This window comes from Bradyrhizobium sp. WSM4873, from assembly GCF_055811355.1.
In genome coordinates this window covers 1-55014 of record NZ_JBVVPS010000004.1, presented here as the reverse complement: position 1 = coordinate 55014, position 55014 = coordinate 1, and the positions used below count along the sequence as shown (strand labels likewise).

At 63.7% G+C, this 55014-nt stretch carries 52 protein-coding genes; 20 read left to right on the top strand and 32 right to left on the bottom strand.

The genetic code is table 11. The features are described from left to right. Positions 1-305: 305 nt before the first annotated feature. A complete protein-coding gene (locus AC0L21_RS08685) occupies positions 306-521 on the bottom strand; it encodes a hypothetical protein (protein ID WP_473260227.1) in 216 nt (71 codons plus the stop codon). Between the two features lie 87 nt (positions 522-608). After that, the gene (locus AC0L21_RS08680; RefSeq protein WP_473260224.1) at positions 609-1088 is read right to left on the bottom strand and encodes a DUF4142 domain-containing protein; all 480 of its coding nucleotides are present in this window, start codon (positions 1086-1088) and stop codon (positions 609-611) included. A 227-nt stretch (positions 1089-1315) separates the two neighbouring features. On the opposite strand from AC0L21_RS08680, the gene AC0L21_RS08675 reads away from it, so the two are divergent. From AC0L21_RS08675 to AC0L21_RS08660, 4 genes are all read left to right on the top strand, one after another. Continuing rightward, a complete protein-coding gene (locus AC0L21_RS08675) occupies positions 1316-1825 on the top strand; it encodes a DUF2243 domain-containing protein (protein ID WP_473260222.1) in 510 nt (169 codons plus the stop codon). Positions 1826-1998: 173 nt separating this feature from the next. Next, on the top strand, positions 1999-2784 hold the full coding sequence (locus AC0L21_RS08670) for a succinate dehydrogenase iron-sulfur subunit (RefSeq protein ID WP_473260220.1): 786 nt from the start codon (positions 1999-2001) through the stop codon (positions 2782-2784). 72 nt (positions 2785-2856) lie between these two features. Further along, a complete protein-coding gene (locus AC0L21_RS08665; RefSeq protein WP_473260218.1) occupies positions 2857-3336 on the top strand; it encodes an NUDIX hydrolase in 480 nt (159 codons plus the stop codon). Next, a complete protein-coding gene (locus AC0L21_RS08660) occupies positions 3337-4197 on the top strand; it encodes an SIR2 family NAD-dependent protein deacylase (RefSeq protein ID WP_473260216.1) in 861 nt (286 codons plus the stop codon). Positions 4198-4205: 8 nt separating this feature from the next. Here the strand turns inward: AC0L21_RS08660 and AC0L21_RS08655 are convergent, their stop codons facing one another. After that, on the bottom strand, positions 4206-5180 hold the full coding sequence (locus tag AC0L21_RS08655) for a patatin-like phospholipase family protein (RefSeq protein WP_473260213.1): 975 nt from the start codon (positions 5178-5180) through the stop codon (positions 4206-4208). A 69-nt stretch (positions 5181-5249) separates the two neighbouring features. Further along, positions 5250-5507 carry a DUF3551 domain-containing protein gene (locus tag AC0L21_RS08650; RefSeq protein ID WP_473260210.1) on the bottom strand — a complete coding sequence of 86 codons (258 nt, stop codon included), beginning with the start codon at positions 5505-5507 and terminating at the stop codon, positions 5250-5252. Between the two features lie 141 nt (positions 5508-5648). Between AC0L21_RS08650 and AC0L21_RS08645 the strand changes: the two genes are divergently transcribed. Continuing rightward, complete coding sequence (locus tag AC0L21_RS08645; protein ID WP_473260206.1) at positions 5649-6845, top strand: NADH-quinone oxidoreductase subunit D; 1197 nt, start codon at positions 5649-5651, stop codon at positions 6843-6845. Positions 6846-6871: 26 nt separating this feature from the next. Continuing rightward, positions 6872-7108 carry a hypothetical protein gene (locus AC0L21_RS08640; RefSeq protein ID WP_473260204.1) on the top strand — a complete coding sequence of 79 codons (237 nt, stop codon included), beginning with the start codon at positions 6872-6874 and terminating at the stop codon, positions 7106-7108. A gap of 53 nt (positions 7109-7161) precedes the next feature. On the opposite strand, the gene AC0L21_RS08635 is transcribed toward AC0L21_RS08640, so the two are convergent. The 4 genes from AC0L21_RS08635 to AC0L21_RS08620 all read right to left on the bottom strand — a co-directional run bounded on the left by AC0L21_RS08635 (position 7162) and on the right by AC0L21_RS08620 (position 10111). After that, positions 7162-8049, bottom strand: a complete 888-nt coding sequence (locus AC0L21_RS08635; protein WP_027519448.1) for a manganese catalase family protein — start codon at positions 8047-8049, stop codon at positions 7162-7164. Between the two features lie 202 nt (positions 8050-8251). Next, positions 8252-8566 (bottom strand): hypothetical protein, encoded by a 315-nt coding sequence (locus AC0L21_RS08630; protein WP_473260201.1) that lies wholly within the window; start codon positions 8564-8566, stop codon positions 8252-8254. Positions 8567-8639: 73 nt separating this feature from the next. Continuing rightward, positions 8640-9509, bottom strand: coding sequence for an MBL fold metallo-hydrolase (locus AC0L21_RS08625; RefSeq protein ID WP_473260199.1), 870 nt, complete (start codon positions 9507-9509; stop codon positions 8640-8642). 29 nt (positions 9510-9538) lie between these two features. After that, entirely contained in the window at positions 9539-10111 is a 573-nt protein-coding gene (locus AC0L21_RS08620) for a NuoB/complex I 20 kDa subunit family protein (RefSeq protein ID WP_473260197.1), read from the bottom strand. 245 nt (positions 10112-10356) lie between these two features. On the opposite strand from AC0L21_RS08620, the gene AC0L21_RS08615 reads away from it, so the two are divergent. Together AC0L21_RS08615 and AC0L21_RS08610 are read left to right on the top strand one after the other, a co-directional pair. Continuing rightward, the gene (locus AC0L21_RS08615; RefSeq protein ID WP_473260195.1) at positions 10357-10854 is read left to right on the top strand and encodes a ferritin-like domain-containing protein; all 498 of its coding nucleotides are present in this window, start codon (positions 10357-10359) and stop codon (positions 10852-10854) included. Positions 10855-10987: 133 nt separating this feature from the next. Further along, on the top strand, positions 10988-11245 hold the full coding sequence (locus AC0L21_RS08610; RefSeq protein WP_473260193.1) for a hypothetical protein: 258 nt from the start codon (positions 10988-10990) through the stop codon (positions 11243-11245). Positions 11246-11279: 34 nt separating this feature from the next. On the opposite strand, the gene AC0L21_RS08605 is transcribed toward AC0L21_RS08610, so the two are convergent. From AC0L21_RS08605 to AC0L21_RS08535, 15 genes are all read right to left on the bottom strand, one after another. Continuing rightward, the gene (locus tag AC0L21_RS08605) at positions 11280-12347 is read right to left on the bottom strand and encodes a UDP-glucuronic acid decarboxylase family protein (RefSeq protein ID WP_473260191.1); all 1068 of its coding nucleotides are present in this window, start codon (positions 12345-12347) and stop codon (positions 11280-11282) included. 11 nt (positions 12348-12358) lie between these two features. Then, a complete protein-coding gene (locus AC0L21_RS08600) occupies positions 12359-13483 on the bottom strand; it encodes a CgeB family protein (RefSeq protein ID WP_473260189.1) in 1125 nt (374 codons plus the stop codon). Beyond that, positions 13480-14568 carry a CgeB family protein gene (locus tag AC0L21_RS08595; protein ID WP_473260187.1) on the bottom strand — a complete coding sequence of 363 codons (1089 nt, stop codon included), beginning with the start codon at positions 14566-14568 and terminating at the stop codon, positions 13480-13482. Before AC0L21_RS08595 ends, AC0L21_RS08600 begins: the two co-directional genes overlap by 4 nt. Then, complete coding sequence (locus AC0L21_RS08590) at positions 14565-15695, bottom strand: CgeB family protein (RefSeq protein WP_473260185.1); 1131 nt, start codon at positions 15693-15695, stop codon at positions 14565-14567. The genes AC0L21_RS08595 and AC0L21_RS08590 overlap by 4 nt, the downstream gene beginning before the upstream one ends. Further along, positions 15692-16795, bottom strand: coding sequence for a glycosyltransferase family 4 protein (locus AC0L21_RS08585; RefSeq protein WP_473260182.1), 1104 nt, complete (start codon positions 16793-16795; stop codon positions 15692-15694). The genes AC0L21_RS08590 and AC0L21_RS08585 overlap by 4 nt, the downstream gene beginning before the upstream one ends. After that, a complete protein-coding gene (locus AC0L21_RS08580; RefSeq protein WP_473260180.1) occupies positions 16792-18078 on the bottom strand; it encodes a TIGR04295 family B12-binding domain-containing radical SAM protein in 1287 nt (428 codons plus the stop codon). The genes AC0L21_RS08585 and AC0L21_RS08580 overlap by 4 nt, the downstream gene beginning before the upstream one ends. Next, complete coding sequence (locus tag AC0L21_RS08575; protein ID WP_473260178.1) at positions 18075-19139, bottom strand: GDP-mannose 4,6-dehydratase; 1065 nt, start codon at positions 19137-19139, stop codon at positions 18075-18077. Before AC0L21_RS08575 ends, AC0L21_RS08580 begins: the two co-directional genes overlap by 4 nt. After that, the gene (locus AC0L21_RS08570) at positions 19139-20251 is read right to left on the bottom strand and encodes an NAD-dependent epimerase/dehydratase family protein (RefSeq protein WP_473260176.1); all 1113 of its coding nucleotides are present in this window, start codon (positions 20249-20251) and stop codon (positions 19139-19141) included. The genes AC0L21_RS08575 and AC0L21_RS08570 overlap by 1 nt, the downstream gene beginning before the upstream one ends. A 208-nt stretch (positions 20252-20459) precedes the next feature. Next, a complete protein-coding gene (locus tag AC0L21_RS08565; protein ID WP_473260174.1) occupies positions 20460-21665 on the bottom strand; it encodes a phosphopentomutase in 1206 nt (401 codons plus the stop codon). Further along, entirely contained in the window at positions 21653-22606 is a 954-nt protein-coding gene (locus AC0L21_RS08560; protein WP_473260171.1) for a glycoside hydrolase 5 family protein, read from the bottom strand. The genes AC0L21_RS08565 and AC0L21_RS08560 overlap by 13 nt, the downstream gene beginning before the upstream one ends. Further along, on the bottom strand, positions 22603-23370 hold the full coding sequence (locus AC0L21_RS08555) for a TIGR04290 family methyltransferase (RefSeq protein ID WP_085348979.1): 768 nt from the start codon (positions 23368-23370) through the stop codon (positions 22603-22605). The genes AC0L21_RS08560 and AC0L21_RS08555 overlap by 4 nt, the downstream gene beginning before the upstream one ends. Then, positions 23367-24176 carry a nucleotidyltransferase family protein gene (locus AC0L21_RS08550; protein ID WP_473260168.1) on the bottom strand — a complete coding sequence of 270 codons (810 nt, stop codon included), beginning with the start codon at positions 24174-24176 and terminating at the stop codon, positions 23367-23369. The genes AC0L21_RS08555 and AC0L21_RS08550 overlap by 4 nt, the downstream gene beginning before the upstream one ends. 2 nt (positions 24177-24178) lie before the next feature. Beyond that, positions 24179-25282 carry a CgeB family protein gene (locus AC0L21_RS08545; protein WP_473260166.1) on the bottom strand — a complete coding sequence of 368 codons (1104 nt, stop codon included), beginning with the start codon at positions 25280-25282 and terminating at the stop codon, positions 24179-24181. Then, positions 25279-25878 (bottom strand): histidine phosphatase family protein, encoded by a 600-nt coding sequence (locus AC0L21_RS08540; RefSeq protein ID WP_473260163.1) that lies wholly within the window; start codon positions 25876-25878, stop codon positions 25279-25281. The genes AC0L21_RS08545 and AC0L21_RS08540 overlap by 4 nt, the downstream gene beginning before the upstream one ends. Next, the gene (locus AC0L21_RS08535) at positions 25878-26978 is read right to left on the bottom strand and encodes an inositol-3-phosphate synthase (protein WP_473260160.1); all 1101 of its coding nucleotides are present in this window, start codon (positions 26976-26978) and stop codon (positions 25878-25880) included. Before AC0L21_RS08535 ends, AC0L21_RS08540 begins: the two co-directional genes overlap by 1 nt. A gap of 370 nt (positions 26979-27348) precedes the next feature. Here AC0L21_RS08535 and AC0L21_RS08530 point away from each other — a divergent pair, with 370 nt between their 5' ends. Then, positions 27349-27636, top strand: coding sequence for a hypothetical protein (locus tag AC0L21_RS08530; RefSeq protein WP_473260158.1), 288 nt, complete (start codon positions 27349-27351; stop codon positions 27634-27636). A 38-nt stretch (positions 27637-27674) separates the two neighbouring features. Further along, positions 27675-28592 carry a glycosyltransferase family protein gene (locus AC0L21_RS08525; protein WP_473260155.1) on the top strand — a complete coding sequence of 306 codons (918 nt, stop codon included), beginning with the start codon at positions 27675-27677 and terminating at the stop codon, positions 28590-28592. Here AC0L21_RS08525 and AC0L21_RS08520 read toward each other — a convergent pair. From AC0L21_RS08520 to AC0L21_RS08510, 3 genes are all read right to left on the bottom strand, one after another. Continuing rightward, the gene (locus AC0L21_RS08520; protein WP_473260153.1) at positions 28567-29349 is read right to left on the bottom strand and encodes a Crp/Fnr family transcriptional regulator; all 783 of its coding nucleotides are present in this window, start codon (positions 29347-29349) and stop codon (positions 28567-28569) included. The genes AC0L21_RS08525 and AC0L21_RS08520 overlap by 26 nt on opposite strands. Positions 29350-29640: 291 nt before the next feature. Continuing rightward, a complete protein-coding gene (locus AC0L21_RS08515) occupies positions 29641-30642 on the bottom strand; it encodes an alpha/beta hydrolase (RefSeq protein ID WP_473260151.1) in 1002 nt (333 codons plus the stop codon). 15 nt (positions 30643-30657) lie between these two features. Next, complete coding sequence (locus AC0L21_RS08510) at positions 30658-31593, bottom strand: MBL fold metallo-hydrolase (RefSeq protein WP_473260149.1); 936 nt, start codon at positions 31591-31593, stop codon at positions 30658-30660. A 230-nt stretch (positions 31594-31823) separates the two neighbouring features. Here AC0L21_RS08510 and AC0L21_RS08505 point away from each other — a divergent pair, with 230 nt between their 5' ends. Further along, positions 31824-32768, top strand: coding sequence for a LysR family transcriptional regulator (locus tag AC0L21_RS08505; RefSeq protein ID WP_473260147.1), 945 nt, complete (start codon positions 31824-31826; stop codon positions 32766-32768). 80 nt (positions 32769-32848) lie between these two features. Here AC0L21_RS08505 and AC0L21_RS08500 read toward each other — a convergent pair whose 3' ends face one another. Then, positions 32849-33241, bottom strand: coding sequence for a RidA family protein (locus tag AC0L21_RS08500; RefSeq protein WP_473260655.1), 393 nt, complete (start codon positions 33239-33241; stop codon positions 32849-32851). A gap of 270 nt (positions 33242-33511) precedes the next feature. Between AC0L21_RS08500 and AC0L21_RS08495 the strand changes: the two genes are divergently transcribed. After that, positions 33512-35833: a molybdopterin guanine dinucleotide-containing S/N-oxide reductase gene (locus AC0L21_RS08495; RefSeq protein WP_473260145.1), complete on the top strand. Its 2322-nt coding sequence runs from the start codon at positions 33512-33514 to the stop codon at positions 35831-35833. Positions 35834-35917: 84 nt separating this feature from the next. Here AC0L21_RS08495 and AC0L21_RS08490 read toward each other — a convergent pair whose 3' ends face one another. Then, on the bottom strand, positions 35918-36901 hold the full coding sequence (locus AC0L21_RS08490; protein ID WP_473260653.1) for a helix-turn-helix domain-containing protein: 984 nt from the start codon (positions 36899-36901) through the stop codon (positions 35918-35920). Between the two features lie 353 nt (positions 36902-37254). Between AC0L21_RS08490 and AC0L21_RS08485 the strand changes: the two genes are divergently transcribed. Beyond that, entirely contained in the window at positions 37255-40137 is a 2883-nt protein-coding gene (locus AC0L21_RS08485; RefSeq protein ID WP_473260143.1) for an ATP-binding protein, read from the top strand. Positions 40138-40163: 26 nt separating this feature from the next. Here the strand turns inward: AC0L21_RS08485 and AC0L21_RS08480 are convergent, their stop codons facing one another. Next, positions 40164-40871, bottom strand: a complete 708-nt coding sequence (locus AC0L21_RS08480; protein ID WP_473260141.1) for a hypothetical protein — start codon at positions 40869-40871, stop codon at positions 40164-40166. 118 nt (positions 40872-40989) lie between these two features. Continuing rightward, complete coding sequence (locus AC0L21_RS08475) at positions 40990-43833, bottom strand: ATP-binding protein (protein ID WP_473260139.1); 2844 nt, start codon at positions 43831-43833, stop codon at positions 40990-40992. A 333-nt stretch (positions 43834-44166) separates the two neighbouring features. On the opposite strand from AC0L21_RS08475, the gene AC0L21_RS08470 reads away from it, so the two are divergent. The 6 genes from AC0L21_RS08470 (at position 44167) to msrA (ending at position 49377) form a co-directional block, all read left to right on the top strand. Next, complete coding sequence (locus tag AC0L21_RS08470) at positions 44167-44838, top strand: sensor histidine kinase (RefSeq protein WP_473260137.1); 672 nt, start codon at positions 44167-44169, stop codon at positions 44836-44838. A gap of 33 nt (positions 44839-44871) precedes the next feature. Next, entirely contained in the window at positions 44872-45597 is a 726-nt protein-coding gene (locus AC0L21_RS08465) for a VOC family protein (RefSeq protein ID WP_473260135.1), read from the top strand. Positions 45598-45857: 260 nt separating this feature from the next. Then, positions 45858-47171, top strand: coding sequence for an epoxide hydrolase family protein (locus AC0L21_RS08460; RefSeq protein ID WP_473260133.1), 1314 nt, complete (start codon positions 45858-45860; stop codon positions 47169-47171). Positions 47172-47232: 61 nt separating this feature from the next. Further along, on the top strand, positions 47233-48081 hold the full coding sequence (locus AC0L21_RS08455; RefSeq protein ID WP_473260131.1) for an enoyl-CoA hydratase/isomerase family protein: 849 nt from the start codon (positions 47233-47235) through the stop codon (positions 48079-48081). A 205-nt stretch (positions 48082-48286) separates the two neighbouring features. Then, positions 48287-48709, top strand: a complete 423-nt coding sequence (locus tag AC0L21_RS08450; RefSeq protein ID WP_007601290.1) for an OsmC family protein — start codon at positions 48287-48289, stop codon at positions 48707-48709. A 152-nt stretch (positions 48710-48861) separates the two neighbouring features. Beyond that, entirely contained in the window at positions 48862-49377 is a 516-nt protein-coding gene (gene msrA / locus AC0L21_RS08445; protein ID WP_473260129.1) for a peptide-methionine (S)-S-oxide reductase MsrA, read from the top strand. A 5-nt stretch (positions 49378-49382) separates the two neighbouring features. Here msrA and AC0L21_RS08440 read toward each other — a convergent pair whose 3' ends face one another. Continuing rightward, positions 49383-52229: an ATP-binding protein gene (locus AC0L21_RS08440; RefSeq protein WP_473260127.1), complete on the bottom strand. Its 2847-nt coding sequence runs from the start codon at positions 52227-52229 to the stop codon at positions 49383-49385. Positions 52230-52525: 296 nt separating this feature from the next. On the opposite strand from AC0L21_RS08440, the gene AC0L21_RS08435 reads away from it, so the two are divergent. Then, positions 52526-53515, top strand: coding sequence for a Bug family tripartite tricarboxylate transporter substrate binding protein (locus AC0L21_RS08435; RefSeq protein ID WP_473260125.1), 990 nt, complete (start codon positions 52526-52528; stop codon positions 53513-53515). Positions 53516-53521: 6 nt separating this feature from the next. Here the strand turns inward: AC0L21_RS08435 and AC0L21_RS08430 are convergent, their stop codons facing one another. Next, on the bottom strand, positions 53522-54661 hold the full coding sequence (locus AC0L21_RS08430) for an MFS transporter (RefSeq protein ID WP_473260122.1): 1140 nt from the start codon (positions 54659-54661) through the stop codon (positions 53522-53524). Positions 54662-55014: the final 353 nt, after the last annotated feature.

Sequence of the window (55014 nt, the reverse complement as noted above, 5' to 3'; positions counted from 1 at the left end):
CCAGACAGGCGGTGCATCGCCCAATCTGGGTAATCCAGCCGACGCGGCCGCGGCTTCGCGCGGCACGACGGCTACCGGCACGAACACCGCTGGAACGGCCCAATCAACCGGTGGTGGCCCGCGAGGATCGACCACCGTCGGGCGGGCCGGCAATCCCGCAGGAGGGACCAGCAGCGGACGGATTGACGGAACTGAGACACCCGGTCCGTCGATGCCGGGCGACGCCGAAATACGCTCGGAGAACTCTCAGGATTCCCACGTCGATCGGAAGATCAAGAGCATCTGCAAAGGTTGCTAGATCGCGATCACGACGCCGGGTTCTGCGGCGTCCAATCGAGGTCGTCCTCGCTTCGAGGTTCGGGGTCGGGCGAGCAGGGCTTGATCTTCAAATCGTCCTCAAGCCTGGGCTTGCCCTCGCTGCTTTCGACCAGACCGGCGTCTTCGGCCTTTTTCAGCGTTTCCTCTTTGGTTGGAAACGTCCGGCTCAGTTTTTCGTCGTCCTTGAACAGGGCATACGCCATATCAGCTCCTCGCGATTTGGATCATCGAAGACTTTGACGGGGGTCGACACACGCGGCCACCGCCGCTCCTTGTCCCTGGGTGAAGCTCTAGCCGACTTCCCTGAGATTGCTCAGGATCGCCAGGTGGCGCTGAATGATCGGCAGCGACATCTGTGCGACCTGCTGTTCGCCGGGGTTGCCACCGGATCGCAAATACGACGCGTTGAGCGCGAGCAATTCACGGTGCCCGCGGATCTGCCCCTGCACATACATCCGGTCGAAGGGACCCGATGGTGTGGCCTGAAGGCGCTGAAAGAGGGCGGCATGATCCGACCGCAGCGGTGCCGATCCCGGCGCTGCTCCGAGCGCACTCGCGACCTGGACCTGTTCGGCGATCTCTGCATTCGCGAAGTTGACGATGTCGGGATTGCCGGTGCGCGTCAGGGCGAGTTGACTCGTCTGCATCGCAAACGCGCCACCCATCAGATCGGCCGTTCGAAAATCCCGCTGCGGGCCTGGTTTGGATTGCACAGCGTAGGTGGATAGTCCGAGGCCGCCCAATGCAAGTAAAAACGATCTTCTCAGCATGATGAATCTCCAATGTTGGATTCACAAGACGCTGCGACCGTTTCGAACGTTCCTATCGTCACGATAAGCAGCCGAGCGATGCTCCACCGAGCGCCTTCGGCGGCATGAGATGAGCAGGCAGATTAACGCAGGTTATTGGCACGGGGAGTGCGTCATGATCATAGGAACGGCAACCTGGAGGAGGGTTTGTCCATCATCCAGATGCCCACCGCCGCACGAGCAGATTCATGCAAGACAGCAATTCATCCAGCTTTCCGATTTCCGCGGGTGTCCTTCTCGGGCTTGGTCTGGGCGGATTTTTTGATGGCATCGTGTTTCACCAGCTGCTGCAATGGCATCATATGTTAAGCGGCTGGTACCCGCTCAACTCCATCGACAACGTCAAGCTCAACACGACCTGGGACGGCATCTTCCACAGCGCGGCCTATGTTCTTGTGCTGCTCGGGCTGTATGTGCTGTGGCAACGGGCGCGCAGGTCCGACATCCACTGGTCGCGCGGCCAATGCCTCGGTGCGATATTGCTCGGTTGGGGCATCTTCAATCTGGTTGAAGGCGTGGTGGATCATGAGATCTTCAAGCTGCATCGGGTGAATGAGACGGTGCCCGACGAACAGCGAATCTTCTGGGACATCGGCTTCCTGCTATGGGGTGCGGCCATGTTGGTCATCGGCGCCGCCATGACACGCGCCGGCTCGCAAGGGAGGGTACATGCGGAAAGCAGTCTACAGGCTCGCTAGAGAGACCCCGCCAGCTCTGGTCTATGCCATTTTTGTATTGCTGCTGATGCTCGCGACAGCACCGGCCTTTCGCATCGTGCTGCTTGGTGTGTCGCTGGACGATCTCCTTCAACTACGTTGCTTCAATCCCAACTGATGCGGTTATCAACGCCTCACGTCCGTCCGGAGGTAGTATGGTCGAATTCAGGCTTCCGAAACACTCCCGCGTCGAAAAGGGAAGGGTCTGGCCCAAGCCGGACAGCAAATCGCTTCGCGAATTCCAGGTCTATCGCTGGAATCCCGACGACGGACGCAATCCCCGGCTCGACACCTACTTCGTCGATATGAGCGATTGCGGGCCCATGGTGCTGGATGGTCTGATCTGGATCAAGAACAACATCGATTCCACGCTGACATTCAGGCGCTCCTGCCGCGAGGGCGTGTGCGGCTCCTGCTCGATGAATATCGCCGGCCAGAACACGCTCGCCTGCACCAAATCTATGAGCGAGGACGTCCCGCAAGGCGAGCCACTGCGCGTGTTGCCTTTGCCGCACCAGCCGGTGGTCAAGGACCTCGTTCCGGACTTGACGAATTTCTACGCACAGCTCGCATTGATCGAGCCTTGGCTGCAAACCGTGTCACCCACGCCGCAGAAGGAATGGCGGCAGAGCCATGAGGATCGGGCGAAGCTCGACGGACTGTACGAGTGCATTCTCTGCGCCTGCTGCTCGACGTCTTGTCCAAGCTACTGGTGGAATTCCGAGCGCTTCCTCGGCCCGGCGGCGCTGATCCAGGCGGCCCGCTGGGTCAACGACAGCCGCGACGAGGCGACGGGCGAGCGCCTCGACAAGCTCGAAGACCCCTTCAGGATCTATCGCTGTCACACCATCCTCAACTGCGCGAAGGCGTGCCCGAAGGGCTTGAATCCGGGCGAAGCAATTTCCGGATTGCGCCTCAAGATGGTCGAACGGAAGTTCTGATCGGATGGACACTCCCCGCATAAAGGAACGATGGCTGCGGCGCTGGCTTATCGACCAAACTGGAGACGCCTGATGGGCAAGAAACAATTCGCCGCGTTGCCGTTCACGCTGAAGAATTCCGAATTGCGCGTGATGCTGATCACGACCAGGCGCAAGGGCCGGTGGAGTGTCCCGAAGGGATCGCCGATGCGCAAGACGGAGCCGCATCGTACGGCTGCGCTCGAGGCTTATGAGGAGGCCGGTCTTGTCGGCGTCACCGCAAAGCGCGCGCTGGGCAGTTTCAAGCATCGCAAACGGAAGGGTGATCGCAAGCGGACCATGGATGTCGCCGTCTTTCCCATGAGGGTCCACGGGCAGGAGCGCTGGTGGCCGGAAAAAGGCGAGCGCGAAGCAATCTGGGTCTCGCCGAAGACGGCGGGCCGTCTGGTGCACAAGGCGCAGCTTCGGCGTCTGATCGCCCGCTTCGCGGCCCAAACGGAGAAGACCGCCTCCTCACCGCTGAGCGATGGCATGGCTCCAGGAACCCGCGTCTCGTCCAGCTATTCAAGGTAGATGAACCAGCAACCGCCCGGACTCGCATTCAAGGAGCGACCGCCTCATGAGGTCCTGGCCGCTGCGGTCAAGCAGCGTTGCGCGATCCTGTTCGTCGGCGCCGGCGTCTCGATGGCTGTCGGCCTGCCGTCCTGGCAATCTCTGATCGACCATCTGCTGGATGACCTTGGACTTGAGCGCGACGTGATCGATGGAATGCACGGCGGCTACCAGATGCTGGCGGAGTACTACCGGCTGAAATGCGGCGGAATTGGCCCGCTCCGCAGCTGGCTCGACCGCAACTGGCGCGTCGACCCGGACAGGATCGCGGCCTCACGGCTCCACCGGCTCATCGTTGAGCTCGATTTTCCGACCATTTACACCACGAACTATGACCGCAACCTCGAGACAGCCTTCGAGGTCCTGGAAAAGCCCTACGCCAAGATCAGCAACGCAAAGGACATTGCAAGCGCCCGTTCGGGCGTCACGCACATTATCAAATTCCATGGCGACTTCGACGACGATGCCTCGCTCGTCTTGACCGAGACCGACTTCCTCAACCGGCTCGCGTTCGACTCGCCACTCGATATCCGGTTTCGCGCCGATGCCTTGGGCAGCACGCTGCTTTTCATCGGATACAGCATGTCCGATCCCAACATTCGGCTCCTGTTGCACCGGATTTGGCAGAGTTGGGATGAGTCCGGGCACCGCCAGGACCGACCGAGGTCCTTCGCTTTCGTCACGCAGCGCAATCCGGTGCAGGAAGCGGTATTGGCGAACTGGGGCATCACCACCATAGCGCCGCCTGACGGCGTCAGCCCAGATGATGGTGTTAGCCGGTTTTTGCTGGACATCCGCCAGCGTATCGACCGAGAGACCTAAAGCGGACCCTAGCCTCGCCTTACGCTGCATATCCCGTTCCGGGGGGCCAGGGATCCGGCATGCTGCATGTCCAAAAAACCCGCGCGCCAACGTTGCGCCATGGCCGCTTCCGACAGATCGAACGATTTCTCAGGGCCGGCTTCCTCGCGGCCGGGTCGGTAGCTCAAGAGATGGATCCTGTCGTTGCGATGAAGGCCCTGTAGCTCGGCGCGAAGCTGGCGAGCTACGAGGGCGTGACGAAGGCGCTGGAAGGTCTGATTGCCGAAGGTGAGATCGCTCTTGCGCTCAGCTGCGGCCTCGAGGCCGTCAGGAACGCTGCCGTCCCGCGCAAAGAGGTCGACGACGTAAAGGCGAAGCGAGGCTGCAGCTTCGAGGACCGGATCGAACGGCGCGTTGAGCGAGAACCCGCCATCGCCGAGCCACCGCCCGGCAACCTGCACCGGTGCGAATTCGGGGAGAAATCCGCAACTGGCCAGGATGTGATCCATCTCGATCCGCTCCGACGACGAGTCGAACAGAATGGCATCGCCGCTTTCGAGGTCTGTAGCGCAAATCGAGATGCGCAGCTCGCCGTTGTTCAGGCGCCCGAAATCGACCAGCCGCTGAAGGCGCTCGCGCGTCGGGCCGAGATCATACAGACCGGTGAACGGGAACGACGTTAGAGGGAGACGGGGATGAAAAAAGCCGATGTGGCCAAGCATGCGCGTATTGATTGAGCTCAGCCAGGCGGACAGATGGCGGCTGGCGTCCGGTGTGGCGGCAGCCGCTGCGGGAGCATGCCAGTAGCAGCGCAAATTCTCGAGGCGATCGGCGATTGGACATCCCGCGATCAAAGCGGCGGTAATCGCGCCCGCGGACGAGCCGGTGACCCAGTCGATGTGCGGCGAGACAGAAGTGAGGGCCTCGAATGCGCCGCCATGATACGCGCCGAGACCGAGACCGCCGGCGAACACGACGGCCGTGAGCGTTTGCTCTGCTGCCATGCGACCGCTCGGTTCAGCGGCGGGATCGGTCAGAAAGCAGCTTCATTGCCGATCCGCAAGCCGGGTTGGTCACCGATATCCCCTATATCGCCGTGCATAGGCATAGCGAGGATTGACGCCGCAATAGGCGTTCGTTCCCGATGCAGTCGCCATGCACTGAGCGTAACTGGCGAACTGGCAGTTGCCCGGATAGCCCCAGACGCGGCCCTGAAGGCAGTAGCGGTCTTGTGCGACGGCCGCCGTTGGGAACCCGAGGCCCGCCACGAGCGCGAGAGAGGCGGCAGCGAGAAGCAATCGATGTTTCATGGAAATCTCCGATTTCAACATTGAACGTCTCTCATGAAGCGGTGTTCCAAAGTGCAACGTTTGAGGCTCCTTTTCTCCGGTTCGACGCCAATCGTTAACCTGTGTGAAGCCGTCCGATGGCGATCGCGACTAAGGTAACGGATGTCCTCGATCGGAAGCGATATGTCTGACCAGTCTCCCAGCTTGAGAAACTTCACCATCAATTTCGGTCCCCAGCATCCCGCCGCTCATGGCGTGCTGAGGCTCGTGCTCGAACTGGACGGCGAAATCGTCGCACGCATCGATCCGCACATTGGTCTTTTGCATCGGGGCACCGAAAAGCTGATCGAGGCCAAGACCTATCTTCAGGCGATTCCCTATTTCGACCGGCTCGATTATGTCGCTCCCTTGACGCAGGAGCATGCGTTCTGCCTGGCGATCGAGAAACTGATCGGGCTTGAAGTTCCGCGGCGAGGGCAGCTGATCAGGGTGCTCTATCACGAGATCAGCCGCATCCTGTCTCATCTTCTGAACGTCACGACGCAGGCGATGGACGTCGGCGCCTTGACGCCACCTCTTTGGGGGTTCGAAGAGCGCGAGAAGCTCATGGTGTTCTACGAGCGTGCGTCCGGCAGTCGGATGCATGCCAACTATTATCGTCCCGGCGGCGTGCACCAGGACCTTCCACCGAAACTGATCGACGATATCGAGGCCTGGTGCGATCCGTTCCTGCGCGTCGTCGACGACCTGGATCGGCTGCTCTCGCTCAACCGCATCTTCAAGGCCCGAAATGTGGATATCGGCCGGGTGACGCTCGATCAGGCCTGGGCCTGGGGCTTCTCCGGCGTGATGGTGCGGGGGTCGGGCGCGGCCTGGGACCTGCGAAAGGCACAGCCCTACGACTGCTATGCCGAGATGGACTTCGACATCCCCGTCGGACGAAACGGCGACTGCTACGACCGCTATCTCATTCGCATGGAGGAGATGCGGCAATCCGTGCGCATCATGAAGCAATGCATCGAGAAGCTGAAGTCTGCCGACGGCCAGGGGCCGGTGCTCGTGCAGGACAACAAGGTCGCGCCGCCGCGACGTGGCGAGATGAAGCGTTCGATGGAGGCGCTGATTCACCACTTCAAGCTATACACCGAGGGCTTCCACGTTCCCGCCGGCGAGGTCTATGTCGCCGTCGAAGCTCCGAAGGGCGAGTTCGGTGTGTTCCTCATCGCGGACGGGACCAACCGTCCCTACAAGTGCAAGATCAGGTCGCCGGGATTCGCCCACCTGCAAGCGATGGACTTTCTCTGCAGGGGACATTTGCTCGCGGACGTCTCGGCAATCCTCGGGTCGCTGGATATTGTCTTCGGCGAGGTCGATCGCTGACTGGAAAGTTACAATGGAGGATCAGGATGGATATCAGGGAAAGCTCCGCCATGACCGAAGCGTCCGGCCTGGTGGACGATCAGGTCACCGCGCAGAACGGCTCGCACGCGCCGCACGCTGATACAAGAACAGGACTCGATGCGCCTTCCCAGGCGCCCTCGGCGCGATTGGCCGACCAACTGCGGAAGATGACCAGGGCAGCACCGCTGCAAGCGGTCTTTGCGGCGTTTCTGTTGGGCGTTCTGGTGGCTCGGCGTCGCTAGACGTCGGCCAGGGCCGTCCCTTTCGTCGGACGACCCTGGCCGTTGCACGAGAATCAGGCCAACGCGTTCGTCACCGGCGGCTCGTTCATCTGCTCCACCTGTGCGCCACTATCCGGCCGCGCCGGTCCGAGCACAGGCTCCTCGCCCAAAGGCTCGAAGCCGGCGCGGAAGCTGAACGATCCCTGGCCGTCGAGCGAAGGACCTTCGCAGTAGCGCCCCGGCTGCAGCGGCGCCGCGTTGCGTTCGGTGCCCATGAACATGTAACTGAACTCGGTCGCCTCCTTGCTGCGGTCGAAGCTGTTCGGAATCGGCAGGGCGGCGTCCTTGCCCATTTCCTCGATCACTGCGAGCCATTGCTGTTGATGCATGGTGTCGCGCGCAATCAGGTAGCTCAGCATGTCCTGCATACCGGGATCGCTCGTGGAGTTGAAGAGACGCACGGCAAGGGTCCGGCCGGTGGATTCGGCGGCGACGTTGCAATACATGTCGGCGGCCAGATTGCCGCTGGCGTAGACATGCGAACAATCGAAGGGGACGCCGTCGCAATTGGCAGGGAAAGCCGCCATGCCGGTCGAGAGCAGATGCCGGTGCAGCATGCCCTCGATCACATGCCGCGGCCGCTCGCCGCCGTTCATCACCGCGCCGACGACCGGGTTGGCCTGCAGGCTAGTCTCCTGCATCGTTGCCGGTGCATTCTCCAGGTTCAACGCGACAGCGGTCGCGAGCATCTCGATGTGGCTGATCTCTTCGGTCGCGGTATTGAGCAGGACGTCGCGATATTTGGCCGGCCCCCGCGCGCCCCAGGCCTGGAAGAAATACTGAAGGCAGACGCGGATCTCGCCTTCGACGCCGCCGATGGCTTGCTGCAGCTGGCGGGCGAAGATCGGATCGGGCTTCTCGACCCTGACCGGATATTGCAGTCGTTTGTCGAAGTAGTACATGCGCAGCTCCTTTTGTGTTCACGCCATTGCGCAATGAGTGCTGCCGGGTTGCGTTCCTATGGGGTTTCTAGCGATTACTTTGAAAGCCTTTAAATTGCGGCGTGAACGCGATGCGGCCCCGGCGAGGAGAGGATCTCGCCGGGGCCGCTCTCATGCGCGCAACAGCAAGGAGCGCGCTTTGGAAATTGCGAACCGCGAACCGTTAGCGGCGCGGCATGGTGCCGTTGGACGGTGGCGTCGTCTCGTTGCGCATGCCGGGAGGACTGGAAGCACCCTGTCCGCCCCGCTCGACATGCGTGATGCCGCCGCCACCGGATCCGCCGGCTCCGCCCGAGCCGGCTCCTGCACCGCCAGCTCCAGCTCCGCCAGCGCCTGCGCCGCCGGCACCAGCGCCCGCGCCAGCGCCGCCACCCGCGCCACCACCGGCGCCGCCACCAGCACCCTGTGCGAGCGCTGCGCCGACCGAAGCGCCTGCAAGCATCGCGGCCGTGAAGATCGTCAGCATTGTCTTACGCATCTTTCTTCTCCTTGAGGTTTCGATGTCGGATCAATCATGTGAAGCATCCACCGTTCCTAACCGTGCAGCGTGATCAAGCTCTGTCGTCGACGACTCCGCGTCGGTATTGCGAAGGCACGGCAACTTCGTCGAACCGTTTGGCGAGAGCATCGAGAGCCACGCGCATCTGCGGCCCCTGCATGGCCGCGCCGTGCCCGGTGACGACGATCTCTGGAGCGAGCGCGGCAAGTGCGCGCACCGATCTCTTGGCGCTTTCCCAATCGGGGGTGAAATACATCGGGGGCCCGTGCATCTCCGGCGTTTGCGTCACCGCGGCATAAACGGATTCCTGCCGTGTCGTTATGAAGGCGTCGCCGGCGATCAGCACGCGGTCGCGTTCGCGCCAGAGCGAGATATGCCCGGGGGTATGGCCGGGCGTATGGATCCACTGCCATTCCGGCATGAAGGGCACACCGTGATCAAAGGATAAATCATAGAGGCGCGATGCGACGTTCACCGGCTTTGTCGGAAATAGCGGAGAGAGAGAAGCGAGCAGCCCACCACCGACGCTGGGATCGGCCGACGGATAGGATAGGCTTCCGTCAAGATAGGGATGCTCGGCCGCATGGGCATAAACCGGCACCTCCCATTCATTCGCCAGCGTTTCGAGCGCGCCGACGTGATCGAAGTGCCCATGCGTCATGATGATGCAGGCGGGCCGGCCGCTTCCTCCAAATCTGGCTTTCGCGGCGGAGCGGATGGCGCCAGCCGATCCGGGAATGCCGGCGTCCACCAGCACCCAATTGCCGTCACCGGCGTTCTCGAAACCGACGAAGATGACGTTGACGATCGCAAGCTGACGATAGGCAACGTCAGCGACGATCTGCCGCGTGTTGTCGTTGCGATCGATGTCGGATTGCGCGTGCTCCGCGTCGGCGGAAGAGGGAAGCGGGATCTGCGTCATGTCCATTCAAGTCCGATTTGGTCAGCTCTCTAGCGCTCGATCGTGCCGATGCGCCGGATCTTCTTCTGAAGCAGCATCACGCCGTACAGCAGCGCCTCCGCGGTCGGCGGGCAACCGGGCACGTAAATATCGACAGGCACGACACGATCGCAGCCGCGCACGACCGAATACGAATAGTGGTAGTAACCACCGCCGTTGGCGCACGACCCCATCGAGATCACGTAGCGCGGCTCAGGCATCTGGTCGTAAATCTTGCGAAACGCCGGCGCCATTTTGTTGGTGAGTGTGCCCGCGACGATGATCACGTCCGACTGGCGTGGCGACGCGCGCGGGGCGAATCCGAAGCGTTCGGCGTCGTAGCGCGGCATCGACATCTGCATCATCTCGACCGCGCAGCAGGCGAGCCCGAATGTCATCCACATCAGCGACCCGGTTCGGGCCCAGGTGATCAGCTCCTCCGCGGTCGCCGTGAAGAAGCCCTTGTCCGCAAGATCATCGCGGATGCTCATGAAGAACGGATCGGAAGCGTTGTCCGGCTGGCCCTCACCCGGCCGGCCAAGCGAAGGGACTGAGTTGCTGGCGTGCGGAGAGCTGTCTGTCATTCTTGTCCCTGAGCGCTGCGGCCTTTTGGCGATGCGACCACACGTTGATGCGACCACACGTTGCCGAGAACAGTCATTCGCATGCGGCGTTCCTCCGGCGGTTGGGCGATTTGTGTTTTGTTATCGCAGGTTAGCTTCGGGTCCGGCGGCCGGAACCCAGCGTTCGCCTCACTCATCACCCCCTAGGAACGATCCGCCGAAACTGCGGTTGGCGGCAACATGGCCCGTGAAATGGAGAACATGAGATGACGAACGCAGCCCGCGAGACATTCGTGGTCGGACTACGCAATGCGCATGCGATGGAAGTGCAGGCGCGGGAGTTGATGGAGCGTCAGTCGGAGCGACTGGACGAATATCCCGAGGTCAAGGCCAAGGTTGCCGCTCACCTTCAGGAGACCAACGAGCAGCTGAAGCGGTTGGAGAGATGCCTGGAAGCCTGCGGCGAGAGTACCTCCAGCCTCAAGGACACGACGCAATCCATGATGGCGAACATGCAAGCCATGGCACACTCGGTTGCCGGCGACGAGATCCTCAAGAACACTTTCGCCAACAATGCCTTCGAGAATTTCGAGATCGCTGCCTACAAGTCTCTGCTCGCCCTCTGCGGCGCCGCTGGGTTCGCGGAGGCCAAGGATCCGCTCGAGACATCGCTGAAGGAGGAGCAGCGTATGGCCGCCTGGATCGACTCGAACGTCGAGAAGGTAACAATGGAATATCTGGCGCATCAGCGCCAGGCGGCCTGATCGCACTCCATCGCCATCGCGGCGAGACCGCCGGTCCCCACTGGTGCGAGACCGGCGGGTTCGCCCGCTGAGTCTGCCTGCGCTCTCATATGGACGCGCAGGACCGAAACCCTCTCATCCACGTTTTGCTGTCATGGCGCACATCATCTTCGACTATCGCAGTCCTGCTGCCGAACAGGCCTATGAGATCGCGTGGGACTTTCTCGCCCGCAGCGGGGCGATCCACGATGAGTTCGAGGCGTGCGTATTTCTGGCCCAGCGCATCACCATGATGGTCGAGGAAGGCCAGGAAAACCGGATCCGGATGGCCAATCGCGCCATCTCCGAATACCAGTACCATCTCGAGAACCTCTGCAAGCCGCTCCGAGGCGCGGCTGCTTCACGGGCATGAGGGCTCGCACGGGTTTGTGGGTTCTTTCTACCGTTTACTGCCGATCGGCGATCGTCAGCTGGCCGCGTGCCCCGGTACGTCCGCTCCTGCGGGGTGCAATGGCCGGAACGAGTGCCGGCGCTTCCCCGGCCATGCGCATGGCGAAATAGGCGATGGTCGCGTGAAGACCATCCTTGAGCGCCACGCGCGGGCGCCACCCCAACGCCTTCACGGCCGTATCAATGACGGGCTTGCGGCGCTTCGGATCATCTTTCGGCAGCTCCTCGAACCGGAGCGGGGAGGCTGACTCCGTATACGCCAGCACGTCGCGCGCAATATCCTCGATCGTGACCTCGTGCGGATTACCCAGATTGCAGGGTCCGGTGACCGATGATGGACTCTCCATGAGCAGCTGGAGGCCGCGCACGAGATCGTCGACGAAGCAGAAGCTCCTGGTCTGCGTGCCACCTCCATAGATCGTGATCGGCTCTCCGCGAAGCGCCTGCACGATGAAGTTGGAGACCACGCGCCCGTCATTCTCCAGCATCCGGGGTCCGTAGGTGTTGAAGATGCGCGCGACCTTGATTTCAACCCCGTACATGCGATGGTAGTCGAACATCAGCGTTTCCGCGGCCCGCTTGCCCTCGTCGTAGCAGGCCCGGGGCCCGATGGGATTGACGTTGCCGAGATAAGATTCCGGCTGGGGATGGACCTCCGGATCGCCGTAGACCTCGCTGGTCGATGCCTGCAGGACCCGGGCGCCTTTCCGTTGCGCGAGCTCCAGCATGTTGATGGTGCCGAGCACGCACGTCTTCATCGTGCCGACCGGATCTTTCTGATAGTGACGGGGCGACGCCGGGCAGGCGAGACTGTAGATCCGGTCGACGTCACCCTCGATCTCGACGGGATCGCGCACATCATGTTCGATGAAGCGAAAATTCGGATGATTGAGCAGCGGCCGGATGTTGTCGATCCTTCCCGTAAACAGGTTGTCGAGGCAGATCACCGTGTGGCCGCGCTGCAGAAGCGCGTCGCAGAGGTGGGATCCGATGAAGCCGGCGCCGCCGGCCACCAGAACAGTGGGGGAGCGGCGGGACGCGTTGATGCGGGTCTGAAGTGTCATGGTGCTGCCTTTCAGATTTGAGCGACCTGCATGGGACGCGAGGCGGGAAGTTGCGGGGCTTTCCGGCGGCGACGCACCGATGCCTCGGCGTAGTAGGTCTCCACCTGCCGGGCGCGATGTTCGGAGGTGTGGTCGGCCAGAACGCGGCGCCGAGCGTTTTCCGCGATCGTGCGCCTTTGCTCCTCGGGCATGTCGCGCAGGATCTCCACGACGTCGCGGGGGCTCGATGCGAGCAGGATTTCCCGGGAAGGCTCGAAGACGGTCTCGATTCCAGGCCACCGGTCCGAGATCACGGGCGTGCCGCACGCGGCCGCTTCGAACAGCCGAACGCTGGGCGAGAAGCCGAGCGCGCGCATGTCGGCGCGGGTGGCGTTTAGCGTAAAGCGTTGCTCTGCATAAAATCTCGGATGATGTTTGGGCGTGAGGTGCTCGATCCGGGCGACATTGGTGGGCCAGACCACCTCATCGGGATATTGCGCGCCCGCGACGACGAATTGCTCGCGTGACAGAGTGCGAGCAGGGGCGAGCAGCAACTGCTCCAGAACCGGTTGCCGGTCCTCGCTATAGGTCCCGAGATAGCCCAGTGCCCATTTCTTCTCCGCGCGTTGCGGCGCGTAGATGTTGGTGTCGGCACTGCAATACAGCACCCGAGCCAGCGGACTGCCATAGTTCTCCTCGATTATGCCGGGCACTGGGCCGCCGGCAAAAGACAGGTAAAGGTCGAAGCGCGGGATCATCGCCGCGGAAAGATAGTCCAGGCCCTGCTCGAGCTTGGCAAGCGTGACCGGTGTGTCGATGTCGTAGAAGGCGGTAATCCCCCGGGCGTGGGTCGTGATCCATTCGGAGATCGCGATGCCGTCGGGCACATAGGAGCCGATGACCACCAGATCGGCGTCGCGGATCATCTTTCCGAAACGCTGCGGGATGTCCTTCAAGGATTGGTAAAGCTCGACAGTCCAAGCGGAAGGCCTGGCAAGATCACGATGCTCGCGATACCAGGGGACGTCGCGTTCGAGAAATGTGACCTGGTGACCTCGTCGTGCCAGGGCTTCGATCAGGGCGCGATAGGTCGTGGCATGACCGTTGCCCCAGGACGAAGTAACCGAAAGACCGACGACGACGATATTGAGGTTCATTCTGCTGCCTCGATTCGCGAACTGCTTGCGGCAAAGAGATCGTTGAACTGGCGCGCGCGCTGCCGGTAGGTGTGATGGCTCAGAATGCGCGCACGAGCGCGCGCTGCGATGGCCTGAGCCCGGTCGGGGCGCAGGGCGGCAAGATGCGCTGCGACCTCCGCCCCGTTCGCGGCCACTAGCACCTCGCGATCTGGCTCGAGAAAATGATCGATGCCGTCCCACTGGTCGGTGATCAGGCAGGCTCCGGCGCCGATGGCTTCGAACACGCGTGTTGGCGGCGAGAAGCCGTAGCGCGCCATGCTGTCGCGATTGACGTTCAGCGTCGCCAGACCGGAGCCGAAGAACGCGTTGTGGTCGCCGGTCCCGACATGCCCGACCTTATGCAGATTGGCTGGCGTGTCTTTGGAATCCCAACCCGATCCGCCGAGCACGAACGTCTTGTCCGGCAATTGGCGTGCGACATCGAGAAAGAACCGCTCGACGCGCTGCTCGCGGTCGGGCAGGCGGTTTGCCAGCAAGCTCAGATCGCAGGTGAAGTGCGGATTGGGCGGCGCCGGAAAGTGCGTGGCGGGGTCGAGCGCATTGTAGATCGGCACGCAGTCTCGCGCCCCGATTCCGCGATAAGCGGATACGACGGCATCGCCGCCGCCATAGGTCAAAACCATGTCGTAGGACCGGATCGCATGGCGCAGATGATGTTCTGGATTGTCCGCCACCGACTCCAGCGTCGCAGGGGCATCGACGTCCCAATAGATGCGCATTGCATTCGACGGAATCTCGGCGACCGCGTTCTCCAGCTCCTGATCGAAGACGCCGACGCCGCTGGCTTTGACCAGCATGTCGGCCGAGCGGGCGGCGTCCTCGAGCGAGCTTCGCCAGCCCTCAGGCGTCGCGGCGTAGACGACCACTTTCGCCCAGTCGGGATCGTCGATGTCGCGATGGGCCTGACGCTCGAAGGCATCGGGCTCGTAGAATGTGACGTCGTGGCCGAGCGCCGCAATCTCCTTCAGCATGCCGCGGTAATAGGTGGCGGCACCGTTCCAGTAGGACGAGACGAGGCTGGATCCGAAGAAGCAGATCTTCATGCGGAGGCTCCGATGTATCGCAGGGGCTGTGTCGCGTGGCCTGTGGCCCGGAGGTCCTGCACGATGCCGACTAGCTGCTCCGCCCGGTGACGGCAGGTGTGACGCTCCTTGATCGTCCGCAGTCCGGTCTCCACCGTGGCCGACCATAATTCCCGGTCATCGAGTAGCGCACGAAGCGCCCGCTTCATTTCGGTACCGTCGGAGGCGCTGAGATAGGCACCTTCCGGGAACAGACTGTCGGCGTCTGACCAGGGGGCCGAGACCAGTGGAATGCCGCACGCCATCGCCTCGAAGACGCGAATGGTCGGAATGCCCGGAAGCAACCGGACATAGGGGCCGCGGGGAACGTGGACAGTCGCGCGTGCGCTGGCGAAAGCAATGGGAGCCCAGTGTGCGGGCAGCCAGCCGCCATACCGAATGCCTGCCGCCTGAATGGTGTCGAGCGCCGCGTCCGAATAGCGGACGCCATAGACCCCCGCGCGCAGCTTCAGCTCGGCCACGGGTTCGACCAGAAATTCGTTGAGCTCGGTGCTGCGTTCGCCGTCGCCCCAATTGCCGATCCAGACGACATCGTCGGTGCGCTCGACATGCGGCAGCGGATGGTACAGGGCGACGTCGGCCGCCTCGTGCCAAGTGAAGGCCCGGTCGGCCCAGCCGAGCTTCAGATAGATTTGACGAAGGACCTCGCCGAAGGCGAGCACACCGTCGAAGCCGTCGAGGTCGAACTGCGCAAGCTCGTCCGGTGCGCTGACGGCGCGATGATGGGTGTCGTGGAACAGCAGCGTGAAGGGAGCGCCTTGAGCCCGTTTCGATCCGATGTCCGCGATCAGATCGGGCGAATTCCATTCGTGGACGATGACGAGATCGGCGCCGTGCAACGCCTCGTCGAGATCAAGGGAGGCGTCGTAGCGGCGGATGCCGATGCCGGGAAACAGCGTTGGAATATCCTCCATCGTCTGACTGCCACCCTCTTTGATCGCATTTAGTCGGCTCCAGCCGTCGATCGGCTCGAACACGACGACCTCATGGCCGAGCGCGTGAAGCTCGCGGGCGTAGCCGCGCAGGAAATGGGCGTTGCCGTTGTTCCAGCAGGAGGTGAACGCGTGGTAGAACAGAACGCATTTCATGCGCGTACCTCCATGGGGGCGGGCGCGTGATGGACGGCAAGCATCTCCTCGTAGAGGCTGAGATAGGCGCTCGTGGTCCGGGTCAGCGAGTAGGTCAGGGACTGCTCAAAGGCGGCACGTTGCAGCCGCACCCGCTCGTGATCGTCGGTGCACAGGCTTGCGAGTGCTCGATGCAGCGCCTTGCTGTCGGTGGGATCGACGAACAGCGCGGCCCCGCTCCACAATTCCCTGAAGGTGGGAATGTCGGACAGGACGAGGGCGCATCCCGCCGCCGCGGCTTCCAGAACGGAGAGGCCGAACGGCTCATAGAGCGCGGGGCTGGCGAAGATGGCGGCGTGCTGCAAGTGCGCGCGCATGGCTTCGTGAGACAACTGCCCGAGCCAGGTGACGGAAGCCGAAGGGCACTCGTCCGCCGGCCCGGCGACCCGAACGGGCCAGTCCAGCCCAGGCGCCGCAGCCGCCAGGACCTCGATGTTCTTGGCGCGGTCCCACAGCCGGCCCGCCGCAAAGATCATGTCTTGCTTCCGTCCCGCGAGGCCCTGAGGGCCAATTCCATTCCAGATCACGATGCCGCGCGAGCGAGGCCGGTAGATTTCCGCTATGTCATCGTGGAAGGACTGGCTAGGACAGACCCAGGCCTGTGCGGTGTCGAGTGCGGCGGTCACCCGTTCGGTGTAGCCGCGCCATTTCGGTTCGCCGAGCCAGCTCGTATCGCGGCAGGCGAGCCCCCAGGAGTTGACGCAGGAGTGGGCGACGACCACCACCGGAGCGCGCCAGGCGAAGGCCGCCTCGCGAAAACTATTGAGGTGAACGACGTCAGGCCTGATTCCGGCTTCGAGCTTCGCAAGGACGCGCCTGGCCTGGGACAGATCTTGTCCTTCCGGATCCTGCCATTCGAGTGCAAGGTCCGTTTCGATCAGGCGGACCCGCGAGCCACGTAGCATCTCAAGCTGGCCGGCCCGCGCGCGCGGACCCATCGTCACCAGGGTGACGTCGGCGCCCTTCGCTGCAAGAGACGAAGCAAGAGAAGACGAGTAGGTCCAGACGCCTCCGACGGTATCGGTCGTCATCAGGATCCTGAGCTGCGAGCTGCGGCTCATGATGCCACCTGCAGTTCGAGAGTCTCGAGCGGGACCGGGCGGTCGTTCTGCACGTCGCTGAACTGGTCGAACATCGCGAGATAGTGCCGGTGTGCGCGCTCCCAGGCGAAATCGTCGGGCTCGCCCCAAAGCTTTCGATAATCCGGCGAGCCGGGATAAGGATACAGCGGGACCGGATCGTTGGCCCAGATGCCGGCATCCTGCATGGTGCGGCGCCAGCGCTGCACGACGGGGTCCTCGTCCTCGGGGACTTCGATCAAATTGGCCTGCACGAACGGAACGTGACGGCGCGCTTGGACCAGCCGTTCGGCAAGCTGGTCGGTCGTCATCTTGCAGTTCTTGGCGAGCGCGGCGCGGCCCTCGACCGTGAGGCTCTCGATGCCGGCTTCAATCGAGACGCAGCCGGCGCGGCCGAGCAGAGCCAGCATGTCCGGCTTCCAGAGATCGATGCGGGTCTGCACTCCGAATTTCAGCCCGCGTGTGGTCAGCCCTTCCAGCAGTTCCACGTTTGGAAGGAAAATTTCGTCGATGAAATAGACATATTCGATGCCGTGCTCACGCAGGCCATCGATCTCTTCGAGAACGATGGAGGCAGGCCGCTTGCGGTAGGCGTTGCGGAAGTTCTCCTTCGCGCAGAACGTGCAATTGTACGGACATCCCCTGGACGACTCGACCTCGGCGCCAGGCGCCTGTGGCTCGGCTTCGAAACGGTGGTGGTGATGGTGATGCCGCCGGATCATCTCCTCCGGCCAATCGAGCGGCGGCTGATCCTTGAATGCGACCGCCTGCGGGCCGCCATTGACGCGGACCGATGCGCCATCGGCGAAGCACAGGCCCGGAAAGTCCCGTTCGCCATTGGCAAGACGCAGCAAGGAGGCTTCGCACTCGCCCATCACGACGATGTCGGTGCCGAGCTTTCGAAGCGCGGCCCTTGGCACAGTCGAGCCATGGGGGCCCACCGCGATGAGGATCGGAGCCAAGTCGCGCACCGCCATCGCGAGCTCCTGGGGAACGCGGAGTTCGGGAGGGGCGCAGCGCCAGAACAGATAGGTCGGCGCCGTCGTGATGACGATCTGGTCGGGGCCGAACGCGCGCAGCTCGGCTTCGATATCGGCGAGAGAAAGGTCGAACATGTGGGCGTCGAGCAGCAGCGTCTTGTGCCCGGCCGCCTTCAGGTAATGCTCGGGGATCCCGAGTTCGAGTGGAAGGTGAGGGGATCGACAGCCGAAATAGATGCTGCCGCCAAAGTCCCAGTTCGGGTTGATGAGGGCAACACGCGTCATGCCAGCGCCTCGCGGTTGCCTTGTGACGATCCGAACCGGCCGTCGAGCCAGCTGTGAAGGGATCGGAGGCCGTCTGCGAACGAAACCTGAGGCGCCCAGCCGAGCGCGCTGGAGAGGGCGCGCGTGTCGGTCACGTACCAGGGCTGATCGCCGGGCCTCCAATCGGCAAAGCGATAGGCCACCCTGCGGCCGGTCAGATCGGTGATGCGGTCGATCAATTCCAGCAGACTGATTGCGTTGGCCGGACCGCCGCCGAGATTGAATACGCGTCCACGGGCGAGCGCGATGCCATCGAGCACGGCGAGCCAGGCCGAGGCCGCGTCAGAGACGTGAAGCGCATCGCGGACCTGATGGCCGTCGCCATAGATCGTCAGCTCTTTGCTGCGGATGGCGCTCAGCAGGAAATGCGCGATCCAGCCCTGATCCTCGGTGCCGAATTGACGGGGCCCATAGATGCAGCTCATGCGCATCACCACGGTCTGGAGGCCGTAGACCCGCGCATAATCATGGACGTATTGATCCGCCGTTCCCTTGGAGCATCCATAGGGGCTGTAGAAATCGAGCGGCGCATTTTCCGAGATGCCGGGGGCCAGCAGGCCGCTTGTCGGCGTGTAGCGACGGCCGGTGAGCGCGATGTCGCCATCGTCGATCAGGCGTCCGTAGACCTTGTTGGTCGAGGCGAATACGATCGGCGCGGCGTTGTTGTGGAGGCGCACGGCTTCGAGCACGTTCAATGTGCCCCGCGCGTTGATTTCGAAATCGGCGGCCGGATCGCTCACGCTGTCGGTGACGGCGACCTGGGCGGCCAAGTGCAGCACGGCGCGGGCTTCGCGTACGGCGTCGATCACCGGGATCGGCTCGCGAATATCGGCCACGGTGATTGTGACCCGGTCGCCATGCCGGGACTTCAGCCATTGCGCATTCTCCCGCACGCCGGCGCGGGCGAGATTATCCAGGATCAGCACCGGCTCGCCGCGCTCTGCCAGGCGGTCGGCGAGGTTGCAGCCGATAAACCCGCAGCCGCCGGTGATCAGGACCGGTCTGTTGTCTCGTTCACTCATCACGCAACTAATCCTCGTTGCAGCAGCTCCCTGGTGGCTCGCTCCGCCTGATCGTCAGCGATCTGGTCGGCGAGATATTCCGCCAGCTCTTCGAGCCCATCCCTGAATGCGACGCGAGGCTCGAAGCCGAGCACGTCTCGGGATTTTCCCATGTCGGCGAAGCAGTGGCGGATATCTCCAGCGCGATATTTTCGCGTCAGCTCGGGCGCAATGTCACGGCGCCCCATGACTTCGGCGAGATCCTCCGCGACGGACAGGATGGTGCGACTCTGGCCCGAGCCGACGTTGAAGACGTCCTGCGCGTGCTCCGCCTCGAGCGCCATCCGGCAGGCGCGGGCGACGTCATGGACATGGACGAAGTCGCGGCGCTGCCGGCCGTCCTCGAAGACGAGGGGTGGGCGGCCGTTGAGCAGCCGGGCGGCAAAGATGGCCAGCACGCCGGTATACGGATTAGACAGGGCCTGACGTGGCCCGAACGCATTGAAGAAGCGTAGCGCCACCGTCGGGATGCCATAGGCCTTGCCTGTGATCAGGCACATGCGCTCCTGCGCATATTTATTGAGCGCATAGATCGAGCTCAGCGAAGGCTGCTTTGTCTCCGGCGTAGGGATGGGATCGAGCGGGTTGCCGGCGGCGTCGCGCAGCTCCCAATCGCCGCGGCGAAGCTGCTCGACCGCCCGCTCCTCGCAGGCGACCACGCTCTGATCGGCGCTCCGGTAAAGGCCTTCGCCGTAAATGCTCATGGACGAGGCAACCACGAGCCGCGCGACCGGGCGCCTGGATAGTGCCTGCAGCAGCACGGCGGTGCCGAGCTCGTTGGTCCTGACATAGGGTTCGATGTCGTACATGCTCTGGCCGACGCCGACTGCTGATGCGAGATGCAGGACCATGTCGGTGCCGCGCAACGCATGATCGACCGCGAGAGCGTCGGTGACGTCACCGACGACGAGCTCCGCGTCTTTGGCAAGATAGGAGGGATGCTGGCGGTTGCCTCCGTGGACCTGCGGCGAGAGATTGTCGAGCAGGCGGACTTCATAGCCCGCCGCCAGCAGAGCGTCGGCTGCATGCGATCCGATGAATCCCGCGCCTCCAGTGATCAATACTCGCGTCATTCACCGCTCCGTGCCGCCGTGAGATCGATCCTGCGGGATCAATCCGTGATGAGAATGAAAGCGCGCTGCTGTTCTGGTCGGGCGACCGGCGCGCCAGTCACATTTGGGAGTAGAAGCGATGCAAGGAATGTTCGTTCCTGCGAAACCTACAAACGAAAATTTCTCTAACCTGGATCAATAACCCAGGTGAATCCGCCGATGCGGCCAGCTAAAAATGCACGCCGTGAGCCGGCGCCTGCAGTTCGAGACGGCTCGCGACCGTCGCGCCGATGTCCGCAAACCCGGTGCGCTTGCCGATCGGAGAAGTTGACCGCGCGCTCCACGCCAAAATCGGCACTTGTTCCCGGGTGTGATCGGTACCGCTCCAGGTCGGGTCGCAACCATGATCGGCCGTGATGATCAGGAAATCATCCTCGCGCAGGCGATTCAGCAGATCCGGAACGCGCGCATCGAAGGTTTCGAGTGCCGCTGCATAGCCCCCGACATCTCGGCGATGGCCGTACAGCGTGTCGAAATCGATAAAATTTGCGAACAAGATCCCGCCCTCTGCAAGAGAGGCCAGCCCATCGAGCGTGGCATCGAACAGCGCCTGGTTGCCATCGCCGCGCAGGTTCCTCCCGGTCCCGCGATGGGCGAAGATGTCGTCGATCTTGCCGATCGTGACGATGTCACGGCCTGCGCTTTCGGCAAGATCGAGGATTGTCCACTCCGGCGGCGGAACGGAAAAGTCCTTCCTGTGCGCTGTCCGCTTGAAGTCACCTGCGGACGTGCCGATGAAGGGACGTGCGATGACGCGCCCGATGTTGAGGGGATCGATCAGTCGGCGGGCAATGCGGCAGACCTCATAGAGGCGTTCGAGTCCGAACGTCTCTTCGTGCGCTGCGATCTGAAACACGCTGTCGGCCGATGTATAGCAGATCGGTTCGCCCGTCCTGACGTGACGCTCGCCGAATTCGGCGATGATCTCTGTGCCGGAGGCGTGACAGTTCCCGAGGATGCCGGGCAATCGAGCCTGTTCGCACAGGCTCTCCACCAGGTCGCGCGGGAAACACGGCTTGGTTCTTGGAAAATAGCCCCAGTCGAATGGCACCGGCACGCCGGCGATCTCCCAATGACCGGATGGCGTGTCCTTGCCTTTGGAGATCTCGCTCGCGCAGCCAAATCGCGCATGCTCAGGACGGCCATCGAGCCCCGGCGGTACGCGCCCGGTGGCGAGACGGCAAGCCTGGCCCAGGCCGAGCGCAACCAGATTGGGAAGCCGAAGCGGCCCCTCCCGGCTTGGTCCGTCGGCAGTGCCGGCCATGCACATGTCAGCAATGTGGCCGACGGTATCGGCACCCTCGTCGCCGTAGTTGATGGCATCGGGCGCGGCGCCGATCCCGACGGAGTCCATCACCAGGATCAGGGCACGCATGTCGGCTCCGAGATGGCCGGGCGCGAAGACGCTGCGGACGGCGCGAGCCCGGTTTTCGCGCAATAGCGTTCGACCATCTGTGCGCAGAAATCCGCGAACTCGTTCACGTCGAGGGGCGGGCTGGTGTGATGAGGCTCGATACCCCGATGTTCTGGGGTGAAGCAGAAGGTCACCGTAACCTGAAACTCGGCCAGCGCGTCCATCTGCCGATCGAACCAGGCGAGCGCATTGGGACGGAAGCTGTCGGCCCAGGACAAGCCGGTCCTGAGATGCTGCACCCCGAGCCGGCGCATCCAGCGCACGGCGTCATTGAGGCGGTGGTCCTCGAAGTGAAACCACTGGCACAAGCCCATCGCAGGTGCATATTGGCTGAACAGGCCCGCGGCAGCTTTCGGCGTGCCGTCCTCGCGCAGCAGCCCCATGTGGAAATGCCGGTAGTAGGAGGAGCCTTCAGCTTCCTTGTGCCGCGTGGTCGCCTCCCAGCTCGAAGGAAGATCGTACAGGCTGTACCAGTGAATTCGCGGCGCCCGGCCAGTCAACAGCTCGGCGGTCCGCGTCAGTCCCCAGGCCTGCACCTCCTCGGCACCGAAGGACGAGACTCCCACCTCAGTGACCCAGACCGGCAGCGGGGTGACCGCCTTGATCTCGTCGAGCTTCACCGGCCATTCCGCGATCTGCCACAAGTTCCAGTCCAGCGGAAAGCCGTGCACGGCCACGGCATCGACATGATCGAGCACGCCGCGAGCCTGCATGTTGCGCAGGAAGGACGGATCGATTGGCGACATGCCGCCGAGCACGCGCGGGAGTGTGGGATGCGCGCTGCGGATCGCCTTTCCGGCAGCGAGCGCCAGGCTCGCGAACATGGCCCAATCCGGATCGATCAGGATGTCCCAGTGCGACTTGTTGTTGGGCTCGTTCCAGATCTTGGCGGCTTCGATCATCGACCGGTCTCCCGCGACGGATAAACCGGACCTTCCGCCTGCGGCCTTGTCACCCGCTTGCAGAGATAGACTTCCTCTTCCGGATGCGCGGCAATCGCAAAGCCAGCGCTGCGCAGCATGGCTTCGGCGCAGGCGCGGTTCGGCACCCACCAATTCGTGGGGTCGTCAGCATATTTGTTCTCGATGAAGTGCAGCTTTGGATAGCCCGGGGAATCGAACTGATCGGTGGTCCAGAAGTCGTAGTTCTTGTCGAGGGAATCCACGCGGCTGTCACCGCGCTGCATCGATTGGAACAGCAGGAGATCGCCGGCAACGTGCTCGTGGATCAGGTCGAGTGCCAGTAGAGGGTGCCGCAAGTGGTAGAGCACCCCCATAAAGATCACGAGATCGAACTTTTCGCGCAGCTGTCCGACATCATAGGCTGACATCTTGCGGAATTCGATCCTGAGCCCGTTCACCTCAGCCGCGAAGCGGGCTTGCGCGAGATATTCGTCGTCAGTGTCCAGGCCGAGGACGCGCTCGGCGCCGCGCCGCTTCATCTCCATGGCGTAGAAACCGGCATTGCAGCCGATGTCGAGCACAGTCTTGCCTTCGAGGCGGTCCGGAATGATCCCGGAAAAGCGGCGCCATTTCACGTTGGGATAGTCGCCGAGAAAGTGTGAAGGCGCTGTCGGCACGCCGTTGAGGTCCAGATTGTGAAACCATGGCCCGAGCGCATCGACGCGCTGGCGGATTTCCTCGCGGGAGAGGGCGCCTCTGCTCATGCGGTCACTCCATTGTTCATTGTGTGGGCCGGGCGGGCTGCCTCCGGCGAACCGCCGGCCAGCAGTCGAAAGCGTCCGTTCCCGGCGGAGCTTTCCGCGAGCAACGCCATTGCCGTCCGGTAGCCGTCGATGGTGCCGACGTCGACATAGGATTCGCCAGCCTTGACGCCGAGACCCTGGCCGCCGGCCGCGATGTAGGCATTGACGAGTGTCCCGAAATATTCATCCCGGCGCTCGCGCTTCGTCCACAGCGACTGGAGCTCGCGAAATCCGTTGCCGGACATCTTGAAGGCGCCCCATATCCATTTCGACGCCGCATCCGGCCGCTTGACCTGGATCTCCGTGACGCGATCGCCATCGAGCACGACGGCATCGAAGAACTCGGGGTGTTCGACCGGAAACAGCAGAAACGACAGGTCAGCGGGCGGCAATGCCTGCAAGGCCGCCTTGGGGAACCAGACCGTGTCCGGAAGTCCGACCAGGATGTCTTCGTCTTGGCCAACGACCGTGCCCGCCCTGAACACGGCATCGCAGAGCCCCGACGCATCGGGCTGCACGACATAGGCGAGCTGGGCACTGCCATAATGATCGCCGAAATATTCGAGGATGTCCGATTTTCCGGGGGAAATCACGAAGCAGATCTTGTCGGCACCCCCAAGGATCAGCCGCTCCAGCAGATATTCGGAGACCGCGCACGGACGGTCGGTGCCGTCCTCGCGTTGGCTTCCGACCGGAAGCAACTCCTTGGAGAAGGCGAGCGGCTGGATGCGGCTGCCGCGGCCCGCGGCCGGAACGATGCCCCACATGATCAGGCCTCCTCGGGTTGCTGTCGGCGCGCGCCGAGGGATGCCGTCTGCTCGAGCAGCGAAATCAGTTCGGCTGCACGCTTGTCGGATGTGTGCTGATCCATGGTCCGTTCGTATGCGCGCCCGGCGATGTGCTGAAGTTCGGCGTCGGCCATCGTCAACGCAGCAAGCGTGTCCTTCGCATCGCGTGCGATCAGGATTTCCTGGCCGGGTACAAAGAATTCATCGAGTCCCGGCCAGTCGTCGCTGAGGAGCGGGGCCTTGCAGGCAGCAGCTTCGAACAGGCGGCCGGAGGGGCACCAGCCCATCTCCGCCATGGCCCGGCGCGTCACGTTGAGTGTCAGCCGGGACGACGCAAAGAACGACGCGTGCTCCGACGGCGGCAAGTGCTGCACGAAGTAGATGTTTGGCGACCAGGGAAAATCTTCCGGGTATTGTGCACCCCCGATCAGGAAACGGCGATCCTGCCTGTTACGTGCGGGTTCGACGAAGAGAGCCTCGAGCGCGCGCTGGCGATCCTGCGAATATGTGCCGAGATAGGACAGATCCGCACGGTAATGCGGCCGCGACGGCACGGGCCGATGGATGTCCGTATCGACATGGCCGTAGAGCGGGCGGACATTCCAGGCGCCGAGCCTGTCGCGAAATTCGTTGCAGATGCGGGAACCGCCGGTGAAGCTCAGGACCAGCGCGAAATCCCGCAAGCCGCGCGCTCCGATATAGGGAACGGCCTCGCCGGCCATCAGCTTCGCCAGCGTGACCGGCGTGTCGAGATCGTAGAACACGGGCACCGCGCGCCCCTCGGACAGGACGAGCTCCGTCGCGGCGATCGCGTCGGGACAATAGGAGGTCACGATCGCGACATCGGCATCGCGAATGTCGCTGCGCGCCGAAGGAAACACATCGTCCCAGTTCGTAAACAGTCGCAATTGGCCGCCGGGCAGTTCGTGCAAATCCCGCGCGCCGGCGTAGTAGGGCACGTCGCGCTCGAAAAAGACAACGCTGTGGCCGGCTCGCGCGAGATGCTTGCAAAGCCCTCGCCACAAGGTGGCGTGACCGTTGCCCCAGGACGAGGAAATTGTCAGGCCGAAAATGACGATCTTCACGCTGGCACCCGCTGATTGATCCCGGTGATCTTGAGTCCGCGATTGTCCACGCTGAGGGTGCTGACGCTGCCGGGGTCGATCTCGATCGAGAGGAAGTCGTCGAGCTCTTTCCGGGAATAGTGCAGCAGCGCCGCGCGGATCGGTTCGGCATGGCTGACGGCGACGACGACGGTGCCGCTACCATGATCATTGCGCAGCTGCTCCAGATGGGCGACGACGCGCTTCTGGAGCGATCGCATGCTTTCGCCGCCCGGCGGACGGTTCGTTCCGCGTTGTTCGTTCCAGCGCGACCATCGGAGGTCCCGGGCGAGCGCCTCGAACGACAGTCCGGTCCATTCGCCGTAGTCGAGCTCGTCGAGTGCCGGCACGATCTCGACCGGCAAGCCGAAATGCGCCGCCAGGATACAGGCCGACTGCATGCAGCGCCGCTGCGGGCTCGACTGCACCATGCTCGGCGGCGGCGTGAAGGTATCGGCGCATCGCGCGATTTCCTCGCAGCCGAGATCATCGAGTTCTACGCCCTTCATCCGGCCGCAGAGCGTGCGGCCGAGCAGGGCATGATGCCCATGGCGGATCAGATGAATGATCTTCGCCATCAGGTGTACGCCTTGTCGTCGATGAAGGCGCGGGTCCGTCGCCCGGCCTCCTCGTCCGTGAACTGCTGAGGCGGCGACTTCATGAAATAACTCGAGGGGCCCGTCAGCGCGCCGGCCTGCCCGCGGTCCATGGCAAGCTTGGCGCAGCGGACCGCGTCGATTACGACACCCGCCGAGTTCGGGGAGTCCCAGACCTCGAGCTTGACTTCCGCGCTCAAGGGCACACCGCCGAACGTCGTGCCCTCCAGGCGGATAAAGGCCAGCTTGCGGTCGGTCAGCCACGGCACATGGTCACTCGGGCCGACATGGATATTGTCGGCATCCATGGGCACGTCGAACTGGCTGGTCACGGCCTGGGTTTTGGAGATCTTTTTTGATGTCAGCCTTTCGCGCTCGAGCATGTTCTTGAAATCGGTGTTGCCGCCGACATTCAGCTGGTAGGTTCTGTCCAGTCGCACGCCGCGTTCGCGGAAGAGATTGGCGAGCACACGGTGCAGAATGGTGGCGCCGACCTGGCTCTTGATGTCGTCGCCGATGATCGGCAGACCTGCATCCTCGAAACGCCGCCGCCAGTCGGGATTTGAGGCAACGAAGACCGGGATGCAATTGACGTAGCCGCAGCCGGCCTCGATCGCGCGCGCGGCGTAAAATTCGCTCGCGCGCTGCGAGCCGACGGGAAGATAGGACACAAGCACGTCCGTGCGCGACGTCGCGAGCACTTCGGAGACGTCCGCTTCCGGAACATCCGCAATCGGGACGTCGTCCTTGAGATAATGGCCGACGCCGTCCATGACCGGGCCGCGTTGGACCACGACGCCGGTGGGCGCAACGTCGGAGAAGCGGTGCGTGTTGTTCGGCGCTGCGAAGATAGCCTCGGCCACGTCGCGTCCGACCTTACCGGCATGGACGTCAAAGGCCGACGCGACCTGAATGTCGCTGATGTGGTAGCCGCCGAGATCGGCGTTCATCAGCCCAGGCACCGGCTCATTCGATTTGGCGTCCCGGTAGTAGGAGAGCCCCTGAACGAAGGAGCTCGCACAATTGCCGACACCGACGATGCCGACGCGCACGCGCCGCCTGTCCTGAAGACGAGAATGCATGGATCTAGGCCCTCCGGAAGACGTGCAGCGTTAAGGCATGCAGTGTTGAAGACGTACAGTTTTGAAAGCTTACAGTGTTGACGTAAGTACGTCGGCGAACGTGAGGAACGTATGTTCGTTCCTGAACTCACGGCACTATGTCCGCCTCACGTCGGATTCCGGCCAAAAAAATTTCGCCCGCTTAACCTGGGATAGAATCCCGGGCATTTTGGCGGGAACGAAAAGCTTCCATGATGAAGATGAAGAAGATGATGCTTTGAGAGAGTCCGATCTACGAAAGAACAAATCCTCGCGCCCGGCGTTCACGGCGAAACAGTCTGACGCGAGGGCCGATCCGTCGCTCGCTCCTTGTCAGCAATCGAGGTGTCACATGTCGTCAAAATCACAAACCAGCGAAGCCCAGCAGACCACCAGCCATGACGTGATCCGGAAATGGGCGGAGGAGCGCGGCGGAAAGCCCGCGACGGTCAAGGCTACCGAGGAGGACGGACACGCCGGCATCCTGCGCATCGATTTCGATCCGCCCGACGAAGGTCTCGACCGGATCAGTTGGGACGAATTCTTTGCCAAGTTCGACGAGACCGGCATTGCGTTCCTTCACCAGGACCGCACCAAGGACGGCAAGGTGAGTCGCTTTCACAAATTCGTGCGTCGTTGATCGGATCACCGCGGGTGTCAGGCGGTTGGACGGAGGCAATGCGGGCAGGCGACTTCGAACGCGCCTGGACGATCAGCGATCGCGACCTGACGATGCTTGCGTATCCACCCAAGCACACCGGCCCGCGTCATCTCCAGCGGATCTGGCGCGGCGAGGAGCTGAGGGGCAAGGATGTGCTGGTCCGCTGCTACCACGGGCTCGGCGACACCATCCAATTCCTGCGCTTCATGCGACCGCTCCGCGATCTTGCGCGCAGCGTCACTGTGTGGTGCCAGAGCGAGCTTCTGCCGCTGGTTGAGCGAGCGGCCGGCGTCGATCGTGCCTTTGCGCTCCACGACGGTCCACCTGACATCGACTTCGAGGTCGATATCGAGATCATGGAGGTGCCGCATGCCATAAGGGCGAGGCGGGAGCACGTCGAGATGCGTGCACCTTACGTATCGCTGCCGCCGGCGATCGAGCTACCACTGCCACAAGGTCTTGCCGTCGGCCTGGTTTGGGAGGTCGGCAATTGGGACAAGCGAAGGACGGTCCCGCCGTCCCTGTTGGGGCATCTTGCCGTTCCCGGCGTGACGCTCTACTCGCTGCAACGCGGGGCCGGAACGCGCGAACTGGCCGAGATCGGCGCGAAGGACGTCAGTACGCCTGACATTACGGTTCTCGGTCATCTGCTCCAGCGGCTCGATCTGCTCATTTGCGTCGACACCATGGTGGCCCATCTCGCGGGAGCCCTCGGCGGTGACGCGTGGGTCTTGTTGCATGGGGATTGCGACTGGCGCTGGCCGTCATCCGAGTCCCATTCCCCTTGGTATCCAAGCCTGCGGTTGTTTCATCAGAGGACACCAGGCAATTGGGATGACGTCATTGGGGAGGCGCGGGAGGCCCTGATCGCACGCTCCGCAAGCCTCCAAGGTGTCGCCCGAGAGAGGCTCAAGCGAGCGCAAGGTCCGCAGTAAGTGGCCTGAGACGCGTGGCCGACGCATCGTCGCGGCTGGACGGAATGCCCAGGTAAGTCCGATCGAATCTTGCGAGCCGCACGAGTCCCGGCCAGTCCGTGATCGTTACCGTCTTACCCTGCCATTGCAGGAGATTGCATCGTCGCAGTTCCTGAATCGTGCGGTTGGCGTGGACCGGGGAGATGCTGCATGCTGCCGCAAGATCCGATTGGGTAAAGGGTGACGGCAGCCTGAGATCTCGCGCCAAGCCGACACTTTGCAGGCGGGTGGTGATCTCGCACAGCAGATGCGCCACGCGCGTCAATGCATCACGGCTGCCCAGGTTCACCGTCCAGTTGCGCTGAATGGCGTGGCTGGTGAGCAGCATCAGCAGCAATGCGCGAGACATCGCGGGCGAACGCGCGGACAGCTCGTGAAAGAAGCGGTGTGGCACGAGAGCGACGATGGCAGGGCCAAGCGCGATCAGGTTGCCGTCAACGCGAGGACGATAAAGCGTGTGTAGATCAGCGATGTCACCGGGAACATGGATTGACGTGATCTGCCCGTCCGCACTCTCTGCATCCTGCCAGGACAGATATCCCTGGAGGAGCAGACAGCACTGGGTGGCATCATCGCCATGCCGCAAAACGGCCTGGCGCGAACTGAGATGCGCGATTGTGCTTGCCATGTCCGCGAGCAGGTGGAGATCGTCGGCCGTTACGGGAGTGAGGCTCGCCAACCGGTCGGCGAGCTTGGAGAACGCAAATCCTGCCTGCATTGGTCGCCTAACAACTCAGAACCCGTCCCCAATCTGATCGATGAGAACGACAGAGCGCATTAAACTTTGATAGTTTCACTCCATGCGGGTCATTGTTTGTCTGCCCAGCATGCGCCCGGAACTCGGAGGGACCATCGGTCATACGTTCCGGAACAGTGGACGGCGCATGCGATCGTCCCCACGGATCGGACGTTTCGGGAACCGGAAGCGCGAGGAGCGCCTCCGTTCGGTCGGGGGGAGTATCAGGCGAAACCCCAGTGATTTCGCGGCGGGATCTGCGCGAAGATCGCGCTAGTTGTGCTCATACTGTTCCGAGAGAAACTGGTTAATCGCGTCGAACGCCTGCAACCGGTTCTTCTCCAGCAGAACCATGTGCGTGCCTTCGCCGATCTCTACCCATCGCCGATATCGTGCGTGTTTCAGCGAGAGGAAAAAGTCCTGTGCCGAGTCGATGGGCACGTCCCGGTCCCATTCGGCGTGGACCAGGAGCACCGGCACGCGAATGTCGCTGGGCTCGTAAAGGGCCTTGCCGGCGGCCCAGTATTCGCGGATGTCCAGGATCGGGCCGTTCACGGCACGCATGAGCGGACGAGCTCCTGCGCTGGCCTGCGGGTCCGTCGCGAGCGAGATGTTCGCCCAGAGTTCGAAGCCGCCCGCTCGAATTAGACTTGATCGCGCTGCTACCGGTGCTGCCGAAAGCCAGCGCTCCCCGAAGTCCAGAACAGGGACATGGCGATAGGCCCCGAGGCGGCCGCCCGCATCGATCGGAGCCGGGCCCTTCAGCAACCACAGTGGCGCGACCAGCGCGAGCTTTGCGACCTTGTCGTTATTGCCTGCCGTGTAGGCGCCGGCCACAGAGCCGCCCCAGGACATCGCGACCAGATTGAGCTGCATGATGTTGCGCTGCTTCAGGATGTATTGGACTGCGCTGGCGAGGTCACGCACGCCGACTTCGGTGCGCACGAGCGGCTCCGACTCCTCCGGTGGTGCGTCCATTTGGGGCGGACGCGTCGATCCGCCATAGCCGCGCACGTCGAGTGCAAAGACGTCGTAACCATGCCCCGCCAGATGATCCATGAAGGAGATGCCGCCGAGCGGCACGTCGAACAGGCTTTCGGACGAATAGGTCGCGCCGTGCATCATCAGGATGGTTCGCTCGGCGGAAAACGTCGTGCGCGTCGCCTGTCGCTTGTTGCGCAAGTGAAGCGAGATGCCGGCCGTATCGCTCGGGATCATGAGATCCTCGACCACGATGTCGGGCCTCTCTGCCTGCGTGTAAGTGTGCTGGTCCATGATCGGTCTCCTTGATCAGAGGAATTGCCAGGCGAAGCGATCGCCGCAGCGGTCGATGCGTCCGACGGACGATTGTGCGAAATGGGTGGTGAAGACGGTTGCGCCAAGCTCGGCTGCGTCCTCGAGGACGGCGGCGCGCGAGCGCAAGGCGGCCTCAGGGAATTCGCAGAAGCAGGAATTGAGCGAAGGCTCATACACCTGCAACGGATGGTGCATCACGTCGCCGGCAAAAAGCGCCTGCTCGCCGCGCGATACGAGACGGATCGACGCGTGATCGATGCTGTGGCCGGGCGTCGGGATGAAAGCGATGCCGTCCAGGACCTCCTCACCATTCACGGAGATGAGCTGGGCAAGCCCTGCCTCGATCACCGGCCGCACGCTGTCGTCATAGACGCGGTCGGCCGGCTTGCGCGCCGCCGGGCCGAGCGCCGGGTCCGGGGGGGCTGCCCCTGTGGGCTCCGTGCCCGCTGCGAGGCTCTCGCCATAGGCCTGCTCGATCCCGGAGAAGACGTAGGTCGCGTTCGGGAATGTCGGAAACCAGCGACCGTTGACCAAGCGCGTGTTCCAGCCGACGTGGTCAGCATGGACATGCGTGAGCAGAACGTAGTCCACCTGTTCCGGAGTGACGCCCGCCGCCGCCAACCGCGCCAGGAACGGCTCGTTCAGACGATGCAGCGGCGGGATGTCGGGCCGGTTCTTGTCGTTGCCGGTCGCCGTATCGATCAAAATCGTGTGGTGCGGGGTTTTGACCAGCCAGCTGTGGATGCTCTGAATGAAGGTGCCGGTTGCAGGATCGAAAGAGCCTGCCTCCAGCCGGTCGCGATGGCGCTCCAGCGCATCCGGCTCGGCGTCAGGATAGAGGGCCTCGAACTTGAATGCGGCAAGCCGCAACTCATCGATCCGCGTGACGGCTGCATCGCCGATGCGATAGGTTTTCATCGCATGCGTCATCAAGGTCCTCCTCCAGGTCGTGGCTGAGCCGGCCTGATTGCCAGCGCCGCGGTGACCGAGAAGTACGAAGCGAACCACGCCGCCGGGAGGGCCGTGGGTTTGATAGGTCCCATCGACCCCGTCGATATCGAAAAGGCGGTCAGCCCAGCTTTTCAGGCCGCCGTTTTGGCTTTACCTCTCTCGTCGCGGCTCGTCCGGCCGCGATCATGTGCTTGAGCGGGGGAAGACCGATGCCGGATGCGGAACGCGGTCCAGGTCGACCGGCCGACGACACCGATCTCGCCGAGATCGACCTTGGCCTATTGCTCGCCCTGGAGGCTCTGCTGCGCGAGCGGAACGTCACGCGCGCGGCGTCGCGCCTGAACATCGGTCAGCCGGCGCTATCGGCTCGGTTGAACCGGCTGCGACAGGTCTTTGCCGACCCGTTGTTCGTGCCCGCGGCGGCGGGCCGCGGCGTGGTGCCGACGACCAGAGCGGTCGAGCTGCAGGCGGAGCTGGCGGACGTGCTCGGCAAGCTCCGTCGCATGGTCGAAGGGCCGGCCGCATTCGACCCTGTCCACAGCCAGCGCACCTTTGTCGTTGCCATCCACGAGAATCCAGCCGTGACCTTGGCGCCCGGATTCGTCGCGCGGTTGACCTCCACGGCTGCACGGGCGCGGCTGGCCTTCGTCCATCCCACGCGCGACGTGGTCGATCGGCTTGAGCGAGGCGAGATCGACATTCTGGTGACGGGGGCTGACGGCGCACACGGCGATCTGATGCAGCGCCCGCTTTTCGAGGACAGCTTCCTCTCCGCCCAGCGCAAGGGTCATCCCCGCGGCAACAGCGCGCTCGATCTCGATCGCTTTTGTGCGCTCGATCATCTGCTGATCTCTGCCGACGGCGGCGGCTTTTCCGGGCTGGTCGACGACGCGCTGGCTGCGCTTGGCCGTTCCCGACGTGTCGCCGTCTCGATTCAAACCTATGCGCTGGCGCCGGTCATCCTTGCGCAAAGTGACTGTATCTGCACCCTGCCGCGACGCTTTCTAATGCGATTTTCCCACGAGCTCGATCTCACGCCGCCGCCGCTCGATCTGCCGCCAACGCGTATCGTTGCGCTGTGGCATCCGCGCAATCAGGAGGACGGAGCTCATGCTTGGCTACGCGAGTGCCTGTACCAAGCGGCCGCCTCCTGATTCGACTTGCCTCAACCGCAACAGGTCACGCATTTGGGCTTGATGATCGTCGGGACTCTCAATCAGCGGCTCCCGTGCCACTATTGTCGAGCGGCGATGGCTGTGATCTCGAGTTTGACGCCGGGACCGAGATCGGCGACGCCGATTGCGGCGCGCGCCGGCAGATGAGCCTCTGCAAAATGCGCCTTCCAGGCCGCATTGAACTCCGCCTTCTCCTTGAGGCTCGTCATGTAGATGGTCACCTGCAAGACGTTGCTCAAATCGGATCCGAGGGTCTTGAGCAGCTGCGCCAACTGCCCGAGGACGTCATTTGCCTGGCCCGACATGTCGAGGCTCGTGTCCTCTGGGACGATTCCGCCTATGTAGAGCACGCCATGATGCTCGACCACTTCGTGGAGCAGACCTTCGTAGGGCAAGACGCGCTTGATCATGATGGGACCGATGTTGTGTGTGACGGGCGGCATATCGCACATTTCAATGTCAGTGTCGTCGCAAAGAGATCTCGCGCCAAGTCTCACCGAAAGACGGACCGCGCGGCTCTGAATGCAACCGACTAAAGCGTTGAAAATAAAAGCACAACTGGTCGAAAATCGTCTGCGAACGTTCGTCAATCTGTCTTTGCACGAGCGCCCGGCATTTTCGCCGGCCCTGACCCGACGACATCGAAGAGCGGATCGCTATACTGCCACCCGGATGACATCGGTGCGGCCGGGACCGTGCCGACCGGAACAAGGAATGCAACGATGGACGATACGATTGGCTTCCCCGACCCCGGGCTCGACCTGTCCGACGGCTTCAAGCCGCACACCTCGCATTGGGGCGTGTTCTCGGCACGTCAAGGCGAGGCCGGGCTCGAGGTCAGGGCGTATGCGGGCGACCCCGATCCGAACCGCATCATCGACAATTTTCCCGGCGCGCTGCGCCATCAGGCGCGCATCACCCAGCCGGCGATCCGCCGCGGCTGGCTCGAACGCGGTCCCGGTCCCGACGATCGCCGCGGCCGCGACGAATTCGTCTCCGTCAGCTGGGAGAAGGCGCTCGATCTGCTCGGCGACGAGCTGGCACGCATCCGTGACACGCGCGGCCCCGGCGCGGTGTTCGGCGGTTCCTATGGCTGGTCGAGCGCGGGCCGCTTCCACCACGCCCAGAGCCAGGTGCATCGCTTCCTCAACATCGCCTTGGGCGGCTATGTGCGCTCGGTGAACTCCTATTCCTCCGGCGCGTCCTCAGTGCTGCTGCCGCAGATCCTCTGCGGTTACGAGGACATCACCAAGCGCAACGTCACCTGGGAGCAGATCGCGGCTGATACCGACATCGTGCTGGCGTTCGGCGGGATGGCGCTGAAGAACTCGATGGTCGCAGGCGGCTCGATCAGCAAGCATGTCGAGCGCGGCGCGATGGAAGCTGCGCGCCGCCGCGGCTGCGAGTTCATCCTGGTCAGCCCACTGCGCGAAGACCTGCCCGTCGAGGCCGGCGCCGAATGGATGACATGCGTGCCCGGCACCGACACCGCGCTCATGCTCGGCCTTGTTCATACGCTGGTCGCGGAAAACCTGCACGACCAGGCTTTCCTCGATCGCTACACCGAGGGATGGCCCGTCTTCCTGCGCTATCTCACCGGTGAGAGCGATGGCCAACCCAAGCACGCCGAATGGGCCGCCGCGATCTGCGGCGTCGACACCGACACAATCCGCAATCTGGCGCGCCGGCTTGCCGGCAAGCGCGCGCTCATCACCGTCTCTCATTCGCTCCAGCGCGCCGAGCATGGCGAACAGCCGGTGTGGATGGGCATGGTGCTGGCGGCCGCGCTCGGCCAGATCGGCCTCTCCGGTGGCGGCTACGCCTATTCGTTGGGGGCGATCGGCTATTACGGCCGCCGCGTCAACGACGTGCCGGGACCGACATTGGGGCAGGGCCGCAACGCCGTCCGCGATTTCATTCCGGTGGCGCGCATCGCCGACATGCTGCTCAACCCGGGAAGCACCTATCGTTACAACGGCGAGACGCGCACCTATCCGGATATCCGCCTCGTCTACTGGGCCGGTGGCAATCCCTTCCATCACCACCAGGACATCAACCGCCTGCGCAAAGCGTTTGCGAAAGTGGACACGCTTGTGGTGCACGAGCTCGCATGGACTGCCACGGCCCGGCATGCCGACATCGTGCTGCCCTCGACCATGACGCTCGAACGCGAAGACATCGGCTATTCCAGCAACGATCCCCTGATGGTCGCGATGCACCGGATCGCCGAGCCGTTCGGCCTTGCGCGCGACGACTACGAGATCTTCGCCGATCTCGCCGACCGCCTCGGCGCGCGCGAACCCTTCACGGAGGGGCGGACGTCACGTCAGTGGCTGGAACATCTTTATGAGCCGACCCGCGCCTCGCTCGAAGCGCGCGGCCTGGAGGCGCCGAGTTTCGAAGAGTTCTGGCGGCGCGGCAGCCTGGTCGTGCCGCAGCAGCCCGACGACGGCGGCCGGCTGCGCCGCTTCCGCGGCGATCCCGTCAATCAGGCTTTGCCGACGCCGAGCGGTCGCATCGAAATATTCTCTGCCAAGATCGCGGGTCATGGCGATGCGGATTGCCCGGGCCATCCGGTCTGGCTGGAGAAGTCCGACATGCCCGAGCCGGGGGCGCCGTGCTTCCTGGTCGCCAACCAGCCGGTGACGCGTCTGCATAGCCAGCTCGATTTCGGCGGCCATTCGCTTCAAAGCAAACATCGCGGCCGCGAGGTCGCGCGCATGAACCCGCAGGACGCAGACGCGCGCGGGATCAAGCACGCCGACATCATCCGGGTGTTCAACGCGCGCGGCGCTTGCCTCGCCGCGGTCCACGTTACCGACAGCATCGCGCCCGGCGTGGTCCAGCTGCCGACCGGCGCCTGGTACGACCCGATGGACCCCGAAGACGATGCACCGCTCTGCGTGCACGGCAATCCGAACGTGCTCACCCGCGACGTCGGCACCTCGTCCTTTGCGCAAGGCTGCACCGGCCAGCTCACGACAGTCGAGGTCGAGAAGTTCACCGGCAATCTGCCGCCGATCCGGGCTTTCGATCCTGTGTAGAAAAAAGGGGGGCCGCCCTGTGTGGGTGCAGGGGCGGCCCCGAGTGGCTCGCAGGCCCGGGAGGATGAGGGCGCGAGCGAATGCTTACGCGGCTGCGCCGATCCAGTCCCTCTCCGTAGAAGGACGACGCGGAGGGAGTGCTTGCACCTCTCGCCGTCCGCCCTTGTTGGCGAGACGCCAGCGTGCCGGGGATTGATCGCTGATGCGCTTGAAGACGGTCGAAAAATGCGCCTGCGTGCTGAAGCCGACCGCCAGCGCGATCTCCGCCAGCGGCCGTTCGGTGGTGGCCAGCAGCGTCTTGGCCTGCTCGATCCGGTGGTTGAGCAGATATTCGCGGGGCCGGTAACCGGTCGCGACGCGGAACTGCGCCGCAAAGTGCATTCTGGACAGGCCGGCGACCTTGGCGAGTTCGGACAGGCTGATGCAGCGGTGGAAATGATCGGCGACATATTGCTCGACGCGCCGTAGCCGCCATTTCGGCAAGGCATTGACCTTGGCGCGTGGCAATTCCAGGCGCGCGAGATGCATCGCGAGGGTTTGGCCAATGCGGCGCGTAAACTCGTGGTCCGCGGCGTCGCCAAGTTCGATCAGCGCGTTTGCAAGCTCGGCTGCGAGCGGATCGCGCAACAGGACGAGATCATTCAATCCCTCGGTCCCGGAAGATTGCTCCTGAAATTGATCCGCGGAAATGTGAAAGTGCAAGAAGGCGCATGGCGACTGGAACTGCACGGCGAGGGGCTTCGACGGCGCGGTGAGATACAGTGTGCCCGCGGGCATGGTCCCGTCAAAAATGACCTGGCGATCCCGGATGAGCTTCGCGCGCGTGGTCCTGAGGGCGATGCCGACGAAATAGCGATCCTCAGGCGTCGTCGCTTCGTGCGACGAGGTGCTCCGCGGGTCTTCCCACCGCGAGATCGCGATGTCCTCAGCCGCCGCCCCCGCGCGCCGATCGATCTCACGCCATTGACGCTCCCGAATGATCGCTTGTGTTGCCTGGGGAATCTCGCAATCCCCCGAGGCGCCCGGAAATTCAATCCAGGCATCACCTGCCTGCAAATTGGTCAACATCATTCGTCCTCTCCGGGCTTTCTCTGCTGTTTGCAACCAGCAAACGCGCAAAGCCCTGCTTTCCATGCTGAGAGGATAGGCGTGAGCCGACCTGCAAGCTCGTTAGTGGTGATTAGGATGTGTTAGTTTTTGTGGGAGCGCATCGGGTGCGGCATCCCGTCTCAGGAAGCGCCGTTTTTGTACAATTTATCAGATGTTTGCGCATCCCCGACGCGCCTCAGGAGAGCGCCGGTCACCGCGTGGAGGTTGATGCGGCGGTGTGAGTTCCGGGCGTTGCCCTCGCTGGACCTCCCACCGGTGCCGGCTATAGTCGCGGCGCATTTCGATGGAGCGGCCTTCAGGATGAGTCAGAAGTGACCGAGCTCTCGGCAGGACAGGGTCCCCGCGGCCGCGACGCCGCGGCGATCCCAGATTTCGATGCCGTCGCGTTCGGGCCATTCTCGCTTCGGTCGCGGCTGCTGGAGAAGGATGGCTCGCCGGTCAGGCTCGGCAGCCGCGCGATGGATATTTTGCGCCTGCTGGTCAGTCGCGCCGGCGAAGTGGTCCCGAAGGACGAAATTCTCGGCTATGCGTGGTCCGGACTTTCCGTCGAGGAGGTCAGCCTGCGCGTCCATGTTGCGGAGTTGCGCAAGGTGCTCGGCGACGGAAAGGATGGGGCCCGCTACATCACCAACATTCCGGGCCGGGGCTATTGCTTTGTCGCGCCCGTGCGGCGTGGCGGGCGCGCTGAGGTGGCGGCGCTGGCGTCGCCTGCGCCTGGAAGGGCCGCGCCGCCACCGTCGCTGCCGCGCCGATTGGACCGGATGGTCGGGCGCGAGGACGCCGTGGCCGAGTTGGCGGCTCGCTTGCTCCGCGATCGTTTCGTCACGCTGCGAGGGCCGGGTGGCATCGGCAAGACCACCGTTGCGACCGCGCTCGCGCACGAAATGTGCGATGGGTTCGACGGCAACGTCCATTTCCTCGAATTCGGTCCGCTCAAGGACGCGGCCCTGGTCGCGAGCACGGTTGCTGCCGCGTTAGGACTCGTCGTGCACCACGATGATCCCTCGGCCAGCATCGTCAATTTCCTGCGCGGCCGGCGGCTTCTTCTCGTGCTCGACAGCTGCGAGCACGTCATCGAGGAGGTCGCGCGTCTTGCAGAAAACATCTACCGGGAGGCGCCGGGCATCGTCATCCTCGCAACCAGCCGCGAGTCGCTGCTGGTGGAAGGCGAGCAGATTTTCGAGCTCGTTTCGCTCCCGGGGCCGCCCCAGGGCACCCGCCTCAGTGCCGGCGAGGTGCTGGCCTATCCCGCTGTGCGCCTGTTCGTCGATCGGGCCGTCGCGGCGGGGCATCGCGACGACATCACCGACGAGGATGCCGAAGTCCTGGCCCGGATTTGCGGCAAGCTCGATGGCATCGCGCTGGCGATCGAGCTGGCTGCTGCACGTGTCGGTCTCTACGGACTGCGCGAGATGGCGGCGCTGCTCGACAACCGGCTGCAGCTCGAATGGCGCGGGCGGCGAACGGCGCCGCAGCGGCAGCAGACGCTCGGCGCTACGCTCGACTGGAGTTTCGGTCTGATCGGCGAGAACGAGCGGATCGTATTTCAGCGCCTCGCGGTCTTCGCAGGTTACTTCACGTTGAAGGGCGCGATAGCGGTCGCAGCCGGGGCGGCGATGCCGGAGGATCGCGTCGTCGAGGCGCTGGAGCAACTCGTGGTGAAGTCGCTGGTTTCCACCCAGCCGGACGGCGCATCGCGGCGCTATCGCCTGCTCGACGCAACGCGTGCCTATGCCCTGCAGAAACTGGCCGACGGCGGACAGCTGGCGCAGATCGCGCACCGTCACGCTCTCTATGTTCAATGCACGCTCGAAGCGGGCATGAAGGATAAGGAGGGCAGCGATCATGCGTCGCGATTGCAGGAACGCGCGAGCCTGCTCGCCGATGCCCGCGCTGCGCTGCAATGGAGTTACGCCAACGACGAGGGCGCCGGCTTGCGCGTGCCGCTCGCCGGCAGCTGCACAAGGCTGTTCGTCGAACTCAATTTGCTGAACGAGGCACGCATCTGGTCCGATCGCGCACTCGCAATGCTGGACGAGGCCGACCGGGGCGGCGCATGGGAGCTCGAACTTCAGTCGACGCTCGGTCACGCCTTCATGTTCACCGAGCGTAACAGCGAGCAGGCGGAAGCGGCGCTCAAGCGCGGGCTGGAAATAGCGGAAGCGCTTTCCGATCACGCCAACACATTCAGGTTGTTGTCCCGGCTCAATATGTTCTACCGCCGGACCGGTCGCTATCGGCATCTGGTGCCGACTGCGCTTCACGCCGAGCGGATTGCTCGCCTGATCGGCGATACCGCGGGCATCGCCGGGAGCAAAGCGCTGCTCGGCGTGTCGTATCACCTCGCCGGAGACCAGGCCGAGGCGCAAGCCCATCTCGACCAGGGCCTGCGCGACGACGCTGTGCTCCGCGGGACCCAACCCGGGCATTTCGCCTATTCACGCACACCGCAGATTCCGCTTGCGCGCGTGCTATGGCTGCGCGGCTTTCCCGATCGTGCGCTTGAATGCATCCGGCCGCTGGTCGGTGCTTCGGCGCCGCATGACGTGGTCATGCATTCTATCGCATTATGCTGGTCCGCTTCGGTGTTCGGCTGGCTTGGCGACTGGTCGTCGGTCGAGGCAATGACCGGTCGTCTGGCCGCGCATGCGAGCATGCACGGACTCGTCCCTTACGAAGCCGTCGCGGCGGGTTTTCGAGCGCAGAGCATGATCGCTCGGGGCGAGGTCGCCGGCGGCGTCGACCTGATGCGAAGTGCGCTTCCACGCCTGCACGCCGATCGCTACGAGCTCTACGCCTCGGCGTTCGCCGCGGATCTGTCGCGGGGCCTGGTCAGCTTGGGACAATTGACGGAAGGCATTCATGTTCTTTATGAAACCATTCTGCGGGTCGAGCAGGAAGGCGGCGGCTTCGACATGCCCGAGCTGCTCCGTCTGCGGGGAGAGTTGGAGGCCCATGGCGGCAATCCCGACGCAGCCGAGGCGGATCTCGTCGCCTCGATCTCGCTCGCCGAACAGCAGGGCGCGCTATCCTGGCGGCTGCGCGCCCAGATGTCGCTGGCGCGGCTCCGAATCCGGCAGCGTGGGCAAAATCCGCTCGAACAGCTCGCCCAAACCTATGCCCGGTTCTCGGAAGGGTTCGAGACCGCCGATCTCATTGCGGCACGGCGCATGTTGAACGAGCCGGCGGCCTGACCAGTCGAAGCGAATCGCGCGTGCCGCTACTCGAACACGGCGTCAAAGATCTCGACATCCATCAGCACGGGCTTGGCGACCACGGTGCCGTCGGGCCGCAGCGTCTGCGCGCGTCGGAGCGTCGGCACCACGATCCCGCCGAAGCTGTCATGCGCCCAGGAGAAATGCGCGACCTTCATTCCGAACAGATCGTGATCGGTCCGCCGTTGCAACGCGTTGTCGTCGAAATAGAAGATCTGCTCGGGCGCAAGCGTGATCAGGCCCGGCGGGAACTGCGCCCGGAGCCGCCGCCATGTCTCGTTGTTCTCCTGCCATGGTGACAGTTCCTCCACCACCACGTCGGGATGTGCGAGCAGGAATGGATTGGTCAGATAGTTCCAGATCGCGACGCCGCAGAAGAAGACGAGATGCAGTTCGTCCACCAGCGTGGGCGAACCGGCCTCGGTGAACGCAAGGCTCGGATTGCGCCAGGTCCTGAGGACCTCACCCTCGAGGCTTTCGATCGTGATCGCGTCCGGCTGAAAAGAGCCGGAGTGTTCGCCTCCGGTGATGCCGGTGAAGCGGACCGACTGCGTGCGGGTCGAGCCCTCCGCCGTCACGTCCTTGAATTCGCTGGCATGTCCGGTGCTGGAGAACAGCGTTCCGGCGACGGAGAGGTGAAGCGTGAACCGGCTCAAGCTATTCCAGCGGGCCATTCCGCCGCTGGCATCAATTGCATCGTCAAGAAGCGCCATGTCCCGCCATATCCACCATGAAGTGCCGCCACCATGGCGGGGCGGATGCGGCTTGGCGTGTTAGAAGTTGTTAGGAGTTGCGAGCGGATATTCTTGCGGTATCCCGTTGAAGATACTCTCAATTCAGCGCCGTAAGGAGCTCCCTGGCGGCGACCAGATCACGGGTCTGGAGGCCCTCTTGGTATCGTGCGACGAGCGGGGCGAGCAGGGCGCGTGCGTCTCCGGCTTTTCCGGCCTGGCGCCAGACCCGGCCGAGACTGATCGCCCCGCGCAGCTCCCAGCCGAGCGCGCATTGGCGGCGTGACAGATCGAGCGATTCCCGGAAGCAGCTCTCGGCCTCCGCGGCGTTGCCCGACCGGGCGAGGATGTCGCCCTTGACCCTGAGCATCTCCGGCATGTCGAAGGATTCGCCATGATCCGGGATCTCCGCGATGGCATCATTGATGGTCTGCAAGGCTTCGCCGGCCTGGTTCTGGGAGGCGAGACCCTCCGCGAGCGCGGTCGCAAACACCGTCGTCATGATGCGGTGTCGCGTCGCGTACAGCGTGGCCTGGCTGCGGCGGAGGTGCTCGATGCCGGCGGCGGCGTCGCCGCGGCGAAGCAGCAGCTCACCCTTCTGGCCGATGCCGACCGCATGATAGGGCCCGAGGAAGTGCCGCGCGGAATGATCGATCAGTCGCTCGATCAGGATTTCCGCATTGGCCAAGTCGCCGACCCAGAGGAACACGTAGATGGTCCAGATCAAGGAAATACCGAGAGTGAGCGGCTGTTCGAGCAGCTCGGCTTCGCGAATGGTGTATCGGGACGCCTCGATCGCACGATCGGGCCGGCCGGTGAGCCAAAGCCCGCGCGCCAGCGCCACCAGTGCGACGATGCGGTCATCATAGCCGAGATGCCCGATATTCAGCCGCTGCGAGCCGGGATTGTGCAACATCGCGCTCTCGCAGAGCTGCACCGCCTTGTCCTGGTTGCCGATCAAATGATGGGCGACGCCCAGCATCCATTCGACGTTCAGCGTGCTGGCGGGATCGTTCAGCTTCCGCGCGACGCTCTCGCCCTGTTCGCCGGTTCCGAGCGCTCCGTGAAAATCCCCGACCCTGGTGAGGTAGATGTGTAATCCGCGCAGCAGCCAGAGCTGCCAGTGCAGATCCTGGAGCTCTCGGGCAAGCTGGAGACTGCGCGTGAACGCCGAGCGGACCGCTTCGGTATTGCCCTGCGTGAACATCGCGGAGACGCCGAGCGCGGCCTGCAAGATCATTTCATTGCGGCCATCCCCCGCGCTCGCATCGAGGGACGCTAGCGCCTGCTGGGTCCAGCGGTAGCATTCCGTCAGCAATGTCAGCTCAAGGAAGAACTGGGCCGCCGACGCCGCCAGATCCACGCCGATCGTTCGGTCCCCGCCGTGTGAAAAGCTCCAGGTCAGCGCGGCCCGAACATTGGGCAGGTGGTCGGCATAGGGAAGGAAGCCGCCGGCACTCTGCATGCCCGTGGATTGGAGAGCGATGTCGCGCAGGAAGTCGCGGAAATATTCGGCGTGGGCGCGTGCGATGCGGTCCGCTTCGCCGTTCTCGACGAGCTTCTCCGCGACGAAGGCACGCGTCGTATCCAGCAGGCGATAGCGCAGCCGCCGCTCCGCAGGCGAGGTCGCGATCAGCGATTTGGAAAGCAGATTGGAGATCGCCTCGGCGGCTTCTGCCTCGCCAATGCCCTGACAGGATGCGACCGCAAGCGCGGCCTCCAGGGTGAACGGCCCGACGAATGCCGACAATCCGCGCAGTGTTGCGCTTTCGTTTGCCGGCAGCAAATCATAGCTCCAGGCGAGCGCCGCACTCAGGGTGTGGTGCCGCGGGACAGCGGTGCGCCGACCGCGCCATAGCAGCGAGAAACGGCTGTCGAGCAGCGAGGCGGTCCCGGCAATGCCGTAGGCGTTCACACGCCCGGCCGCGAGCTCGATGGCGAGCGCGATGCCGTCCAGCCGACGGCAGATCTCGGCGACGAGCGGCGCATCCTCTTCGCTGAGCTCGAATTCGCTCAGGCTCTCTGCAATGCGTTCCACGAAGAGCTGAGTTGCGGGATAGGCAAGGATATCCGCGATGCCGAGTCCGTCGCGCTGTGGCGGGCAATCCAGTGGAAACAGCCGATGGACACGCTCACCATCGGCGCGGAAAGATTCGCGGCTGGTGGCAAGAATATGCAGCCCGCCCGCTTCCCGGACGATGCGCTCGGCCAGGGGGGCGAGATCGTCGAGGATGTGCTCGCAACTGTCGAAGACCAGCAGCATCCGCCGGCTGCGCAGGAACGTCAGCAACCCCGGCATCGGATCGTCGGAATTGACGGTCAGGCCGAGCGCGGCCGCAATTGTTCCCGCAACGAGCCTGGTTTCTCGCAGTGCGCCGAAATCGACAAAACACACTTGGCCGTCAAAGGCCTGGAGCTCGCCATGCGCCACGGCCAGTGCGACCGAGGTCTTGCCGATCCCGCCGGGGCCGACGATCGTGACGAAGCGATGCAAGGCGAGTTCGGCGGAAATTTTCGCGACCGCATCGTCCCGCCCGATCATCTTCGAAAGCGGCGAGGGCAGCGAGCGCGGCGCAGCGACGGGCAGGCTGGTCCGGTTCTCCGATGGGGCGGCCCGGAGCAGCGTGGCCGTGAAGCAATAACCCCGTCCGGGGACGTTCACGACGTAGCGGGAGCCTTCGCCCGGATCGCCCAAGGCCTTGCGCAACGTCGTGATGTGAAAGCGCAGGCTGCCTTCGTCCACATTCACGTCGGCCCAGACCCGCCGGATCAACTCACGCTTGTCCACGACCTCGCCAGCGCGCTCGGCCAGGAAAACGAGAATGTCGAGTGCGCGGCCGCCGAGGTGAACCGGGGCGCCGTCCTTCTCGAGCAGCCGCGTCTTTGCAAACAGCCGGAATGGCCCGAAAGCAATGGCCAAATCCTGGTCGTTAGTGTCCGGCACGGGCCAATCATTCCAGTGAAAGAGCTGAACTCTGCACTTTGATCTACCAGAAGGGAACCCTGAGTAAACTGGTCGAAAGTGGCGAAATCGCGTGGGGCGCCGGCAATTGGCCGGCTGCTCGCGGCGATCCGTCTCAAATTGGCTTAAACGCCAACATCTTGCGAAGCGATCGGGACAGCCCGGGCAGCGTGCTTGACGACCAAGCCTACGTCTCGGAGTCCGGTCGTCGTACCGCCATCATAACAAAATCTTGCAACGTCTAACGAGCAATGCGCGCGAACTGGATCCAGTATCAGTTCCGAGTTCGACGCTAATTCCAACGGGGAGGCTACGATGTCCGGTATCAATGCTCGGCCGAATGACGACGTCGTTCGATCTCAATTTGTCGCCAGTCTTGACGATCAGTCGCGTGACTGGGAGCTCGTGCTGCGGGAATCCCACCATCGGATGAAGAACACGCTGACGATACTCGGTGCGTCAGTCCGCCGCGATTTCACCCGAACGGGTACCAGGGACGTATCGCTTGCAGCGGACCGGCTCGAGCGGCGCATCGTCGCCTTCGGCAGGCTCTATCAGCTCTTGTCCGACAATGACGACCATACGGCGATCCCGGTGGCGGCCTTCTTCGAAAATTTGTGCGGAGCGATTTCCGAGGCCGTGCTGGAGCCCGCGGGCATCCGCTGCGAGGCGGCGATCGAAAGCGGCACGTTGCCGGCGTCGCAATGCCATCGGCTCGCGCTGATGCTGACGGAGCTGGTGACGAATGCGGCCAAGCACGCCTTCCCGAAGAGGAATGATGCAATGATCCGCATCGAAATGGCCAATCGCGACGGTGCCTGGTTCTGCACGGTGGCCGACAACGGGATCGGTGCGACCGGGCCGCTTCAGGGCACCGGCAGCCGGATTCTCGAAGGACTCGCACGAAGCATTCACGCCCGACTGCAGGGCGAGGCGGGAGAAGACGGCACACGCGTAACCATCGTGATGCCGATCGCCGCTGGTTGAAGTTCGTCTTAGATCCAACCCAGGGAGTTCGACATGGCCACTACTGAAATCGACCGCGACGCCGCGGCCAATCCTTCCAACAAGCCTTCCAACCAGTCTGCGAATAAGCCTTCGACATCGCGTGGCGTCGATCAGAGGCTCGAGGTGATCGTGATCCCCGTGTCCGATGTCGATCGCGCCAAGGCCTTCTACGCGCGTCTCGGCTGGCGACTGGACGCCGATTTTGCCTCCGGCGACGATTGGCGCGTGATCCAGTTCACGCCGCCGGGTTCGGCCTGCTCGGTGATCTTCGGCCGGAACGTGACGGCGGCATCGCCGGGCTCGGCGCGAGGCTTGTACCTGATCGTCTCCGATCTGGAGGTGGCACGAAAAGATCTGCTCGATCGCGGCATCGAGGTCAGCGCTCCGTTCCACGGAGCCGGCGATGTTCACGCCGGGACCGACGAGCCTTATCTCTCCGGCAGCGTTCGGGTGGGCGGTGCTGACCCGAAGCGCGGCAGCTACGGCTCATTTGCCTCGTTCAGCGATCCCGACGGCAATGGCTGGCTGTTCCAGGAGGTCACGACGCGATTGCCGGGACGGATCGCGGGCGACGGCACCACATTCGCTTCGCAGGCTGCGCTGGCCGCAGCACTGCGCCGCGCGGCGGTGGCACATGGCGAGCACGAGAAGCGGACCGGCGGGCACGATGAGAACTGGGCGGATTGGTACGCCGATCATATCGTCCGCGAGCAGGCGGGCCAGCCGCTGCCGTCCTGAGCTGGACAGCACGGAATCTTCGACTGATGCAAGCCGACGCGGCGTGGGATGACCGAGCTCATCGCGCGCCGTGTTGCTGTGGCGGCCAGCATCGCGGATCGCTCTCTTCGCTCTCGCGCGGCGGCTCGCAACGGCTAACGCGGTCTAACAACCCATAACGAGCAAATTGCCGGGGCTTGCGCCAATCTCTCTGCATGACGAACCGAGGCGTTGATGTCGAATTCGGTCAGCGTCACCGACCAAAGCCAGGGAGATCGAACATGGCCACGCAAGCACGTACTGACATTCTCAATCCAGACCGCCGTCAACTGTTGGGCCAGGCCGCGATGACCGCAGTTGCCGCAAGCGTATCGAGCCTGCTGCCGCTGCATTCCGCGAAGGCCGGCGTGAGCGGAGCGGTTCGCCCGTTCCACGTCAGCGTGCCCGAGCAGGATTTGCTCGATCTCCGCCGCCGTCTTGCGGCGACGCGCTGGCCGGATCGTGAGATCGTTGCCGATCAATCGCAGGGCGTGCAACTGACGACGGTGCAGCAGCTCGTGAGCTACTGGCAGAACGACTACGACTGGCGCAAGATGGAGGCGCGGCTGAATGCCTTGCCGCAATTCGTCACCGAGATCGACGGCGTCGACATCCATTTCATTCACGTCCGCTCCAGGCACGCGAATGCATTGCCGATGATCGTCACGCATGGCTGGCCCGGTTCGATCGTCGAGCAGATGAAGATCGTCGGCCCGCTCACCGACCCCACCGCACACGGCGCGACGGCGGCGGACGCCTTCGATCTCGTGATCCCGTCGCTGCCCGGCCACGGCTTCTCCGGCAAGCCGACGGAATTGGGCTGGGATCCGCAGCGCGTCGCGCGCGCCTGGATCGTGCTGATGAAGCGGCTCGGCTACAACCGCTATGTCGCGCAAGGCGGCGATTGGGGCAATGCCGTGACGGAGCAGATGGCGGTGATCGCGCCGCCCGAACTGCTGGGCATCCACACCAACATGCCGGCGACCGTTCCCGACGACATCGCCAAGGCGCTTCAGCCCGGCGGATCGCGGCCCTCGAACCTTTCGGCCGACGAGCGCTACGCTTACGATCAGCTCGATGATTTCTACAAGCACGGTCTCGGCTACGCGATCGAAATGTCCAACCGGCCGCAGACGCTCTATGGTCTGGTGGATTCGCCGGCGGGCCTGGCGTCCTGGATGCTCGACCATGATGCGCGCAGCGCCGCGATGATCGCCCGGGTGTTCGACGGCAAGACTGAAGGGCTGTCGCGCGACGACGTGATCGACAACATCACGCTCTACTGGCTCACCAACACCGCGGTGTCATCGGCGCGGCTGTACTGGGAAAACAAGCTGGTGTTCTTCGAGCCCAAGCACATCAAGATTCCCGTCGCCGTCAGCGTCTTCCCGGACGAAATCTACGCCGCGCCGCGCAGCTGGACCGAGAAGGCCTATCCCAAACTGATGCACTACAACCGTCTCGACAAGGGCGGTCATTTCGCGGCCTGGGAGCAGCCCGCGTTGTTCTGCGCGGAAATGCGCACCGCCTTCCGAGCGCTGCGTCAGTCGATCTGAGACCTTCGGGGACGCGCACTTCCGCGCGTTCCCTTCTTTCCCCATAGACAGGAATACAATCATGAACCGCCCCGAACGCTCCTTCACGACCGACCAAATCCGCCTGGAACGTCGGCTGCCGTCGTATTGGCGTGTCACCTTCGACATGCCCCCGGTCAATATCTTCGGCCCCAAGCAGCTTCCGCTTCTCGACGACGTCGTCACGGCGATCGAGACCGATCCTGAGGTGAAGGTCGTGGTGTTCGACAGTGCCGTCGAAGGCTTCTTCATCACGCATTACGACTTCCTCGCGCCCCTGGAGGATTCGCTTCGTATCCCGCCCGGGCCGACCGGCCTGCAGGCGCTGCCCGACATGCTGGTGCGTCTCAGCCGCGCGCCCGTTGTTTCAATTGCCTCGATCAGGGGCCGTGCGACCGGCGTCGGCAGCGAGCTGGCGCTCGCGAGCGACATGCGTTTTGCCAGCCGCGAAAAGGCGATTCTGTCGCAATGGGAGGTCGGTGCGGGCCTGGTACCTGGCGGCGGGCCGATGGCGCGGTTGCCGCGCCTGATGGGCCGCGGCCGCGCGCTCGAAGTTCTGCTCGGCGCCGACGACATCCACGGCGATCTCGCCGAACGCTACGGTTATGTGAACCGGTCGTTGCCGGATGCCGAGCTCGACGGCTTCGTCGAGGCGTTGGCGATGCGCATCGCGTCCTTCGACAAGGAGGCAATTGCCGAGACCAAGCGCCTCGTTGACGTCGCAAGCCTGCCGCCGGATGTCGAGATCAAGCCGGAATGGGACGCCTTCCTGGCCTCACTCAGCCGCCCCGCGAGCCGGACCCGCATCAAGGCGCTGATGTCGCGCGGCTTCCACCGCGCCGGTGACGTCGAGAACCGGCTCGGCTTCCACGTCGGACAGATTGGTAGCTAAAGCGTTTTCGAGCGAAGTGGATATCGGTTCGCGTGAAGAAAACGCGTCAAAGCAAGAATCAAGTCTCGTTCCGATTTTATCGGAACGGGATTTGAGGGAACCGCTGCGGCGCCCGGCCGGTTGGAACGGCGGCAGGCGGTCGTGCGAATGTCGCTTTCGTACCGTACCGAGCGCCGGTGCAAAAAAATCAACCAGGAGAATTGAGATGATCCGCAAGGCAACAGCAGTCTGGAAGGGCACCGGTCGCGATGGCACTGGTCAGCTATCGAGCGAATCCGGCGTGCTCGCCGCGACGCCTTATTCCTTCAAGACCCGCTTTGAGAACGAGAAGGGCACCAATCCCGAGGAATTGATCGCGGCGGCCCATGCCGGCTGTTTCACCATGGCCCTGGCCTTCGGCTTGCAACTCGCCGGCTTCACCCCTGACGAGCTCTCGACGGAAGCCGCGGTCACGCTCGAACCTGAAGGCAAAGGCTTCAAGATCAGCAAATCGGCGCTGACGTTGCGTGCCAAGGTGCCGAACCTCGACGACGCAGGTTTCGCCAGGATCGCCGGCGAGGCCGAGAAGAACTGCCCTGTGTCGAAAGTGCTCAACGCCGCGATCACGCTCGACGCCAAACTGACGTAGGGCGCGCTCTCATTGTGTCTCCATCCGGTTCTGGAAGCTTGCGCCTCGCGAGAGGAACTGGATGGACAAATGCCTGGCTATCGGCGGAGCCGCCAAAAGCATAGGATGCGACGGATGCAGAACGGACAGACGGATCAATTGGGAGTGGAGAGATGACAACGGAACGCGCAGTTTTAGCCGGAGGCTGCTTCTGGGGCATGCAGGATCTGATCCGCAGGCAGCCGGGCGTGGTCTCCACCCGCGTCGGTTACACCGGCGGCGCGGTGAAGAATGCCACCTACCGCAATCATGAAGGTCATGCCGAAGCGATCGAGATCACCTTCGATCCCGCCAAGACCAGCTTTCGGACCATGCTGGAGTTCTTCTTCCAAATTCACGATCCGACCACGCTCAACCGGCAGGGCAATGATCTGGGCACGAGCTATCGTTCGGCGATCTTTTACACGAGCGACGGACAGAAGCGGATCGCCAAGGACACGATTGCAGACGTCGAGGCGTCCGGTCTGTGGCCTGGCAAGGTCGTGACCGAGGTCGCGCCCGCGGGCGAGTTCTGGGAAGCCGAGCCGGAGCACCAGGATTATCTCGAACGTTATCCGGACGGGTACACCTGCCACTTCATCCGCCCCGACTGGAAACTGCCGCGGCGCGGGGCTGCAGCGGCAGGCTAGGCTAGTTAGCGTGCGTTCAGGTTCGCAATTGCGACCAGGTCGCGGGCAACGCGCATATCGGCGAAGTCTGAGCCCTCGGCAAACGCTCCGCAGACATTATCGAGAACCGCCAGAGCGTCCGCGCTCTGGCCAGCCCCGATCATGTACCGCGCCAGGCTGACCGCGCTTCGCAGCTCCCAGAAGCGCGCGCCTTGCTGGACGGCAATGTCCATGGCCTCGCGAAAGCGCGCCTCGGCATCTTCTGAATGCCGCGCGCTCCTGAGCATCAACTCTCCGTTGATGCGGATCAGCTCCGGCAGATACCAGAGCTCCTGCCGGTCGTTGCAGCGGGTCAGGACGTCCTCGATCACGTCGAGGCCGCGGTCAACCTGGTCGGCCTCTCCGGAACACGCGGCGAGCTCGCCGAGCAGGGGCAGAAAACGCGGCAGGAAGCGCGCATCGCCGGCGCGATTGAGCTCCTCGCGCAGCAGTGGCAGGCCGGTCGAGTCGCCGCGTTTGACCATGACGGCGGCGTTGAAGGCCCTAGCCCACAGGCCCCACAGCCGGATGGCGTGGCGCTCGGTGTGTTCGAGCAGCTCGATGCCGTGACGCTCCGCGGCGTCGAAATCGCCGGACCAGAAGGCGATCGGGCATGCGGCTTGTCCGAGCACGCTGCAGAAGGTCAGCGCGTGGCCATTGGCGCGGCCTTCCTCGATGTTCCTGGACGTGAGGGCCTGAGCCTGATCGGCCAGGCCCTGAAGCCACAGGATGCGAGCCCGAAAATATTGCGTCGAGATTCTCAGATCGAGCGGGAAGATTTTCGGCTTCTCCGCCAACACATGCAGCGATGCATTGACCCGGTCGATGCGCAGCCGAGCCTCGGTCTGATCCCCGAGATAGTGCAGCGCCACCGCCATAAGCCGGTCGCCCAGCATGACATCGGTCCTGTCGGGAGAGTTCGCGGCTGCGTTCGCAAAGCGCTCGGCGAGCGCACGGGCCTTGCCGAACTGTCCGTTGTTGAACTGGTCGATGCACAAGCCCCAGAGCGCGCGCAGCCGGAAATCCTTGTCGTCGAGCCTGTCAGCCAGATCGAGGGTCGTCTCGAGGATCGGTCGAGCCTCGCGCGCGCGGCCCTCGCCATACATCAGCGACCATCCGAGCGCCGACAGGAGCTGCATGCGGATGCGGTCGTCGTCGGCGGTGTCTCCGAGCGCCGCGAGCGCCGTTCTGCTGCGCTCACGGCATTCCGCGAACAGCGAAAGACGCACCCACAGCGTGACCGCAGCCGCCGTCAGCGCGATACCGAGTGTCGCCTCGCCGTCGGGCCCGAAGGCCCAGTCCAACGCCGCGCGCACATTGTCCAGCTCCGCGCCATAGATGCTCAGCCATTCGGGCAGCGGCGTCGAAATATCGGCCTCCGCGCGCTCGAATAAGTCGCGAAAATGCTCGGCATGACGCCGCGCGAACTGCCTGGCTTCGCCGAGCTCGCTGAGTTTTCCGTATGCATAGGTGCGCGTGGTGTCGAGCAGCCGATAGCGCAGCGTCCGCGAGCCCGACGGCGAGATCAGCGACTTGGTCACCAGGCTGTCGATTGCTTCGAGAGTCTCGGACGCGTTGAGGCCGTCACCGGACGCGACCGCCGCAGCCGCCTCCGGCGCGAAAGGCCCGGCAAAGACCGACAGGCGTCGCAGCGTGGCGCTCTCCGCGGCAGGCAGAAGGTCGTAGCTCCAGTCCAGGGCCGCAGCGAGCGTCTGGTGCCGCGGCACGGCGGTGCGCCGGCCGCGCCATTGCAGCGAAAAGCGGCTGTCGAGCAGGGATGCTGTGCCGGCGATGCCGTAAGCATTGACGCGGCCTGCCGCGAGCTCGATCGCCAGCGCGATGCCGTCGAGGCGCCGGCAGATGCTCGCGACGAGGGGCGCCTCTTCCGCGCTGAGCTGGAACGGGCCCGAGCTCTGCGCAATGCGGTCCACAAAGAGTTGAGCCGCGGGATAGGCAAGGACCTCGTCGACAGCTAGCCCTTCGCGCTCGGGCGGACAATCCAGCGGGAACAGCCGGAAAATCCGCTCGCCTTCGCTCCGGAACGACTCGCGGCTGGTTGCGAGAACGCGGAGCTGCGGTGCCTCGCGAACGATGTGCTCGACGAGCGGCGCCAATTGATCCAGCACGTGTTCGCAACTGTCGAAGATCAGCAGGGCCGGGCCGGTCTTCAGAAACGTCAGCAGGGCCGGCGTCGGATCCTCCGCGCTGATGGTCAGTCCAAGCGCCGAAGCGATGGTGGTCGCGATGTGACTGCCATCCCTCAGCGGACCGAAATCGACAAAGAAGACTCGCCCGCCGAAATCCTGGGAACGGCGATGCCCGACGGTGACGGCGACCGAGGTCTTGCCGATGCCGCCCGGCCCGACGACGGTCATGAAGCGATAGAGCGAAAGTCCGTTCGAGATCTTCTCGATGACGTCTTCCCGGCCGACCATCCTCGTGAGCTGAGCGGGCAGGGAGCGGGGCGGGGCGGTTTCGGCCGGGACCGGGGCGGCCGGCAGAGCCGCTTGAGCGAACGAGGCGACAAAGCAATAGCCGCGGCCGGGCACGTTGACGACGTAACGGGCCGACTTGCCGGTGTCACCGAGCGCCTTGCGCAGCGCCGCGACATGGAAGCGCAGGCTGCCCTCGTCGACATTGACGCCGGCCCAGATGCGCTTGACCAGCTCTCTCTTGTCGACGACTTCTCCGGGGCGTCCGGCAAGGAAGATGAGAATGTCGAGCGCGCGGCCGCCGACGTGAAGCGGCGCGCCCTCCTTCTCCAAGAGCCGGGACTTCGGAAACAGTCGAAATGGCCCAAAGGAAATGGCCGAGTCTTCGCTACGATCTGGCACGCGCCATCGCCCCCTCGAAGGGAGTCAAAATGTATTACTTTGTGGTCTAGCAGAACGAGGCGTACAGTAAACTGGCCGAAAGCAGTGGGCAGGGCTGCCAGTCCTGCGTGGACGGCTTGGGTCGGCTCGCTCGCGAAATTATGCTTGGAAAGTAAAGAGTTAGACCGACGTGACAATGCGATGACACCGCGGCTCGTCCGGATGGAGCATTGACTGTCGTGCCGGATTGCTGCGATGGCATCGTCCGGGAGCCGGTCCCGCCACCACATTGACTGCCGACTTCCGGAATTTGCAGCATGACCTCTTTCACGCGGCGAAAATTCGTGCACGCGTTGACAAGCGCAGCGGCGCTCACCGCGCTTCCCCGCAACGGACAAGCTGCCGACTATCCGTCTCGTCCCATTCGCTTGGTGATTCCTTACGGAGCCGGCGGATCGGGTGACCAGATCGCGCGCCCCTGGGTGGACAGGATGCCGTCGCTGCTTGGGCCGACCTTCGTCGAATATATTGGCGGCGCGGGCGGCGCCATCGGGACCGCGGCGGTGGCGCGCGAGGAGCCCGACGGCTATTCGCTGCTGCTCGGCAACGGCAGCACGCAGGTCATCATTCCCATGACGTCGGCGAATCCCGGATATTCCGTTGCCGATTTCCGCGCGATCTACCGCCTGATCAACAGCGCGCTGGTTTTCGCCATCAATCCTTCGGTGCCCGCCGCAAACCTGCGCGAGCTGATCGCCTATGCGAAAGCCAATCCGGGAAAGCTGTCCTATGGCACGCCGGGGATCGCCACCGGAAATCATCTGGTCGGCGAATCCTTCAAGCAGCAGGCGGGGGCCCTGGATATTGTCCACGTGCCCTATCGGGGCATCTCGCAGGCGACCAACGACCTCGTCAGCGGCCAGATATCGCTCGTCATTGCCGTCATGTCCGTTCAATTGCAGCAGCTGGCTCAAGCGGGGAAAGTCAGGCTGCTTGCGGTCACCACCGAAACGCGGCTGAGCGGCGCGCCGGAGATCCCGACCGCCGTCGAATCCGGCATGCCCGGCATCCGGTATGAGGGATGGTTCGGTCTGTTCGCACCCAAGGACACCGACGATACGATCATCGACCGGATCGCGCAGGCGACGCGGCTCGCCATGGCCGATACGGCGCTCCTGGCGAGCTATCGCGCCCAGGGCATGGAGCCGGACAATGACTCAAGCCCGGACAAATTCCAGCGCATCGTCGAGGCCACATCCGCAAGCCTCGCGCCCTTGATCAAATCGATCGGGCTGAGCAATTTGTGAGGCCGCTCAGCTGGCGGCGCGCGTAACAATACGCGCCGTCAGCGTGACGAGGCCCATCAGCGCGGTCAGGAGCCAGAACGCCACCGGCAATCCGCCAAGACGTGCGACGAAGCCGATACCGGCGGGGCCGACGAGAACGCCGGCGTAGCCGGCGGTGGTGATCGCCGCGACGGCGAGGCCCATCGGCATCACCGTCTGCCTCGCCGCCCGGCGGAACAGCACCGGCACGAGGTTCGATGCGCCGAGGCCGATGAGCAGGAAGCCGGCTACGGCGACCGCCACGACGGAAGCCGTGAGCAGGACCACGAAACCCGCGATCGCAATCAGGCTGCCCCAGAACAATGTCGTGCGGTCTCCGATGCGTGCGACGACGGCGTCGCCGCCGAGCCGCCCGATCGTCATGGCGACCGAGAACACGATGTAGCCGATCCCGCCTTGCGCTTCGGAAACGAGGCCCGCGCCGATGACGAGCAACGCGCCCCAATCGAGCATCGCGCCTTCGACCAGGAACGTGATGGCGCAAAGCAGCGCGAGCAGGAGCACGGCGCCATGCGGCAACACGAACAGCGGTCCTTCCTGCACCTGAACGGAGCGAAGCAGCCGCGGCCAGGCCGCCAGCATCGCGATCAGCATCAGGACGGAGCAGATCAGCGTGCAAGCGAGCGCGCCGAGTTGCAGCGAGAGCAGTGCGGTCATGAGCGCGGCCCCGGCGAAGCCGCCGATGCTGAACAGCGCGTGGAAGCCGGACATCAGCGGATGTCCCGCGGCCCGCTCCACCTCAACCGCGTGGATGTTCATGGCGACATCGATGGAGCCGAGCGCGGCGCCAAACGCGAAGAGCGCCAGCGCCAGCGTCGCGGGCGAGCTCGCGATCGTCAGCAGAGGCAGGACCAGGGCAAGACCGAGCCCGCCCGCAATGATGATCGGCTTGCTGCCATAGCGCGCGCTCAGCAAGCCGGTCAGAACCATCGCGACGACCGAGCCGATGCCGAGGCTGAGCAGGAGCAGTCCGAGGATGCCGTCGTCGACGGCGAGCCGCGCCTTCGCGAACGGCACCAGCGGTGCCCAGCACGCGATACCGAAGCCCGCGACGAGGAAGGCAAGCCTGGTCGCAAGGCGTGTCGCCGGCTTGTCGGCAGAAGACATGGGAACTCCGAGGAGGGGTAATTCAAGGCAGGGGCAATCGAGAAGCCTCGAAATTGTTGCGTCTTTATGTCGGCGGCGGACTCGGATTGTCGCAGGCAGCTCCTGGGCGACCGCAAGCGGACACTAGGCCTTTTGGCTCGTCACCAGCATCTCGGCGGCGCCGGTGGGCTGCGCCGTCGGACGAAATACCCTGACAGCCCGACCTGCGTCGGTGTCAAGCCGTGCGCGCAAAAATATTCCACTTTACCGAAATTCGGAAACGGCGTATGTGTCGGCCATCCCGGCTCATCCTTGAGGGGCGATCTCGTTGTCGTCTTGATTGCGAGCCGGGCTTGCGATGGACGCGGCAGCGT

What these genes read in the sequence shown, in the direction of transcription:
- AC0L21_RS08590 (WP_473260185.1), bottom strand. Translation starts at nt 15,695, where the DNA reads ATGAAATGCGTTCTGTTCTACCACGCGTTCACCTCCTGCTGGAACAAC.
- AC0L21_RS08685 (WP_473260227.1), bottom strand. Translation starts at nt 521, where the DNA reads ATGGCGTATGCCCTGTTCAAGGACGACGAAAAACTGAGCCGGACGTTT.
- AC0L21_RS08585 (WP_473260182.1), bottom strand. Translation starts at nt 16,795, where the DNA reads ATGAGCCGCAGCTCGCAGCTCAGGATCCTGATGACGACCGATACCGTC.
- AC0L21_RS08670 (WP_473260220.1), top strand. Translation starts at nt 1,999, where the DNA reads ATGGTCGAATTCAGGCTTCCGAAACACTCCCGCGTCGAAAAGGGAAGG.
- AC0L21_RS08640 (WP_473260204.1), top strand. Translation starts at nt 6,872, where the DNA reads ATGGATATCAGGGAAAGCTCCGCCATGACCGAAGCGTCCGGCCTGGTG.
- AC0L21_RS08550 (WP_473260168.1), bottom strand. Translation starts at nt 24,176, where the DNA reads ATGTGGGGCATCGTTCCGGCCGCGGGCCGCGGCAGCCGCATCCAGCCG.
- AC0L21_RS08660 (WP_473260216.1), top strand. Translation starts at nt 3,337, where the DNA reads ATGAACCAGCAACCGCCCGGACTCGCATTCAAGGAGCGACCGCCTCAT.
- AC0L21_RS08490 (WP_473260653.1), bottom strand. Translation starts at nt 36,901, where the DNA reads ATGTTGACCAATTTGCAGGCAGGTGATGCCTGGATTGAATTTCCGGGC.
- AC0L21_RS08575 (WP_473260178.1), bottom strand. Translation starts at nt 19,139, where the DNA reads ATGAGTGAACGAGACAACAGACCGGTCCTGATCACCGGCGGCTGCGGG.
- AC0L21_RS08570 (WP_473260176.1), bottom strand. Translation starts at nt 20,251, where the DNA reads ATGACGCGAGTATTGATCACTGGAGGCGCGGGATTCATCGGATCGCAT.
- AC0L21_RS08580 (WP_473260180.1), bottom strand. Translation starts at nt 18,078, where the DNA reads ATGACGCGTGTTGCCCTCATCAACCCGAACTGGGACTTTGGCGGCAGC.
- AC0L21_RS08665 (WP_473260218.1), top strand. Translation starts at nt 2,857, where the DNA reads ATGGGCAAGAAACAATTCGCCGCGTTGCCGTTCACGCTGAAGAATTCC.
- AC0L21_RS08495 (WP_473260145.1), top strand. Translation starts at nt 33,512, where the DNA reads ATGGACGATACGATTGGCTTCCCCGACCCCGGGCTCGACCTGTCCGAC.
- AC0L21_RS08505 (WP_473260147.1), top strand. Translation starts at nt 31,824, where the DNA reads ATGCCGGATGCGGAACGCGGTCCAGGTCGACCGGCCGACGACACCGAT.
- AC0L21_RS08645 (WP_473260206.1), top strand. Translation starts at nt 5,649, where the DNA reads ATGTCTGACCAGTCTCCCAGCTTGAGAAACTTCACCATCAATTTCGGT.
- AC0L21_RS08680 (WP_473260224.1), bottom strand. Translation starts at nt 1,088, where the DNA reads ATGCTGAGAAGATCGTTTTTACTTGCATTGGGCGGCCTCGGACTATCC.
- AC0L21_RS08605 (WP_473260191.1), bottom strand. Translation starts at nt 12,347, where the DNA reads ATGACACTTCAGACCCGCATCAACGCGTCCCGCCGCTCCCCCACTGTT.
- AC0L21_RS08460 (WP_473260133.1), top strand. Translation starts at nt 45,858, where the DNA reads ATGGCCACGCAAGCACGTACTGACATTCTCAATCCAGACCGCCGTCAA.
- AC0L21_RS08480 (WP_473260141.1), bottom strand. Translation starts at nt 40,871, where the DNA reads ATGGCGCTTCTTGACGATGCAATTGATGCCAGCGGCGGAATGGCCCGC.
- AC0L21_RS08535 (WP_473260160.1), bottom strand. Translation starts at nt 26,978, where the DNA reads ATGCATTCTCGTCTTCAGGACAGGCGGCGCGTGCGCGTCGGCATCGTC.
- AC0L21_RS08500 (WP_473260655.1), bottom strand. Translation starts at nt 33,241, where the DNA reads ATGTGCGATATGCCGCCCGTCACACACAACATCGGTCCCATCATGATC.
- AC0L21_RS08520 (WP_473260153.1), bottom strand. Translation starts at nt 29,349, where the DNA reads ATGCAGGCAGGATTTGCGTTCTCCAAGCTCGCCGACCGGTTGGCGAGC.
- AC0L21_RS08600 (WP_473260189.1), bottom strand. Translation starts at nt 13,483, where the DNA reads ATGAACCTCAATATCGTCGTCGTCGGTCTTTCGGTTACTTCGTCCTGG.
- AC0L21_RS08470 (WP_473260137.1), top strand. Translation starts at nt 44,167, where the DNA reads ATGTCCGGTATCAATGCTCGGCCGAATGACGACGTCGTTCGATCTCAA.
- AC0L21_RS08675 (WP_473260222.1), top strand. Translation starts at nt 1,316, where the DNA reads ATGCAAGACAGCAATTCATCCAGCTTTCCGATTTCCGCGGGTGTCCTT.
- AC0L21_RS08515 (WP_473260151.1), bottom strand. Translation starts at nt 30,642, where the DNA reads ATGGACCAGCACACTTACACGCAGGCAGAGAGGCCCGACATCGTGGTC.
- AC0L21_RS08620 (WP_473260197.1), bottom strand. Translation starts at nt 10,111, where the DNA reads ATGACAGACAGCTCTCCGCACGCCAGCAACTCAGTCCCTTCGCTTGGC.
- AC0L21_RS08650 (WP_473260210.1), bottom strand. Translation starts at nt 5,507, where the DNA reads ATGTTGAAATCGGAGATTTCCATGAAACATCGATTGCTTCTCGCTGCC.
- AC0L21_RS08540 (WP_473260163.1), bottom strand. Translation starts at nt 25,878, where the DNA reads ATGGCGAAGATCATTCATCTGATCCGCCATGGGCATCATGCCCTGCTC.
- AC0L21_RS08615 (WP_473260195.1), top strand. Translation starts at nt 10,357, where the DNA reads ATGACGAACGCAGCCCGCGAGACATTCGTGGTCGGACTACGCAATGCG.
- AC0L21_RS08525 (WP_473260155.1), top strand. Translation starts at nt 27,675, where the DNA reads ATGCGGGCAGGCGACTTCGAACGCGCCTGGACGATCAGCGATCGCGAC.
- AC0L21_RS08635 (WP_027519448.1), bottom strand. Translation starts at nt 8,049, where the DNA reads ATGTACTACTTCGACAAACGACTGCAATATCCGGTCAGGGTCGAGAAG.
- AC0L21_RS08450 (WP_007601290.1), top strand. Translation starts at nt 48,287, where the DNA reads ATGATCCGCAAGGCAACAGCAGTCTGGAAGGGCACCGGTCGCGATGGC.
- AC0L21_RS08465 (WP_473260135.1), top strand. Translation starts at nt 44,872, where the DNA reads ATGGCCACTACTGAAATCGACCGCGACGCCGCGGCCAATCCTTCCAAC.
- AC0L21_RS08565 (WP_473260174.1), bottom strand. Translation starts at nt 21,665, where the DNA reads ATGCGTGCCCTGATCCTGGTGATGGACTCCGTCGGGATCGGCGCCGCG.
- AC0L21_RS08560 (WP_473260171.1), bottom strand. Translation starts at nt 22,606, where the DNA reads ATGATCGAAGCCGCCAAGATCTGGAACGAGCCCAACAACAAGTCGCAC.
- AC0L21_RS08435 (WP_473260125.1), top strand. Translation starts at nt 52,526, where the DNA reads ATGACCTCTTTCACGCGGCGAAAATTCGTGCACGCGTTGACAAGCGCA.
- AC0L21_RS08610 (WP_473260193.1), top strand. Translation starts at nt 10,988, where the DNA reads ATGGCGCACATCATCTTCGACTATCGCAGTCCTGCTGCCGAACAGGCC.
- AC0L21_RS08625 (WP_473260199.1), bottom strand. Translation starts at nt 9,509, where the DNA reads ATGACGCAGATCCCGCTTCCCTCTTCCGCCGACGCGGAGCACGCGCAA.
- AC0L21_RS08530 (WP_473260158.1), top strand. Translation starts at nt 27,349, where the DNA reads ATGTCGTCAAAATCACAAACCAGCGAAGCCCAGCAGACCACCAGCCAT.
- AC0L21_RS08630 (WP_473260201.1), bottom strand. Translation starts at nt 8,566, where the DNA reads ATGCGTAAGACAATGCTGACGATCTTCACGGCCGCGATGCTTGCAGGC.
- AC0L21_RS08455 (WP_473260131.1), top strand. Translation starts at nt 47,233, where the DNA reads ATGAACCGCCCCGAACGCTCCTTCACGACCGACCAAATCCGCCTGGAA.
- AC0L21_RS08655 (WP_473260213.1), bottom strand. Translation starts at nt 5,180, where the DNA reads ATGGCAGCAGAGCAAACGCTCACGGCCGTCGTGTTCGCCGGCGGTCTC.
- AC0L21_RS08430 (WP_473260122.1), bottom strand. Translation starts at nt 54,661, where the DNA reads ATGTCTTCTGCCGACAAGCCGGCGACACGCCTTGCGACCAGGCTTGCC.
- AC0L21_RS08510 (WP_473260149.1), bottom strand. Translation starts at nt 31,593, where the DNA reads ATGACGCATGCGATGAAAACCTATCGCATCGGCGATGCAGCCGTCACG.
- AC0L21_RS08595 (WP_473260187.1), bottom strand. Translation starts at nt 14,568, where the DNA reads ATGAAGATCTGCTTCTTCGGATCCAGCCTCGTCTCGTCCTACTGGAAC.
- msrA (WP_473260129.1), top strand. Translation starts at nt 48,862, where the DNA reads ATGACAACGGAACGCGCAGTTTTAGCCGGAGGCTGCTTCTGGGGCATG.
- AC0L21_RS08555 (WP_085348979.1), bottom strand. Translation starts at nt 23,370, where the DNA reads ATGAGCAGAGGCGCCCTCTCCCGCGAGGAAATCCGCCAGCGCGTCGAT.